Source organism: Skermania sp. ID1734 (assembly GCF_007489285.1).
Lineage (GTDB): Bacteria > Actinomycetota > Actinomycetes > Mycobacteriales > Mycobacteriaceae > ID1734.
The window spans coordinates 114,731-161,413 of sequence record NZ_VLIY01000013.1 but is presented as its reverse complement, the minus strand read 5'-3'; the positions used below and the strand labels follow the sequence as shown (position 1 = coordinate 161,413).

At 66.2% G+C, this 46,683-nt stretch carries 49 protein-coding genes and 1 pseudogene (1 of these 50 running past the window's edge); 37 read left to right on the top strand and 13 right to left on the bottom strand.

What is annotated here, in order from left to right; translation table 11 throughout:
* Both FOS14_RS17350 and yaaA read right to left on the bottom strand, forming a co-directional pair.
* Positions 1-216 (bottom strand): annotated as a pseudogene (locus FOS14_RS17350) (transposase); the annotation flags it as partial.
* Positions 217-337: 121 nt separating this feature from the next.
* Complete coding sequence (gene yaaA, locus FOS14_RS17345) at positions 338-1,078, bottom strand: peroxide stress protein YaaA (protein ID WP_143772055.1); 741 nt, start codon at positions 1,076-1,078, stop codon at positions 338-340.
* Between the two features lie 34 nt (positions 1,079-1,112).
* Here yaaA and FOS14_RS17340 point away from each other — a divergent pair, with 34 nt between their 5' ends.
* Together FOS14_RS17340 and FOS14_RS17335 are read left to right on the top strand one after the other, a co-directional pair.
* On the top strand, positions 1,113-2,855 hold the full coding sequence (locus FOS14_RS17340; protein WP_143772054.1) for a proline--tRNA ligase: 1,743 nt from the start codon (positions 1,113-1,115) through the stop codon (positions 2,853-2,855).
* Between the two features lie 265 nt (positions 2,856-3,120).
* The gene (locus tag FOS14_RS17335) at positions 3,121-4,317 is read left to right on the top strand and encodes an Ig-like domain-containing protein (RefSeq protein ID WP_143772076.1); all 1,197 of its coding nucleotides are present in this window, start codon (positions 3,121-3,123) and stop codon (positions 4,315-4,317) included.
* A 20-nt stretch (positions 4,318-4,337) separates the two neighbouring features.
* Here the strand turns inward: FOS14_RS17335 and FOS14_RS17330 are convergent, their stop codons facing one another.
* Together FOS14_RS17330 and FOS14_RS17325 are read right to left on the bottom strand one after the other, a co-directional pair.
* Positions 4,338-4,802 (bottom strand): hypothetical protein, encoded by a 465-nt coding sequence (locus FOS14_RS17330; RefSeq protein WP_143772053.1) that lies wholly within the window; start codon positions 4,800-4,802, stop codon positions 4,338-4,340.
* Between the two features lie 47 nt (positions 4,803-4,849).
* Positions 4,850-5,452, bottom strand: coding sequence for a TetR/AcrR family transcriptional regulator (locus FOS14_RS17325; protein WP_255450424.1), 603 nt, complete (start codon positions 5,450-5,452; stop codon positions 4,850-4,852).
* Positions 5,453-5,529: 77 nt separating this feature from the next.
* Here FOS14_RS17325 and FOS14_RS17320 point away from each other — a divergent pair, with 77 nt between their 5' ends.
* Positions 5,530-6,948 carry a DHA2 family efflux MFS transporter permease subunit gene (locus tag FOS14_RS17320; RefSeq protein ID WP_143772052.1) on the top strand — a complete coding sequence of 473 codons (1,419 nt, stop codon included), beginning with the start codon at positions 5,530-5,532 and terminating at the stop codon, positions 6,946-6,948.
* A 49-nt stretch (positions 6,949-6,997) separates the two neighbouring features.
* Here the strand turns inward: FOS14_RS17320 and FOS14_RS17315 are convergent, their stop codons facing one another.
* Positions 6,998-7,432 (bottom strand): ferritin-like domain-containing protein, encoded by a 435-nt coding sequence (locus FOS14_RS17315; protein ID WP_143772051.1) that lies wholly within the window; start codon positions 7,430-7,432, stop codon positions 6,998-7,000.
* Positions 7,429-7,920 (bottom strand): hypothetical protein, encoded by a 492-nt coding sequence (locus FOS14_RS17310; RefSeq protein WP_143772074.1) that lies wholly within the window; start codon positions 7,918-7,920, stop codon positions 7,429-7,431. The genes FOS14_RS17315 and FOS14_RS17310 overlap by 4 nt, the downstream gene beginning before the upstream one ends.
* A 188-nt stretch (positions 7,921-8,108) precedes the next feature.
* On the opposite strand from FOS14_RS17310, the gene rimP reads away from it, so the two are divergent.
* The 12 genes from rimP to FOS14_RS17250 all read left to right on the top strand — a co-directional run bounded on the left by rimP (position 8,109) and on the right by FOS14_RS17250 (position 20,586).
* Complete coding sequence (gene rimP / locus FOS14_RS17305; protein WP_143772050.1) at positions 8,109-8,681, top strand: ribosome maturation factor RimP; 573 nt, start codon at positions 8,109-8,111, stop codon at positions 8,679-8,681.
* Positions 8,678-9,703 carry a transcription termination factor NusA gene (gene nusA / locus FOS14_RS17300; RefSeq protein ID WP_143772049.1) on the top strand — a complete coding sequence of 342 codons (1,026 nt, stop codon included), beginning with the start codon at positions 8,678-8,680 and terminating at the stop codon, positions 9,701-9,703. The genes rimP and nusA overlap by 4 nt, the downstream gene beginning before the upstream one ends.
* 56 nt (positions 9,704-9,759) lie before the next feature.
* Positions 9,760-10,110 (top strand): YlxR family protein, encoded by a 351-nt coding sequence (locus tag FOS14_RS17295; RefSeq protein ID WP_143772048.1) that lies wholly within the window; start codon positions 9,760-9,762, stop codon positions 10,108-10,110.
* A 122-nt stretch (positions 10,111-10,232) separates the two neighbouring features.
* Positions 10,233-13,088 carry a translation initiation factor IF-2 gene (gene infB / locus FOS14_RS17290; RefSeq protein WP_143772047.1) on the top strand — a complete coding sequence of 952 codons (2,856 nt, stop codon included), beginning with the start codon at positions 10,233-10,235 and terminating at the stop codon, positions 13,086-13,088.
* A gap of 81 nt (positions 13,089-13,169) precedes the next feature.
* Positions 13,170-13,460, top strand: a complete 291-nt coding sequence (locus FOS14_RS17285; protein WP_143772046.1) for a DUF503 domain-containing protein — start codon at positions 13,170-13,172, stop codon at positions 13,458-13,460.
* 13 nt (positions 13,461-13,473) lie between these two features.
* On the top strand, positions 13,474-13,929 hold the full coding sequence (gene rbfA / locus FOS14_RS17280) for a 30S ribosome-binding factor RbfA (RefSeq protein WP_143772045.1): 456 nt from the start codon (positions 13,474-13,476) through the stop codon (positions 13,927-13,929).
* A 14-nt stretch (positions 13,930-13,943) separates the two neighbouring features.
* Complete coding sequence (locus tag FOS14_RS17275; RefSeq protein ID WP_255450423.1) at positions 13,944-14,954, top strand: bifunctional oligoribonuclease/PAP phosphatase NrnA; 1,011 nt, start codon at positions 13,944-13,946, stop codon at positions 14,952-14,954.
* On the top strand, positions 14,951-16,315 hold the full coding sequence (locus tag FOS14_RS17270; protein WP_255450422.1) for an MATE family efflux transporter: 1,365 nt from the start codon (positions 14,951-14,953) through the stop codon (positions 16,313-16,315). The genes FOS14_RS17275 and FOS14_RS17270 overlap by 4 nt, the downstream gene beginning before the upstream one ends.
* The gene (locus tag FOS14_RS17265) at positions 16,305-17,231 is read left to right on the top strand and encodes a metallophosphoesterase (RefSeq protein ID WP_255450421.1); all 927 of its coding nucleotides are present in this window, start codon (positions 16,305-16,307) and stop codon (positions 17,229-17,231) included. Before FOS14_RS17270 ends, FOS14_RS17265 begins: the two co-directional genes overlap by 11 nt.
* Positions 17,228-17,902: a 4'-phosphopantetheinyl transferase gene (locus FOS14_RS17260; protein ID WP_143772043.1), complete on the top strand. Its 675-nt coding sequence runs from the start codon at positions 17,228-17,230 to the stop codon at positions 17,900-17,902. The genes FOS14_RS17265 and FOS14_RS17260 overlap by 4 nt, the downstream gene beginning before the upstream one ends.
* Positions 17,903-18,784 carry a tRNA pseudouridine(55) synthase TruB gene (gene truB / locus FOS14_RS17255; RefSeq protein ID WP_143772042.1) on the top strand — a complete coding sequence of 294 codons (882 nt, stop codon included), beginning with the start codon at positions 17,903-17,905 and terminating at the stop codon, positions 18,782-18,784.
* 104 nt (positions 18,785-18,888) lie between these two features.
* A complete protein-coding gene (locus FOS14_RS17250; protein WP_370512251.1) occupies positions 18,889-20,586 on the top strand; it encodes a hypothetical protein in 1,698 nt (565 codons plus the stop codon).
* Here FOS14_RS17250 and mntR read toward each other — a convergent pair.
* The 3 genes from mntR to FOS14_RS17235 are packed head-to-tail and all read right to left on the bottom strand — an operon-like array spanning position 20,572 to position 21,956.
* A complete protein-coding gene (gene mntR, locus FOS14_RS17245) occupies positions 20,572-21,270 on the bottom strand; it encodes a manganese-binding transcriptional regulator MntR (RefSeq protein ID WP_143772041.1) in 699 nt (232 codons plus the stop codon). The genes FOS14_RS17250 and mntR overlap by 15 nt on opposite strands.
* 51 nt (positions 21,271-21,321) lie before the next feature.
* Positions 21,322-21,711, bottom strand: coding sequence for a type II toxin-antitoxin system VapC family toxin (locus FOS14_RS17240; protein ID WP_143772040.1), 390 nt, complete (start codon positions 21,709-21,711; stop codon positions 21,322-21,324).
* Positions 21,708-21,956 (bottom strand): type II toxin-antitoxin system Phd/YefM family antitoxin, encoded by a 249-nt coding sequence (locus tag FOS14_RS17235; protein WP_143772039.1) that lies wholly within the window; start codon positions 21,954-21,956, stop codon positions 21,708-21,710. Before FOS14_RS17235 ends, FOS14_RS17240 begins: the two co-directional genes overlap by 4 nt.
* A gap of 88 nt (positions 21,957-22,044) precedes the next feature.
* On the opposite strand from FOS14_RS17235, the gene FOS14_RS17230 reads away from it, so the two are divergent.
* The 9 genes from FOS14_RS17230 (at position 22,045) to FOS14_RS17190 (ending at position 32,136) form a co-directional block, all read left to right on the top strand.
* Positions 22,045-23,010, top strand: coding sequence for a bifunctional riboflavin kinase/FAD synthetase (locus tag FOS14_RS17230; protein ID WP_143772038.1), 966 nt, complete (start codon positions 22,045-22,047; stop codon positions 23,008-23,010).
* Positions 23,011-23,124: 114 nt separating this feature from the next.
* Positions 23,125-23,394 carry a 30S ribosomal protein S15 gene (gene rpsO, locus FOS14_RS17225; protein WP_143772037.1) on the top strand — a complete coding sequence of 90 codons (270 nt, stop codon included), beginning with the start codon at positions 23,125-23,127 and terminating at the stop codon, positions 23,392-23,394.
* Between the two features lie 340 nt (positions 23,395-23,734).
* A complete protein-coding gene (locus FOS14_RS17220; protein ID WP_255450419.1) occupies positions 23,735-26,122 on the top strand; it encodes a polyribonucleotide nucleotidyltransferase in 2,388 nt (795 codons plus the stop codon).
* 121 nt (positions 26,123-26,243) lie between these two features.
* Positions 26,244-27,524 (top strand): pitrilysin family protein, encoded by a 1,281-nt coding sequence (locus FOS14_RS17215; protein ID WP_255450418.1) that lies wholly within the window; start codon positions 26,244-26,246, stop codon positions 27,522-27,524.
* Between the two features lie 62 nt (positions 27,525-27,586).
* Positions 27,587-29,332 carry an acyl-CoA dehydrogenase family protein gene (locus FOS14_RS17210; RefSeq protein WP_143772035.1) on the top strand — a complete coding sequence of 582 codons (1,746 nt, stop codon included), beginning with the start codon at positions 27,587-27,589 and terminating at the stop codon, positions 29,330-29,332.
* Positions 29,333-29,337: 5 nt separating this feature from the next.
* Entirely contained in the window at positions 29,338-30,441 is a 1,104-nt protein-coding gene (locus FOS14_RS17205) for an alcohol dehydrogenase catalytic domain-containing protein (protein ID WP_143772034.1), read from the top strand.
* A gap of 20 nt (positions 30,442-30,461) precedes the next feature.
* Positions 30,462-31,223, top strand: a complete 762-nt coding sequence (gene dapB, locus FOS14_RS17200) for a 4-hydroxy-tetrahydrodipicolinate reductase (RefSeq protein ID WP_143772033.1) — start codon at positions 30,462-30,464, stop codon at positions 31,221-31,223.
* Positions 31,220-31,687, top strand: coding sequence for a hypothetical protein (locus FOS14_RS17195; protein ID WP_143772032.1), 468 nt, complete (start codon positions 31,220-31,222; stop codon positions 31,685-31,687). Before dapB ends, FOS14_RS17195 begins: the two co-directional genes overlap by 4 nt.
* Positions 31,684-32,136, top strand: a complete 453-nt coding sequence (locus FOS14_RS17190) for a flavodoxin family protein (RefSeq protein WP_143772031.1) — start codon at positions 31,684-31,686, stop codon at positions 32,134-32,136. Before FOS14_RS17195 ends, FOS14_RS17190 begins: the two co-directional genes overlap by 4 nt.
* 19 nt (positions 32,137-32,155) lie before the next feature.
* Here the strand turns inward: FOS14_RS17190 and FOS14_RS17185 are convergent, their stop codons facing one another.
* The 3 genes from FOS14_RS17185 to FOS14_RS17175 are packed head-to-tail and all read right to left on the bottom strand — an operon-like array spanning position 32,156 to position 33,433.
* The gene (locus FOS14_RS17185; RefSeq protein ID WP_143772030.1) at positions 32,156-32,599 is read right to left on the bottom strand and encodes an SRPBCC family protein; all 444 of its coding nucleotides are present in this window, start codon (positions 32,597-32,599) and stop codon (positions 32,156-32,158) included.
* Between the two features lie 36 nt (positions 32,600-32,635).
* On the bottom strand, positions 32,636-33,088 hold the full coding sequence (locus FOS14_RS17180) for a hypothetical protein (protein WP_143772029.1): 453 nt from the start codon (positions 33,086-33,088) through the stop codon (positions 32,636-32,638).
* A 45-nt stretch (positions 33,089-33,133) separates the two neighbouring features.
* On the bottom strand, positions 33,134-33,433 hold the full coding sequence (locus FOS14_RS17175) for a type II toxin-antitoxin system PemK/MazF family toxin (RefSeq protein WP_143772028.1): 300 nt from the start codon (positions 33,431-33,433) through the stop codon (positions 33,134-33,136).
* A gap of 84 nt (positions 33,434-33,517) precedes the next feature.
* Between FOS14_RS17175 and FOS14_RS17170 the strand changes: the two genes are divergently transcribed.
* The 6 genes from FOS14_RS17170 (at position 33,518) to FOS14_RS17145 (ending at position 41,287) form a co-directional block, all read left to right on the top strand.
* Complete coding sequence (locus FOS14_RS17170; protein ID WP_143772071.1) at positions 33,518-34,099, top strand: SDR family oxidoreductase; 582 nt, start codon at positions 33,518-33,520, stop codon at positions 34,097-34,099.
* Positions 34,100-34,179: 80 nt separating this feature from the next.
* On the top strand, positions 34,180-35,085 hold the full coding sequence (gene dapA, locus FOS14_RS17165; RefSeq protein ID WP_143772027.1) for a 4-hydroxy-tetrahydrodipicolinate synthase: 906 nt from the start codon (positions 34,180-34,182) through the stop codon (positions 35,083-35,085).
* The gene (locus FOS14_RS17160; protein WP_143772026.1) at positions 35,082-36,875 is read left to right on the top strand and encodes a ribonuclease J; all 1,794 of its coding nucleotides are present in this window, start codon (positions 35,082-35,084) and stop codon (positions 36,873-36,875) included. The genes dapA and FOS14_RS17160 overlap by 4 nt, the downstream gene beginning before the upstream one ends.
* Positions 36,875-37,498 carry a TIGR03085 family metal-binding protein gene (locus FOS14_RS17155; protein WP_143772025.1) on the top strand — a complete coding sequence of 208 codons (624 nt, stop codon included), beginning with the start codon at positions 36,875-36,877 and terminating at the stop codon, positions 37,496-37,498. Before FOS14_RS17160 ends, FOS14_RS17155 begins: the two co-directional genes overlap by 1 nt.
* Positions 37,499-37,584: 86 nt before the next feature.
* Positions 37,585-40,116: a DNA translocase FtsK gene (locus FOS14_RS17150; RefSeq protein ID WP_143772024.1), complete on the top strand. Its 2,532-nt coding sequence runs from the start codon at positions 37,585-37,587 to the stop codon at positions 40,114-40,116.
* Positions 40,117-40,300: 184 nt separating this feature from the next.
* On the top strand, positions 40,301-41,287 hold the full coding sequence (locus FOS14_RS17145) for a TerC family protein (RefSeq protein WP_143772023.1): 987 nt from the start codon (positions 40,301-40,303) through the stop codon (positions 41,285-41,287).
* Here the strand turns inward: FOS14_RS17145 and FOS14_RS17140 are convergent.
* A complete protein-coding gene (locus tag FOS14_RS17140; protein ID WP_370512246.1) occupies positions 41,274-41,810 on the bottom strand; it encodes an amino-acid N-acetyltransferase in 537 nt (178 codons plus the stop codon). The two genes, FOS14_RS17145 and FOS14_RS17140, sit on opposite strands and share 14 nt — an antisense overlap.
* A 151-nt stretch (positions 41,811-41,961) precedes the next feature.
* Here FOS14_RS17140 and pgsA point away from each other — a divergent pair, with 151 nt between their 5' ends.
* From pgsA to FOS14_RS17110, 7 genes are all read left to right on the top strand, one after another.
* Entirely contained in the window at positions 41,962-42,621 is a 660-nt protein-coding gene (gene pgsA, locus FOS14_RS17135) for a CDP-diacylglycerol--glycerol-3-phosphate 3-phosphatidyltransferase (RefSeq protein ID WP_143772021.1), read from the top strand.
* Positions 42,608-43,120, top strand: coding sequence for a CinA family protein (locus FOS14_RS17130; RefSeq protein ID WP_143772020.1), 513 nt, complete (start codon positions 42,608-42,610; stop codon positions 43,118-43,120). The genes pgsA and FOS14_RS17130 overlap by 14 nt, the downstream gene beginning before the upstream one ends.
* A gap of 114 nt (positions 43,121-43,234) precedes the next feature.
* The gene (locus FOS14_RS17125; RefSeq protein WP_143772019.1) at positions 43,235-43,606 is read left to right on the top strand and encodes a helix-turn-helix domain-containing protein; all 372 of its coding nucleotides are present in this window, start codon (positions 43,235-43,237) and stop codon (positions 43,604-43,606) included.
* A gap of 163 nt (positions 43,607-43,769) precedes the next feature.
* A complete protein-coding gene (locus FOS14_RS17120) occupies positions 43,770-44,576 on the top strand; it encodes a PspA/IM30 family protein (RefSeq protein ID WP_143772018.1) in 807 nt (268 codons plus the stop codon).
* 18 nt (positions 44,577-44,594) lie between these two features.
* On the top strand, positions 44,595-45,365 hold the full coding sequence (locus tag FOS14_RS17115) for a hypothetical protein (protein ID WP_143772017.1): 771 nt from the start codon (positions 44,595-44,597) through the stop codon (positions 45,363-45,365).
* A gap of 127 nt (positions 45,366-45,492) precedes the next feature.
* Positions 45,493-45,666, top strand: coding sequence for a hypothetical protein (locus FOS14_RS24795; protein ID WP_185981812.1), 174 nt, complete (start codon positions 45,493-45,495; stop codon positions 45,664-45,666).
* A gap of 48 nt (positions 45,667-45,714) precedes the next feature.
* A protein-coding gene (locus FOS14_RS17110; protein WP_143772016.1) for a glycosyltransferase crosses the window boundary here: on the top strand, positions 45,715-46,683 show its 5' portion. Its footprint extends 177 nt past the window's final position; 969 of the gene's 1,146 nt are visible here — the first part of the coding sequence; it begins with the start codon at positions 45,715-45,717; its stop codon lies off the right edge, out of view.

The following is a 46,683-nucleotide window of genomic DNA, read 5'->3' as shown; positions in this document are numbered from 1 at the left end:
CCACGCCCAGATCAGCAGTGTCAACATCATGTCCGGGTCATAGCCCGCCCGCCCGGCACCACCGGTACGGCGCTTGGCATGCAACCGTCTGGTGTCCAAGCCCTCGACCACCCCGATGACCAGCCACACCGGATCCGACACCGGCAACCAATCGCGCATGTCCTGCGGCAGCAGAAACTGCTGATCCCGATCAACCCGGCGATATCCCTTGGCCATCAACACATTCTCCAGGAAACCCCAGGTCAAACCCGCCCCGACAGGCCGCAAAGCAGAAGTTCGATTTTGCAACAGCCCGGATAAGGCCGTCAGTTGCCGAGAATGGACATTCAGTGCGCGCCTACCCGGTAACAACCACCAGCTCGGTCTCCGATTCCACTTCCACCCTGAGCCCGGCCTTCGACGCCACTCGCGCAACCCCGTGCACGTCGCGCGGTTCTGCGCGGCTGACCACCAGTGCCCGAGCCAGCAGGCCCTTGTGGTGCTTGTTGAAGTGGCTGACCACTGTGCGGGAGCCGTCGGCGTGCTCGGTGAGCACGGCGGCGCGCACGGCGCCAGGAACCTTGCCGAGCTGCTGATAGGTCCCCGAGCGCAGGTCGACCACCAGCTCACCGTCGGCCTCAGCCAGCAGCGCGCCGGTGAGATCTGGTTTCCACAACGCACTCAGTGTCGGCAGGCCCGGCAGCTTCGAGCCGCCCGAGAGCCGGTAGGCGGGAATGAAGTCCCCGGCTCGCACGGCGCCGAACAACGCGGATCCGATCATCAGGCGAGCGTCGGCCTTCGCGCGCTGGGCCCGGGTGAACGAACCTACATCGAGCGCGTCGTAAAGGACCCCGGTGTAGCGCTGCAGCGCCGGACACGTGGGCGCGCTCCACAATCGGGCGTTGCGCTCGATCTCGGCAACCTGGCTGACGCCCAGCGCGCGTCGCGACGCCTCGATGTCGGCGGCGAGGTCGACGAGCGAGCGAGCCAGCAGCTCGCGGGTGCCGTTCAGCTTGGGCATCGACAGCGCATCGAGGTCCAGCGGCGCCCCGCGACCGCCGTCGGATTTCGTCTCTGAGGGAGGGAGGAGCACCAGCACGACCAGCCAGGGTACTGCCGTAGGCTGGCGCTTTGTGATTACCCGCCTCTCCACGCTGTTTTTGCGAACCTTGCGCGACGATCCCGCCGACGCCGAGGTCCCGAGCCACAAGCTGCTCGTGCGGGCGGGATACGTGCGTCGCGTTGCGCCGGGGGTGTACTCGTGGTTGCCGCTGGGACTGCGGGTGTTGCGCCGGGTCGAGGACGTGGTTCGCGAGGAGATGAACGCTATCGGCGCGCAGGAAATCGCGCTGCCAGCTCTGCTGCCGCGGGATCCATACGAAAAAACCAACCGGTGGAGCGAATACGGCGACGCCCTATTCCGGCTGCAGGATCGTAAGGGTGGCGACTACCTGCTCGGCCCGACCCACGAGGAACTGTTCGCGCTGACGGTGAAGGGGGAGTACAGCTCCTACAAGGACCTGCCCGTCACGCTCTACCAGATCCAGACCAAGTACCGGGACGAGGAACGCCCGCGCGCGGGGATTCTCCGTGGCCGTGAGTTCATCATGAAGGACTCGTACTCGTTCGACCTCGACGAGGACGGACTGAAGAACAGCTACAGCGCGCACCGCGAGGCCTACCAGCGGATCTTCGACCGTCTCGGCATCAGCTACGTCATCGTGGCAGCCACTTCCGGCGCTATGGGCGGCAGCGCGTCCGAGGAGTTCCTGGCTGACAGCCCCGTCGGGGAAGACACCTACGTGCGCTGCCTTGCGTCCGGGTACGCGGCCAACGTCGAGGCGGTGGTCACGCCCGCACCCGAGCCGCTTCCGATCGAGGGGCAGCCCGAGGCGGTTGTTTATGACACTCCGGACACCCCGACCATCGCCACGCTGGTGGACTGGGCTAACGCGACCCTCGACCGGACGGTGACGGCGGCGGACACCCTGAAGAACGTCCTGGTCAAGTTGCGCCACCCCGACGGTGAGACCGAGTTGCTGGGCATCGGCGTGCCCGGTGACCGCGAGGTGGACACCAAGCGGCTGGGCGCGGCCGTTGAGCCGGCAGAGTTCGAGTTGCTCACCGACGCCGACTTCGCCGCCAACCCGTTCCTGGTCAAGGGCTACATCGGGCCGCGGGCGCTGCACGAGAACAAGGTCCGCTACCTCGTCGACCCGCGCGTAGTGCAGGGCACGTCCTGGATCACCGGCGCCGACCAGCACGGCAAACACGTCGTGGGCCTGGTGTGCGGTCGCGACTTCACCCCGGACGGCACCATCGAGGCCGCCGAAATCCGCGACGGGGATCCGTCGCCGGACGGCGCCGGGCCACTGGTGTCGGCGCGCGGCATCGAGATCGGGCACATCTTCCAGCTCGGTTACAAGTACACCGATGCGTTCGAGGTCGACGTGCTCGGCGAGAACGGCAAGCCGGTGCGGCTGATCCAGGGGTCGTACGGGATCGGCGTGTCGCGCCTTGTCGCCGTGATCGCCGAGCAGATGCACGACGACAAGGGTCTGCGCTGGCCGGCTGCCGTCGCGCCGGCCGATGTGCACGTGGTCATTGCCAACAAGGACGACGCGGCTCGAGAAGGCGCGGAGACCCTAGCCGCAGAACTCAACTCGGCCGGTTTGGAAGTGATCTTGGACGACCGCAAGGCGTCGCCGGGCGTGAAGTTCAAGGACGCCGAGTTGCTCGGGGTGCCGCTGCTGGTCGTCGTCGGGCGCGGCTGGGCCAACGGTACGGTGGAACTACGCGATCGATTCAGCGGCGAGTCGGAGGAGCTATCCGCGGACGGTGCCGCCGACGCGGTGGTGGCGCGGGTACGGGCATAACTGCCCGAAAGCGCGCCACTGTCGGCTCCCACACACAGAATCGCCGCACGAACTTTCGTCGGGCAATGCGGCACATTCGAATCGAATTCGTGACGATTCGTTCCGCGCCGATACGCGTCGCTGAGTGCACACTCGTTGGTGCGCGATGTAATGCGTCTCACGGAACGATCGCCGCCGCGGCGGCGATAAAGAAGTCGCAGCGCTCACTTCTGCGCATGTCGAGCATCGGGGCTCGGTCGTTGGTTATCCGATAGGGGCTTGTGTGATGTATCGATGGCGGCGGTGGCTGGGTGTGTTCTGGGCACTGTCGATGGTTGCCGTGCTCGTCGGTTGCTCGAGCGGAAACAAGACGGCTAGCCCGGCCGCTCAAGCCAGCCCGGCGGTGATCGCGGTGACACCGGATGGCAGCAAGCCCATCAACGTCACCGATCCGATCAACGTCACAGTCAAAGACGGCGTGCTCAAGACCGTCACCGTGACCAACTCGGCTGGCAAAGTCGTTCAGGGCGTCATGACCCCGGACAATCTGACGTGGAAGACCACCGAGCCGCTCGGCTACGACAAGACCTACAAGGTGCACGCTGAGGCCGCCAACGCCAAGGGAGACGTCGTCACCAAGGACGTCGACATCCAGACACTGGCACCGAGCGATCAGACCCAGGTCTATCTGCAGACCACCAACGGCGTGCCGCTCGCGGATGCGACCTACGGGGTCGGCATCGTCATCGTCGCCCATTTCGACGAGCCGATCACCAACAAGGACGCCGCGCAGCGCGCGATGACGGTGACGACAAACCCGCCGGTCGCCGGTGCCTGGCACTGGTTCGACAACCAGAACGCGCACTGGCGCCCCGAGCACTATTACGCGCCCGGGACGACCGTGAAGGTTTCGGCCAAGCTCTACGGCGTGCAGGTCGGCGACGGTCTGTTCGGCCAATCGGATGTCGATGCGTCCTTCCGGATCGGTGATGCGCATATCTCGACCGCAGACGACAACACCAAGATGGTCACCGTCACAGACAACGGCAAGGTCGTCCGGACCATGCCGACTTCGATGGGCCGCGGCGGCAGCGAGACTGTCGGGGGCCGCACCATCTCGTTCTGGACCCCGAGCGGCATCTACACGGTGTTGGGTAAGGCCAACCCGGTGGTGATGGACTCGGCCACCTACGGGCTACCCGTCAACTCGCGCCTGGGCTACAAGGAAAAGATTCCGTGGGCCACTCAGATCAGCCCGGACGGCATCTACCTGCACCAGTTGAACGCTACGGTCTGGGCGCAGGGCAACACCGACACCTCCCACGGTTGCCTGAACCTCAACAGCGACAACGCCGAGTGGTTCTACAACTTCTCCCAGATCGGCGACGTGGTGCAGATCGTCAACAGCGGCGGCCCGCCGCAGGATCCCACGAACAACGGCGACTGGACGATTCCGTGGTCGCAGTGGACCGCGAATAGCTGAGGAGTCAGTGGTCTGAGGAGTCAGTGCGCGGTGAGGATCTCGTAGTAGGAGAACCCGTGGCCCTTGGACTCGCAGTAGAAGGCGCCGTGGAACCCGACGTTGCAGGTGGCGCCCGCGTGTGAGACGGCCGGTCCGGCGGTGGCGCCGGTGCCGGTGACGGTTCCCACCTGGGAGATGGGTGGATTTCCGCCGGGCAGAGTGTGCGGTGTGCCTGCGTCGAATCCGGGGTGGGCCGGCAACGACGGCGAGTCGACGAGAACCTCCCGGACCCGGATGAGAATGGGGGAGTCGACCCCACCCGCGCTCAGTTGCATCAACACCGGTTGCGTGATGTCGCAGCCGATGTTGCCGCTGGCATCGATCGCGCAATTGAAATTGCCGTTGGAGAAGTACAGCGTGTCGGCGGGTGCGGCGTCGGCCGGGGCGGCGACCACCCCGGCAACCGCAGCCGCGAGGACCGTCGCGCAGCCGATTCGGCGTGTCATGTGTTCACTCCTGTTTCAACTGGTGGAGTGACCCCCTGATTGGAAGATTAACCGAGCACGTCAAAGTCTTCGCCGAATGCGCACGTAGACAACTCCGCCAATGCTGGGTCCTCGTCGGCATGCTCGGGTGCCCGCATCGCAAGCAGGGTGTTGAGCAGCATCCCGTCGGCGATGAACGACCGAGCCTGCTCGGGCGTGCAGCCGGTACGGCGTCTGATCAGCCCGTAGATCGAGGCCATGCATTCGCGCGCCTGTGCGCCGATCTCCTCGGTGTTGCCGGAGCAGAAACCGTGCATCATTACCAGCAGCAGGTCGCGGTCTTCGAGCAACCGGGAGTACGACGCGCCGAGCTGATGCCAGAACTGCTCGTCTTCGGGGTCGATCTCGAGCTTGTCCAGCTCGGTGTCGAAGGTCTGCAGGATCGCCGAACCGGCCCGTGCGAAGACTTCCCGGAAGAGTTCGACCTTGCTGCCGAACATCCGCACCACGTAGGGCTGTGAGATGCCTGCCTCCTTGGCCACCGCGTCGGTGCTGGTGCCGGCGTAGCCTCCGCGCGCAAACGCACGCGCCGCGGCGTCGAGGATGAGCTCGCGACGATCCGCGGCCGCCATGCGTGACTGCGTGGTTTCTGCGGTTTCCCGGGTTGGCATATTGACATGTTATCAGTCGATTACTAGCGTCTCCCACATAAGTAATCATTCGATGCTTACTAACTGAAGGAGTGGTGATGGCCGTCCTCACCGAACTGCCCGTCCGGCGCCTCGACCGGGTGGATCGCCGCCTGGTTCCCCTGTGGCTCGCGATGTTGGCCGCATCGCTGCCGATGTTCATGGCCACGCTCGACAACCTGGTCATGACCAGCGCGTTGCCGGTCATCAGCGTTGACCTACACGCCTCGATCGGGCAGTTGCAATGGTTCGTCAACGCCTACACGCTGTGCTTTGCCACGCTGATGTTGTCCGCGTCGACACTGGGCGACCGGTTCGGCCGCCGTCGGATGTTCCTCGCCGGTATCGCGCTGTTCACCGTCGCGTCGATCGGGTCGGCACTGTCGACCACGCCGGCGATGCTCATTGCCGCCCGGGCCTTTCAGGGAGTCGGCGCGGCCGCGGTGATGCCGCTGTCGTTGGCGCTGCTCGCGGGGGCGGTGCCCGAGGCGAAACGTGCCCTGGCGATCGGTGTCTGGGGCGGCGTCGCCGGGCTTGGTGTGGCGCTCGGGCCGGTGGTCGGCGGCGCTGTCGTGGACGGGGTTTCCTGGCAGGCGATCTTCTGGCTGAACGTCCCGGTCGCGGTCGTGGCGATTCCATTGGTGCTGTTCGCCTTGCGCGAGTCCTACGGGCGACCGGTGCCGCTGGACGTGGCGGGTGTGCTGCTGGCGGGCGGGGCGGTATTTGCCAGCGTGTGGGGGATCGTGCATGGCAACGACGATGGCTGGACGTCGACGAACGTGGGAGGGTCATTGATTGCCGCCGGGGTGTTGTTCGCCGCCTTCATCGTGCGTGAGCAGCGCACGAACCACCCGGTCCTGCCGTTGCGACTGTTCCGTTCCCGCAGTTTCAGCATCGCCAACGTCATTGGTCTGGCGTTCTCGCTCGGCATGTTCGGTGCGGTGTTCCTGCTGTCGCAGTACCTGCAGATTGCGATGGGCTACACGCCGCTACAGGCCGGTATCCGCACGCTGCCGTGGACGGCGGCCCCCATGGTGGTTGCGCCGATCGCCGGTGTGCTCGCGCCGCGGGTGGGGCTGCGCAGCCTGTTGGTGTCCGGGTTGACGTTGCAGGCGCTCGCGTTGGGATGGATGGCGCTGATCGTCGTGCCCGGCGTCAGTTACGCCGAGGTGGTGCCCGCGTTCATCATGGCGGGGGTGGGCATGGGCCTGACGTTCGCGCCGAGTGCCACCGCGGTGCTCGCCGACATGCCCGACGCCGACCATGCGACGGCCAGTTCGGCCAACTCGACGCTGCGCGAAATCGGGGTGAGCATGGGCGTGGCGACGCTGACGGCGGTGTTCCTCGGCTTCGGCGGCACACTCACCCCCGCCGGCTATGTCGACGGGCTGCGGCCCGCGCTGCTGGCCGGGGTGGCCGCGGTCGCAGTGGCGGCCATCGCGGCGCTGTTCATGCCCAGCATTCGGGAAAAGAGTTAGCTCAGCTAACGCATTTGGGAAAGCATGTGCTTCACAAGTGCGTTAGCTTCTATGGTTGTCCTGGGAACGGCGCCGTCGGGGGCGTCGTTCCTAAAATTGTCTGCCAGGTGGCCAGCCGGATGGCGCTGTCCGTCAGGGCGTCGATGCCGGTCCGCCGGCTGTGCTCGAATTGCGCTCGTTCGATGACGGACCGCCAGGCAACCGCGGTCTCGGATTCGACGAGGGCGCCGAGCTTCGCCGCAGAAATCGGGTCCACCACCGGAAAGGGAACCGTGTAACCGGCATCCGCGGACGGTGCGCTCACGCCCGCGGCTGTCAGCGCATCGATCGTGGAGTCTCGGCGGGCTCGGTGCGCGGCCGTGTATTCGGCGATCATGGCGTCGCGGTCGGGATTGGAATAGGCCGCGATCACGCCATAGCAAAACACCGCCGCATATTCCGCGCGCAGGGCATCCACCAGTGCCTGCTGTTCTGAACCGCTCATTTCAGCACCACCGTGGCGTACACGCCGCAGGCCGCGCTGATCGAGCCGAGCAAGCCCGCGCGATAGCCGGACAGCGAGGGCGCCAACCCGGCCGCGCTGCGCTGTGACTCGCTCAACGACGCGCGCATCGCATCGAGATTGGGCGGTGGTGCGGGTGCCACCGTCGACGTCGCTGCGGCGGGTCCCGGCGAGTGCGAGCCATTCGGGTAGGCGCCGGCAACCCTGGCGATCTCGGTGTCGAGGGCCTTGGCATGGGCGGTGCGCTGATCGGCGATCAACCGCAGGTCAGCGCTGCGGTCGGGCAGCACGGCAATCGCCGCTTGCGCGGCAGCCGCGTCGCGACGGGCAAGATCGGCCTGGGCGACCAATGGATCCACCGCTGGCGGTTCGGTGGTGTCGTTCGGGTCCGCGCAACTGACCAACGCCGCCGCACCGAAGCCGGCGACGGCAACATTGCGGGCCACGCGTAGGCTCGTCCGTCGCGACATCGGCTCGGAAACGGGCTGGAAGAGTCGCTGGAGTATCGCCGGATCACGCACGGCTACATGGTGCCAGCACCAACCGGGTTTCTGCCCACCAGGATCGACCACTGGAGTGCCGTCTCCGCGATAGGCTTGATAATTGCCTGAACTGAGGTGATTGCTGGCCGGTAACAACTGAACTCGGGAGTGTCGACATGCCGTCCCTGTCCGCGGAGAGGGTTAGCGACCTCGTCGCTCAGTTCGTCGCACGCAACGGCTACGACCTCGAGGATGTCGATGTCGTAGCCGCCGGGAAGACGGCCACGGTCCGGGTGGTGGTGGATCGCGATGCTGCCACCGGCCTCGATGATCTGGCGGAGCTCAGCCGGGATATTTCGGCCGGACTCGACGCCGAAGACCTCGGTGATGCCCCCTACAATCTCGAGGTAACCACCCGCGGAATCGACCGGCCGTTGACCACACAGCGGCATTGGCGGCGAGCCCAGGGGCGCCGGGTTCGCATCCGCACATCCGGCGGCAGCTTCGATGGGCGCGTGGGACCCGTGGGTGACGGCGTCGTCAGCATCGTTGTTCGCGACGGCAAGCGGCTCGCGGTTCGTGACATCGGATTCGACGACATCGTCTCCGCTGTCGTCCAGGTGGAGTTCGCCCCGCCGAATCCCGCCGAACTCGAACTCAGCGGCGGCATCGCCGCCGGCCGCGCGGTTCCGGGCACCGACGATGAGGCCGCGCCGCATCCACAGCATTCAGAGGAGAACCACAAATGAATATCGATATCTCCGCGCTGCGAGCGATCGAGGCCGACAAGGGCATCTCGATCGAGATGGTGATCCAGACGATCCAATCGGCGTTGCTGACCGCCTACCGGCACACCGACGGGCACCAGCCCAACGCCCGAATCGACATCGATCGCAAAACTGGCGTCGTGCGAGTGATGGCCCGCGAGGTCGACAGCGACGGCAACGTCATCTCCGAATGGGACGACACGCCGGAAGGGTTCGGCCGGATCGCGGCCACCACCGCTCGGCAGGTGATTCTGCAGCGCCTGCGCGACGCCGAGCACGAGCGCAGTTACGGCGAATTCGCGACGCATGAAGGCGAAATCGTCGGCGGGGTGATTCAGCGCGACGCGCGCGCCAATGCCCGCGGCACGGTGGTGGTGCGCATCGGCAGCGATGCCAACGGCGCCGACGGCATCATCCCGCCGGCCGAGCAGGTTCCGGGCGAGAACTACGACCACGGTGAGCGCCTCAAGTGCTACGTCGTCGGTGTGTCGCGCGGCCCGCGCGGGCCGCAGATCACGCTGTCGCGCACGCACCCGAATCTGGTGCGCAAGCTGTTCGCCTTGGAGGTTCCCGAAATCGCCGACGGTTCGGTGGAAATTGTGAGCGTCGCGCGGGAGTCGGGTCATCGGTCGAAGATCGCCGTGCGCTCAAAGATTGCCGGACTCAATGCCAAGGGCGCGTGCATCGGCCCGATGGGTCAGCGAGTCCGCAATGTGATGAGCGAGCTCGGCGGGGAGAAGATCGACATCATCGACTACGACGAGGATCCCGCGAAGTTCGTCGGGAATGCGCTGTCGCCGTCGAAGGTTGTCTCGGTCACGGTGGTGGACCCGGAAGCCAAGGCGGCGCGGGTGATCGTGCCCGACTTCCAGTTGTCGCTCGCGATCGGCAAGGAGGGCCAGAACGCCCGGCTCGCAGCCCGGTTGACCGGCTGGCGAATCGATATCCGCAGCGATGCAGAAGAGGCGCGGCCGCATGCGGCGGGAGCTGACGGGCATCGGTGAGCGCGGTTGGCGGTAGCAGATGCAGAGTTCACGCCCCGACAGCGGTAGAGTGGTCGATGGTTCAGCGCGAGTCCTCGAAATCACAGCTCGTTCGTTCCGGTTCGCCGGTGCGTACGTGCGTCGGATGCCGGGAGCGGGCGCTGGCTGTCGAGCTGCTGCGAGTTGTGGCGCGGGCAGCGGTTGATGGATATGCCGTTGTTCCCGATCCGCAGCGCAGGCTGGCTGGTCGGGGCGCGTGGTTGCATCCTGATCCGGGCTGCCTGAACCGAGCAATTCGACGTCGAGCATTCGGCGCAGCATTACGAGTGTCCGGACACCTGGACATCTCCGCGGTGGCGCAGATGCTGGAGGCTCCTAGAGACTCCGGGGTCAACACCGCGGGGGAGAGTTACACCTCGAAAAGATAGGCACGAGCACTCATGAGCACACCGTGAAGCACCAACGATGAACGTCCATCGGAGATAACCCGAGGTCGTGCGGGCCGCACCCATAAGGGACGCCGCGCTCGGCCTCATCAGTGAGGAGAGCAGTGGCAGGCAAGGCCCGCGTGCACGAGTTGGCGAAAGAACTCGGTGTCACCAGCAAGGAACTACTCGCGACGCTCAAGGAGCAAGGCGAGTTCGTCAAGTCGGCGTCTTCGACGGTAGAAGCTCCCGTCGCACGTCGGCTGCGTGAATCATTCGGCGCGAAGGCAGCCACGGCAAACGGTGCCGATGGCGGCGGTGCGGCCACCAAGCCGGCTCCGGCGAAGGCAGCGGCGGCAAAGCCCACTCCGGCCGGCCCGAAGTCGAGCGCAACCCCGGCAGCTGCTGCTGCGTCGGCACCGGCGGCGGCCGATTCGGCCGCGGCCGCGCCGGTAGCGGCGGCGGCTCCCAAGCCGGCGCCCGCTCGGCCGCGCCCAGCGCCAGCCGCGCCGGCGGCGCGAGCCACGCAGCCACCGGCTGCGGCTTCCGCCCCGTCGGCACCCCCGGCTCCGGCCGGACCGAAGCCCGGTCCGAAGGCCCCGCGCGTTGGCAACAACCCCTACTCATCTGCGCCGGTAGAACGGCCGGCCCCGCGCCCGGCGCCCGGCGCGCCGCGGCCAGGTGGCCCGCGTCCGGCGCCCGGTCAGGGCGGTCCGCGTCCGGCCCCGGGGCAAGGCGGTCCGCGTCCGGCGCCCGGCCAGGGCGGTCCACGCCCGGCTCCCGGTGCCCCGCGGCCCGGTGGGCCGCGCCCGAGCCCGGGTGCAATGCCACCGCGCCCGAACCCCGGTGCGATGCCGTCCCGCTCGGCCCGTCCCGGCCCCACGGCCGGTAGGCCCGGTCGTCCCGGCGGCGCGCCCGGCGGTCGGCCCGGTGGCGGTGGCGGCGGCTACCGCAGCGGCGGTGGCGGCACTGGTGCACCAGGCGCCGGAGCTCCCGCCGGTGGTGGTGGCTTCCGCGGCCGTCCCGGTGGCGGCGGTGGCGCCGGCCGTGGTGGTCGTGGCGCTGCTGCGGGTGCGTTCGGCCGTCCCGGCGGTGCTCCCAAGCGCGGTCGCAAGTCGAAGCGGCAGAAGCGGCAAGAGTACGACTCGATGCAGGCCCCAGCAGTCGGCGGCGTTCGGCTGCCCCGCGGCAATGGCGAGACCATTCGCCTGGCCCGCGGTGCCTCGCTGTCGGACTTCGCGGAAAAGATCGATGCGAACCCGGCGGCCCTCGTGCAGGCGTTGTTCAACCTCGGCGAGATGGTGACGGCAACCCAGTCGGTCAACGACGAGACGCTCGAGCTGCTCGGTAGCGAGATGAACTACAACGTCCAGGTGGTCAGCCCCGAGGACGAGGACCGCGAGCTGCTGGAAAGCTTCGACCTGTCCTACGGCGAGGACGAGGGCGGCGAGGAAGACCTCGAGCAGCGTCCGCCGGTGGTGACCGTCATGGGTCACGTCGACCACGGTAAGACTCGCCTGCTCGACACGATCCGGAAGGCGAACGTGCGCGAGGGCGAGGCCGGCGGCATCACCCAGCACATCGGTGCCTACCAGGTGCTCACCGACCTCGACGGCAACGAGCGGTTGATCACCTTCATCGACACCCCGGGTCACGAGGCGTTCACTGCCATGCGTGCCCGTGGTGCCAAGGCCACCGACATCGCAATCCTGGTGGTCGCCGCCGACGACGGCGTCATGCCGCAGACGGTGGAGGCCATCAACCACGCCCAGGCGGCCGACGTGCCGATCGTCGTCGCGGTGAACAAGATCGACAAGGAGGGCGCGGACCCGGCCAAGATCCGCGGTCAGCTCACCGAATACGGCCTGGTGGCCGAGGAATACGGCGGCGACACCATGTTCGTCGACATCTCCGCCAAGCAGGGCACCAACATCGAGGCACTGCTCGAAGCGGTGCTGCTCACCGCGGACGCGGCGCTGGACCTGCGGGCCAACCCGGACATGGACGCCCAGGGTGTCGCCATCGAGGCGCACCTCGACCGCGGCCGCGGCCCGGTGGCCACCGTGCTCATCCAGCGCGGCACGCTGCGCGTCGGCGACTCGATCGTGGCCGGCGACGCCTACGGTCGCGTGCGGCGCATGGTCGACGAGAACGGCGAGGACGTCGACGAGGCACTGCCGTCGCGGCCGGTGCAGGTCATCGGTTTCACCTCGGTTCCCGGTGCTGGTGACAACTTGCTCGTGGTCGAGGAAGACCGGATCGCGCGCCAGATCGCGGACCGTCGAAACGCGCGCAAGCGCAACGCGATGGCCGCACGCAGCCGCAAGCGGATCAGCCTGGAAGATCTGGATGCCGCGCTGAAGGAGACCAGCGAGCTCAACCTGATCCTCAAGGGCGACAACGCAGGTACCGTCGAAGCCCTCGAGGAGGCGCTGCTCGGCATCGAGATCGATGACGAGGTGCAGTTGCGGGTGATCGACCGCGGTGTCGGTGGCATCACCGAGACCAACGTCAACCTCGCGGCCGCCTCGAACGCGATCATCATCGGGTTCAACGTCCGCGCGGAGGGCAAGGCAACCGAGCTGGCCAACCGCGAGGGCATCGACATCCGCTACTACTCGGTGATCTACCAGGCGATCGACGACATCGAGAAGGCGCTCAAGGGCCTGCTCAAGCCGGTCTACGAGGAGGTCGAGCTGGGCCGGGCCGAGATTCGCGCGCTGTTCCGGTCCTCGAAGGTCGGACTCATCGCGGGTTGCATGGTCACCTCGGGCATCATCCGCCGCAACGCCAAGGCGCGGCTGCTGCGAGACAACAAGGTGGTCGCGGAAACGACGACCATCGCCTCGCTGCGGCGCGAAAAGGACGATGTCACCGAGGTGCGCGAGGGCTACGAGTGCGGTCTCACGCTGACGTACTCCGACCTCAAGGAAGGCGACATCATCGAGGCCTACGAGCTGCGCGAAAAGCCGCGCGACTAGTTCCGTGCGCAGGCGGGCACCCGGCTTGGTGTTGGGTGCCCGCCCAAGCTGGCGTCGGTCGAGTCGAATGGAGGGCTTGTTGTGTATCTCGGGGCACTCGAGTTCGACATTTTGCTCGGCGACGTGCACTCGCTGAAACAGAAGCGGTCGATCGTGAAGCCGGTCGTGGCGGAGTTGCAGCGCTTCGGCGTTTCAGCGGCCGAGACCGGCAATCAGGACACCTATCGGCGCAGCGTGCTCGGGGTGGCGATGGTCAGTTCCGGTGTGGACCACATCCACGAGGTGCTCGACAAGTGCGAGCGGACTGTCGCCGGCCGGCCGGAGCTGGAACTGCTGGCGGTGCGCCGACGAATTTTCGGACCTGAGGACTGAAAGGGAGCTTGCCATGGTTGACCAGGCACGAGCGCGGCGGCTCGCGAAACGAATTGCCACCATCGTGGCCACCGCGATCGAATTGGAAATCAAGGACCCGCGACTGCGCCACGTCACCATCACCGATGCGAAGGTGACGGGCGACCTGCGCGACGCCACCGTGTACTACACGGTGATGGGAAGCGATCTGAATACTGCGCCAGACGTGGCCGGCGCCGCGGCCGGGCTCGAGAAGGCCAAGGGCGTGCTGCGTTCGAAGGTGGGCGCCGGCACCGGCGTGCGCTTCACACCGACGCTGGCGTTCGTGCACGACACCGTGCCCGACACCGCCCGGCACATGGAGGAGTTGCTGGCCCGGGCCCGGGCCGCCGACGACGAGGTGGCGCGAGCGGCGGCCAATGCCAAACCCGCCGGTGAGACGGATCCCTACAAGCAAGCCGACGATTCGACCGAGGAAGGCCGCTGGTGACAGCGGAGTCGGCGGTGTCTGTCACCAGCGAGTCCGGCGGAGCAGGTCTTCCGTTCGGGGCCGCGTTGCAGGCGCTGCAGTCGGCGCGCAATGCCATCGTGCTGTGCCATGTCCATCCCGATGCCGACACCATCGGCAGCGGGCTGGCCCTGGCCATCGCCTTGCACCGGCACAACGTGGCCGTCACGGTTTCATTCGACACACCAGCCGAATTGCCGCTGTCTATGCGCAGCCTGCCCGGCGCTGAGTTCGTCGTTCCGGCGGAGAAGGTTCCGCCGACCGCAGACGTCGTGGTGACGGTGGACTGTGCCAGCGCGGGGCGGCTCGGACGCCTCGCGGACCGGGTGGAATCCGCATCCACGAGTCTGGTCATCGACCACCACGCGTCCAACACCCGATTCGGTGACATCAACCTGATCGATGCGACCGCGGAATCGACGACCGCCGTTCTGGTGCACCTCTTCGATGAGTGGGGCATCGAGATCGACCAGGACCTGGCACATTGCCTGTATGCGGGGCTGGTCACCGATACCGGCTCCTTCCGCTGGGTGCGCCCGGGCACCCACCTGCTTGCCGAACGATTGCTGGCTACCGGTATCGACGCGGCCGGCATCGCCCGCTCCCTCCTGGACAGTCACCCGTTCGGATGGTTGCCGATGCTGTCGCGGGTGCTTGGGACGGCTCGCCTGGTGCCTAGCGTGGCGGGCGGAGCCGGGCTGGTATACGCGGTCGTCCGGCGCGCGGACGTCGGTCTGCTCGGTTCCGAAGAGGTCGAAAGCGTCATCGATATTGTCCGCACCTGCACAGATGCATCCGTGGCGGCGGTATTCAAAGAGGTAGCCGACGGTGCGGGCGCCGAATGGTCGGTGTCGCTGCGCTCGCGGCAGGCAGCAGACGGCGCCAACGTGGATGTCTCGGCTGTGGCGGTTCGGCTCGGCGGCGGCGGCCACACCTTCGCGGCCGGGTATACCGCTCATGGCGACATCGACGTGGTAGCGGAAGAGCTACTGGCGGCACTGGGGTGACGGATCACCCGGAGCAGGCCGGCGCCGGGCGCGTGCTCGCCCTGGCCTTGCCGACGCTCGGGGTGCTGGTCGCCGAACCGCTGTATGTGCTGTTCGACATCGCCGTCGTCGGCCGCCTCGGCGCATTGGCGCTTGCCGGGCTGGCCGTGGGCGGCCTGGTATTGACCCAGGTGAGCACCCAGCTGACCTTTCTCTCCTATGGCACCACCGCGCGCAGCGCCCGTCGCTACGGCGCGGGCGATGAGACGGGCGCGATCGGCGAGGGAGTTCAGGCGACCTGGATCGCGCTGGTGGTGGGAGGCCTGCTGGCAGCGCTTGTCGAGATCTTCGCGGCGCCGATAGCCACCGTCATTGCCGGGGATTCCGCGATCGCCGATCAGGCCGAAACCTGGCTGCGCATCGCGGTGCTGGGCGCGCCGCTGATCCTGGTCACCATTGCCGGCAACGGCTGGCTACGCGGCGTGCAGGACACCGCCCGACCCTTCGCGTACGTTCTTGCCGGACTTGCGGTTTCGGCCTTCCTGTGCCCGTTCCTGGTGCACGGACTCGCGGTCGCGCCGCAGCTGGGGTTGGCGGGTTCGGCCGTGGCCAATCTTGCCGGGCAGATGGTGGCAGCGGCACTGTTCCTGACCGCCCTGGTTCGCACCGGCGTGTCGCTGCGCCCTCGCCGGAGTGTGATCTGGGCGCAGCTGCGTCTGGGGCGGGACTTGATTGCCCGCAGCCTCGCCTTCCAAGCCTGTTTCCTGTCGGCGGCCGCGGTGGCGTCGCGTTTCGGCGCGGCGAGCGTGGCAGCGCACCAGGTCGTGCTGCAGCTGTGGAACTTTGTTTCGTTGACCCTGGACTCGCTGGCGATCGCCGCCCAGACATTGGTGGGCGCGACACTCGGGGCGGGCCGGCCGACGGCGGCGCGCACCCTCGGTTGGCGCATCACCCGCTGGTCGGCGGCGTTTGCGGTCGGCTTGGCGGTGGTGTTCATCCTGGGCTCGGGGGTGCTGCCGCACCTGTTCACCTCCGACGGCGACGTCATCGACCGCATCTATGTCGTGTGGTGGTTCTTCGTCGCGCTGATGCCGATCGCCGGCGTGGTGTTCGGGCTTGACGGCGTGCTGCTCGGCGCGGGAGACGCCGCGTATCTGCGCACCAGCACGCTCGCGGCGGCGATTGCCGGGTTCCTCCCGATGATCTGGCTGTCGCTGGCGTTCGATTGGGGCCTCGCGGGAATCTGGACCGGATTGGCGTTGTTCATGATCATTCGGATGGTGGCGGTGCTGTGGCGCATGGCGTCCGGCCGCTGGGCCGTCGCCGGCGGCGAGGTGCCGGCGCGGCGATTGGCCGACGAAGGGATAGCTAGTGAGCGCTGACGAAACTCCAACGTTGTTCGCGGTCAGTGACATTCACGTCGGCCACCGCGGCAACCGGCCCATCGCCGAACAGATCCGGCCGTCCTCGCCACACGACTGGCTGATCGTCGCCGGTGACGTCTCGGAGAAGACCGACGACATCCGGTGGGCTCTAGAGATGCTGCGCAGCCGCTTCGAGAAGGTCATCTGGGTGCCGGGCAACCACGAGTTGTGGACCACGGCAAAGGATCCCGTGCAGATGCACGGCGCCGCACGCTACGAGTACCTGGTCAACATGTGCCGCGCCATCGACGTCATCACGCCCGAGGACCCGTATCCGGTGTGGGACGGCGTGACACTGGTGCCGATGTTCCTGCTCTATGACTACACATTCCTGCCCGCCGGCGCGAGCACCAAGTCAGAGGGACTGGCCATCGCCCGCGAGCGCAACGTCGTTGCCACGGATGAATACCTGCTGTCTTCCGAGCCGTATCTGACCCGCGACGCCTGGTGCCAGGTGCGGGTGGAGCAGACCCGTAAGCGCCTCGATGCGCTGCCGCCGGATACACCATTGGTGCTGATCAACCACTTTCCGCTGGTACCGCAACCCACGGAAGTGCTGATGTACCCGGAGTTCTCGCTGTGGTGCGGCACCGTATTGACCGCCGACTGGCACACCCGGTACAACGTCGTGTGTTCGGTGTACGGGCACCTGCACATTCCGCGCACCACCTACTACGACGGTGTGCGGTTCGAGGAGGTCTCGCTCGGCTACCCGCGCGAGTGGCAACGCCGCGGTCTGCCGGAAAAGCTGCTGCGCCAGATCCTTCCGGTGCCCGAGTATCCGCCGGGCACGCTGAACAAATGGGGTGGACACTTCAAAGTGACTCCGGAAATGGAAGCTGCCGTGGAAAAGATGAGGGCGCGCGGACGTTGATCGAGAACATCCTTCCGACGGGTATCGAGTCTGCTGAGCTGTTTTCCGATCCGCCGAACCTGCAACCCCATCCGCTCGAGGCCGAGTTGATTGCGCGCGCGGTGGACAAGCGCCGGCGAGAGTTCATGGGCGCCCGGCACTGTGCGCGAGAGGCCATGCGGCAGCTGGGCGTCGAGCCTGGTCCGGTGTTGCGGGGGGACAGCGGCATGCCGGTGTTCCCGCGCGGGGTTGTCGGCAGCCTCACACACTGCGCCGGCTATCGCGGTGCGGCGCTCGGGCATTCGATGCAGTTTCGCTCGGTCGGTATCGATGCCGAACCACACGGGCCGCTACCGGACGGCGTACTCGAGGCGGTGAGCCTTGCGGCCGAACGGGATTGGCTGGGCACGATGCCCGACCGGGACATCCATTCCGACCGGTTGCTGTTTTGTGCCAAGGAAGCGACCTATAAGGCATGGTTTCCCCTGACCAAACGCTGGCTGGGATTCGAGGACGCGCACATTACGTTCACCACCGACACCGAGACAGTGCCAGACGCGCTGCGCAGCGGCAGGTTTCGTAGTGAGATCCTCATCGACCCGCTCGCGCTGGACGGGTCGCGACTGGTGGCGTTCGATGGGCGGTGGCAGGTGCGTGACGGCTTGGTCCTCACCGCAATCGTGGTGAGCTAGATGGACGTCTCCGGCGCGGGTCTGCTGATCATCGACAAGGATCCGGGTATGACCAGCCACGACGTGGTGGGGCGGTGCCGGAAGATCCTGCGCACCCGCAAGATCGGACACGCCGGCACGTTGGATCCGATGGCCACGGGGGTGCTGGTGCTCGGGGTGGAACGCGCGACCAAGATGCTCGGCTTGCTGGCACTGACCACCAAGTCCTACACGGCCACCATCAGGCTCGGTCAGGCCACCACCACCGACGACGCGGAAGGCGAGGTCCTCAGCGAGGCGTCGGCCACTCACCTCACCGATGACGCGATCGCTGCCGAAGTGATGGCGTTGACCGGTGACATCCAGCAGATTCCGGCGACCGTGAGCGCCATCAAGATCGACGGCCAACGTGCCTATGCTCTGCACCGGGCGGGCCAGGACGTGCAACTGCCGGCGCGGCCGGTCACCGTTTCGCGCTTCGACGTGCTCGCTCGCCGCGCGGCGGGAGACTGGGTGGATCTCGATGTGTCCGTGGACTGTTCCTCCGGCACCTACATCCGCGCGCTCGCGCGCGACCTCGGCGCAGCGCTGGGCGTGGGCGGACACCTGACGGCGTTGCGAAGGACCGCGGTCGGCCCGTTCACGCTGAAGCACGCGTGCACGCTGGACCAACTCGCCGACGAACCGCGACTCAGCATGGATATCGACACGGCCGCACTGACGTGCTTCCCCGCGCGGCACATCACGCCCGCGGAAGCCGACTCGCTGCGTCACGGCCGATGGCTCGAACCCCTCGGGCACCACGGCGTTCATGCAGCAGTCGATCCGGACCGCAAGGTGATCGCTCTGCTGGAAGAGCGCGGCAAGCGCGCGGCACCGGTGTTCGTGGTGCGGCCGGCCTAGGACGGGCGGACGTGGCACTGGCGTTAGCGAACCCGCCGCTGGCCACTGCGGCCGCCGAGCGGCGCGCCCGGTGGCCGAGGTGGTCGGTCGTCGCGTCAGTGCTCATGACACTGCAACTGATCGTGCGGGCTCTCGTGCTTTCCCGCGGCAATTTTTACTGGGACGACCTGATTCTCATCGGCCGTGCCGGTCGGCTATCGCTGTTCTCGGCGCAGTTTCTGCTGGACAACCACGATGGCCACTTGATGCCCGGTGCGTTCCTCATCGCCGGCGTGGTGACCCGGTTGGCGCCGTATGAATGGGTCTGGGCCGCGGCGACACTGCTGGTCCTGCAGGCGTGCGCGTCGGTTGCGGTGTTGCGTCTGCTCCGGCTGCTGCTGCGGGATCGCCCGATCACTCTCGTCCCGCTGGTGATCTACCTGTTCGGTCCGCTGACGCTGCCGTCGTTCGTGTGGTGGGCGGCCGGATTGAACGCGCTGCCGCTGCAGATCGGGCTGGCCTGGGTCACCGGCGACGCAATCCTGCTGATGCGCACGGGACGCCTGCGGTACGCGTACACGGGCACGGCGGCGTTCGCGTTCGCGCTGCTGTGCTTCGAAAAGTCGATTCTGGTGCCGCTGGTCGCGTTCGTCGTCGTGGCACTGCGAAACCGGATCGACGGCCGCAAGGCGGTTCGTGGCGCTGCGGCGTTGTGGGTCGGTTGCGGGATTGTCGCGGTCACATGGGTGGCGGTGTATGTGAGCGTGATCGGGCTTCCGCTCGGCCGGGACTCCGCGGCGCAGACCGTCGGACTCATCGAGCACGGCACCTTTCTGGGCCTGCTGCCGGCCCTGATCGGCGGCCCGTTGAGCTGGCAGCGGTGGTTGCCGAGCCCGCCGTGGGCGGATCCAGCCCCGGCGCTGGTGGTGCTGGCGTGGCTGCTGGTGCTGGGCGCCGTCGTCATCGGTTGTTACGCAAAGCGCGACGCCTGGCGGGTGGGTCTGGCCGTGGGCGCGTATGTAGTGCTGTGCGAGGCGGCGATGGTGCTGGCCCGGTCAGGGCCGAACACCGCCTACGAACTGGCCCAGACGTTGCGCTACTTCACCGACAGTTCCGTGGTGATCGCTGCCGGTATGGCCCTGGTCATCGCGGCTCCGTGGCGCCGCCGCATCCGGGTGCCGCGCCAAGCCGTGGTGGGCGCGACCGCACTGTTTCTCGTCGCGAGTCTGTGGTCGACGGCGACGTTCACCCGCTCCTGGCAGCTCGACGACACCGCGAATTACCTTGCTACTGCTCGGTCTTCGCTCGCCGACAACACCGGCACCCCAATGCTCGACCAGCCGGTTCCGCCGCGGGTGCTGCTGCCGATCGCGTATCCCGACAACCTGATAAGTCACGTCTTCTCGGCACTGCCGGTCCGGTCCGCATTCGCCGATTCCACACCCGTCTTGCGCATGCTCGACGATTCGGGACACGTCATCCCCGCCGGCGTCGGTCCGGCACGTGACATCCGGCAAGGTCCGGTGCCGCGCTGCGGCTACCGCATCGACGGCCTGACCACGGTCGCGCTCACCGGCGCCCTGCCGGAGTGGAACTGGACGGCCGAACTCAACTATCTGGCGAGCCGCGACGGGTCGATAATCGTGTGGTTTCCGCATGGGCGGGCGGTCACCGTACCGGTGCGACAAGGCTTGCACCAGGTGTATGTCCGGCTACGTGGCAGCGGCGATGCGCTGAATATCCAGGCCGCTACGTCCGGGCTGTCGTTGTGTCTCGGTGCCGGGCCGATCGGCGGGGTGTTACCAAAATCAGCAGGACACTAACCAAATCGACTGCGCCGCTGGGTTTCCCAGGTCGATGGGTGCGCCGCCGGCGGAACCGATCTGGACCGACATGGTGCCCGCGAAGTCGCGCCGCTCCACCACACGGACCACGGTGTCGAGCGCGATGCCCACGGAATCGAAGTAACGCAGCATGGCCGGGTCGGCGTCGGAGATGCGGGCGATCCGGCCACTTTCGCCGTCGCGAAAATCGCTGAGTTGGCGGGCCGGGGGAGTGGGCACCGCTCCGTCGATGGATGGAATCGGGTCGCCGTGCGGGTCCCGTTCGGGGAAGCCGAGTTTGGCGTCGATGCGCGACATCAACAGGTCGGAGACCGCGTGTTCGAGCACCTCCGCCTCGTCGTGCACCTCGTCCCAGCCGTAGCCGAGTTCGTTGACCAGAAAAGTCTCGAGCAACCGGTGCCGGCGAACCATGGCGACCGCGGCGCGGCGGCCTTCCTCGGTCAACGTGATGGACCCGTAGCGGGCGTGATCGACGAGGCCTTGATCGGCGAGTTTGCGGATAGCTTCGGAGACAGTGGAAGCCGAAACCCCGATCCGCTCGGCGACAAGCTTTGTCGAGACGCGTTCCGGCGACCATTCCTGCGCCGTCCAGATCACCTTCAGGTAATCCTGCGCGACCGGAGTGAGGCTCGATCCATCCGCGGCATCTCGTTTGTCGGGCACACCATGAGCTTAAAGGAGCACTACGGGCGCGAAACTGCGCTTATATCGCCGCTAGGCGGGTGCGGTGAGCTTCAGTCCCAACGCGCGGGCCGACTGCGCCATCCGCACGTCATAAGTGATGATCTGCTCGGCGCCGATCCGCACCGCCGCCGCGAGATGCAGAGCGTCGAGCGAGCGCAGGTGCTCTCCGGGCAGCAGACCAGCCGCCGTGAACAGCGAACCAGGTAGCTCATACAGGTCGACACCCTCGAGAAAGTCCGACACGGCGCTCTGGGTCAACGGTTCGATCCGATTCGCGGCGCGGCGCAGTTCGGTCTCGAGCAGCAGGCAGGCAACCAAATCTGGCTGCTCTGCATCGATCGCCTCGGCGAGTGCATCCGATTCGGCTTCAGCGAGCAGCAGTTTCAGTGCTGCGGAGGTGTCTAGGTACCAGCGGCTCACCGTTGCCCGCGCAGGTCGTCCAGAAGCGCCGGACTGTCGCCGGCCCACCTAACCCGATCCGCACGCGTGTAGGCACGACGCTTCGTGGCCGGTCGAATGCAGTGCAGGTCGGTTTCCGATGAGACCGGAGAAAGCAGCGCAACCGGGACACCCCGTCGCGTCACCACGTACGTCTCGCCGCGCTCGACACCGCGGATTACCTCGGCATTGTCGTTTCGAAGCTCACGCTGACTGATCGTCTTCACTCACCCAACGTAGCACCACGTAGCACCGTCGTGTGTCCGGTGAGACCAGTCGTGCACGCGTGATCACTACTTCCGTAGGCTCCACCTCGTGCACAGATGGCGAGGTCTCGACGAAATCCCAGCCGATTGGGGACGTTGCGTGCTTACCATCGGAGTCTTCGACGGCATTCACCGCGGTCACGCCGAACTGATTTCGCGCGCGGTGCGGGCCGCCGCCGAACGGCATGTACCGAGCGTGCTGATGACTTTCGACCCGCACCCGATGGAGGTCGTGCGTCCGGGCAGCCATCCGGCGCAGTTGACCACGCTGACCCGTCGCGCCGAACTTGCCGAGCAACTCGGCATCGACGTCTTCTGCGTCATGCCCTTCACCCACGAGTTCATGAAGCTGACCCCGGCCAGTTACGTGCACGACCTCCTGGTCGAACGACTGCATGTCGTCGAGGTGGTCGTCGGCGACAACTTCACCTTCGGCCGCAAGGCGTCGGGCACCGTCGAAACGATGCGGGAGATGGGTCAGCGATTCGGGTTCGAGGTCGACGCGGTGGAACTGCTGGCCGAACACGCGGTCACGTTCTCCTCCACCTACATTCGCGCTTGCGTCGACGCGGGCGATGTCCGGGCCGCGGCCGAGGCGCTGGGCCGGCCGCACCGGATCGAGGGCGTCGTGGTGCACGGCGACGGCCGGGGCCGCGCACTGGGCTATCCGACCGCAAATATTTCTCCGCCGATGTATGCGGCAATCCCCGCCGACGGCGTGTACGCGGGGTGGTTCACCGTGCTCGGCCCGGGCCCGGAGATCGGCGGGGTTCCGGTCGGCAAGCCGGCGCGCGCGGCCATCTCGGTCGGCACCAACCCGACCTTCTCCGGCCGGACCCGGACCGTAGAGGCGTTCGTGCTCGACGGCGAGGCCGATTTGTACGGCCAGCACGTCGCCGTGGACTTCGTCGAGCATCTGCGCGGCATGGAGGCGTTCGATTCGATCGAGGACCTCAAGGCTGAGATGGCCAATGACGTCGCACGTGCTCGCGAGGTGCTGGATCAGCAGCCCTGAGCGGCGATGGTAAAGTGTTCGGCCGTGTGTGCTGCGGTCCGCGGCGGCCACACTGCGGCGACGAAGTTCGCCAACTCAACTCAGTGCGCGGACTGAAACAACGGGAGCAGATCAGTGGCATTGACCACCGAGCAGAAGAAGCAGATTCTCAGCGAGTACGGCTTGCACGAGACCGACACCGGTTCGCCGGAGGCGCAGGTCGCGTTGCTGACCAAGCGCATCGTCGACCTCACCGAACACCTCAAGCAGCACAAGCACGACCACCACTCCCGCCGCGGCCTGCTGCTGCTGGTCGGACGCCGGCGTCGGTTGCTCAAGTACGTTCAGAAGGTCGACATCGCGCGCTACCGTTCGCTCATCGAGCGGCTGGGTCTGCGACGCTGAGTCGCAATCACGCGCGCAATCGCGAGGAAGCCAACGAGGCAACGCTTAGACTAAGCCTCGTTGGCTTTCGTGCATGTGGCGGAGCGCCACAGCAATGGAACTGACACACAAACCTGGTGGATGAGCCCATCCACCTGCCACTAGAGCCGTACCCACCTGCCAGTCGTGGCGTCGGTCTTCGGTAGTGGCTACTCGGGACGCCGCGAGCTGTCACCGGGGAGCTTCGATCGATGACCGCCACCGCGCAGCCGAGTCCAAGGGGACACGTGCCGGGTGAGCCGCGCCAGCGGGCGCTGAAGTTTTGCGCGTACGGCGCAGACGAGAGGTCACGTAGACAGAGATGACAACAACAGAAAACACAGGGGCAATCGAGGTCGAGGAAGGCGTTTTCGAATCCACCGCCGTCATCGACAACGGTAAGTTCGGTACCCGCACGATCCGCTTCGAAACCGGTCGCCTCGCCCGCCAAGCCGCCGGGTCGGTCGTCGCCTACCTCGACGACGACACCATGCTGCTCTCGGCCACCACGGCCAGCAAGCAGCCCAAGGAGCACTTCGATTTCTTCCCGCTCACCGTCGACGTCGAAGAGCGGATGTACGCCGCGGGTCGCATCCCCGGCTCCTTCTTCCGTCGCGAGGGCCGCCCGTCCACCGACGCGATCCTGACCTGCCGGTTGATCGACCGGCCGTTGCGCCCGTCGTTCGTCGACGGCCTGCGCAACGAGATCCAGGTCGTGGTCACCGTGATGAGCCTGGACCCGAACGACCTGTACGACGTGGTCGCCATCAACGCGGCGTCGGCGTCCACCCAGATCGCCGGGCTGCCGTTCTCCGGCCCGGTCGGTGGCGTGCGGGTGGCCCTGATCAGTGACTCCGATGGTCGCTCCACAGGCTCCGCTCCTGCCGGCCAGTGGGTGGCTTTCCCGACCGTCGAGCAGCTCGAGAACGCGGTGTTCGACATGGTCGTCGCCGGTCGGGTCACCGATTCCGGCGATGTGGCCATCATGATGGTCGAGGCCGAGGCCACCGAGAACGTCATCGAACTCATCGACGGCGGCGCGACCGCGCCCACCGAGTCGGTCGTCGCGGAGGGTCTCGAGGCCGCCAAGCCGTTCATCGCACGCCTGTGCAAGGCGCAGCAGGACCTCGCCGCCAAGGCCGCCAAGCCGACCGGCGAATACCCGCTGTATCCGGCCTACGCCGAAGATGCCTACGCCGCAGTCGAAGCCGCCGCCAAGGACAAGCTCGCGCAGGCGTTGACCATCGCCGGCAAGCAGGAGCGCGACGAGAAGACCGACGAGATTAAGCTCGAGATCCTCGGTCAGCTCGGCGAGCAGTTCGAGGGCCGGGAGAAGGAACTCGGTGCCGCCTTCCGGTCGCTGACCAAGAAGCTGGTGCGCCAGCGCATCCTGCGCGACAAGTTCCGCATCGACGGCCGCGGCATCACCGACATCCGGTCGCTGTCGGCCGAGGTCGCAGTGGTCCCGCGGGCACACGGCTCGGCGCTGTTCGAGCGCGGCGAGACTCAGATTCTGGGCATCACCACCCTCGACATGGTCAAGATGGCCCAGCAGATCGACTCGCTCGGCCCCGAAACCAGCAAGCGCTACATGCACCACTACAACTTCCCGCCGTATTCGACCGGTGAGACCGGCCGCGTCGGTTCGCCGAAGCGCCGCGAGATCGGCCACGGCGCACTGGCCGAACGGGCACTGATCCCGGTGCTGCCCAGCCAGGAGGAGTTCCCGTACGCCATCCGGCAGGTCTCCGAGGCGCTCGGTTCCAACGGCTCGACGTCCATGGGTTCGGTGTGCGCGTCGACGCTGTCGCTGCTCAATGCCGGTGTGCCGCTGAAGGCGCCGGTCGCGGGCATCGCGATGGGCCTCGTCTCCGACACGGTCGACAACGAGACCCGCTACGTGGCGCTGACCGACATTCTCGGCGCCGAGGACGCCTTCGGCGACATGGACTTCAAGGTCGCCGGCACCAAGGACTTCGTCACCGCGCTGCAGCTCGACACCAAGCTCGACGGCATTCCGTCCAAGGTGCTCGCCGGTGCTCTCGCGCAGGCGCACGACGCCCGCACTACGATCCTCGAGGTCATGGCCGAGGCGATCGACACGCCTGACGACATGAGCCCGCATGCCCCGCGGGTCACCGCGATCAAGGTGCCGGTTGACAAGATCGGCGAGGTGATCGGGCCCAAGGGCAAGGTGATCAACCAGATCACCGAGGAGACCGGCGCGAACATTTCCATCGAGGACGACGGCACTGTCTACGTCGGCGCGGCCGACGGACCCTCGGCGCAGGCCGCGATCGACAAGATCAACGCCATTGCCAATCCGCAGATGCCCAAGGTCGGCGAGCGTTTCCTCGGCACCGTTGTCAAGACGACGGCGTTCGGCGCGTTCGTCTCGTTGCTGCCGGGTCGTGACGGGCTGGTGCACATCAGCAAGCTCGGCAACGGCAAGCGGATCGCCAAGGTCGAGGACGTCGTCAACGTCGGCACCAAGCTGCGCGTGGAGATCGCCGATATCGACAACCGCGGCAAGATCTCGCTGATCCCGGTGCCCGAAGAGGACACAGCAGACGCTGCAGACGCTGCAGAGACGGCTGTCACTGCAGACACCGCAGCCGCTGCGTCCGACGCACCGGAGACCGGCGCCTCGCCGGAGGCCGCTGGTGATGAGTCGGCGGCCGCGCCCACCGCGGAGACGTCGGCTGAGTAAGCACCCCACCACACTGCTGATCACGAGCATTTGGTCGCCTTTCGAGCGTTTTTCGGCGCCATTTGCTCGTGATCAGCGGCGTAGTCGCACCAATCGCTACGCCGGGGCGGTCTCGGACGGCGTGGTGCAGCGCACGGTCCTGCCCGGCGGCGTACGCGTCGTCACCGAGCACGTGCCCGGCGTGCGCTCGGCCTCGGTTGGCATCTGGGTAGGCGTCGGCGCGCGCGACGAGGGCCGCACCGTGGCCGGCGCCGCGCATTTTCTCGAGCACCTGCTGTTCAAGGCGACACCGACGCGCAGTGCCCTCGACATCGCGCAGACCATGGATTCGGTGGGCGGCGAGCTCAACGCGTTCACCGCCAAGGAGCACACCTGCTTCTACGCGCACGTGCTCGACGACGATCTGCCGCTGGCGGTGGATCTGGTCAGCGACGTGGTGCTGCGCGGGCTGTGCCGCAGCGCCGACGTCGATGTGGAGCGCCAAGTGGTGCTTGAAGAGATTTCGATGCGCGACGACGACCCGGAGGATCTGGTCGGCGACGCGTTTCTGGGCGCGGTATTCGGTGATCATCCGATCGGGCGTCCGGTGATCGGCACAGTCGAGTCGATCGAATCGATGACCCGGCAGCAGCTGCATTCGTTCCACGTGCGCCGCTACACGCCGGAGCGCATGGTGGTTGCGGTGGCAGGAAACGTCGAGCATGAGCACACGGTGGAGTTGGTGCGGCGGGCCTTCGGTGACCGGCTGCGCCACGACGTGACTCCCGCTCCGCGTCGGGAAGGCAAGCTCCGATTGGCGCAGCAGCCGGCGCTGAGCCTGACGACGCGTGACAGCGAGCAGGCGCACATCTGCCTCGGCGTGCGGGCGTTCGGTCGGCACGAGGGCGATCACCGGTGGCCGCTGTCAGTGCTCAACACCGCGGTCGGCGGCGGGCTGAGTTCCAGGCTGTTCCAGCGGATCCGCGAGGAGCGTGGGCTGGCGTACTCGGTGTATTCCAGCGTCGACACCTTCGCCGATACCGGCGCATTCTCGGTGTATGCGGGCTGTCAGCCGGAAAACCTCGGCGCGGTAACGGAACTCGCGCGTGAGGTGCTGATCGACATCGCGGCCAACGGCATCAGCGACGCGGAGTGTGCGCGCGCGAAGGGCTCGCTGCGTGGCGGGCTGGTGCTCGGCTTGGAGGATTCCGGGTCACGGATGAACCGGATCGGTCGTAGCGAACTCAGCTACGGCAACCATCGCAGCATCTCGGAAACGCTGTCGCGGATCGACGCCGTCACCACAGAGCAGGTGGGCAATGTTGCTGCCGAGTTGTTGGCGGGCCCGCTCGGTGTCGCCGTAGTGGGACCGTACAAGCGAAAAAAGGACCTGCCCAAAGCGGTTCGCGCGCTCGTCGGCTGACGTGTGGCGGTGTCGGGCGGCGCTGGTAGGTTTCAGTTCGTCGCCGAAGGAAAGGCCAGCGAATGGCAGACAACGGCTCGTTGCTGTTCAACCCGAATACTTACCAGCCCCGGCACTTCGATGGCCAGACCCGTCGACTGCTGCGCGCGACCATCGACTGGTTCGAGGAGCGCGGTAAGCAGCAACTGCTGCGTGACGATCTCGACGCTGTCTGGGTCTCGGACTTTCTCGATTTCGTCAAACGTGAGCGATTGTTTGCGACGTTCCTTACCCCGTCCGAATATGCAGACGGGGACCCGAACAAGCGCTGGGACACGGCACGCAATGCGGCGCTGAGTGAGATCTTCGGCTTCTACGGCCTCGCCTACTGGTACACCGAGCAGGTCACCATCCTCGGTCTCGGCCCGATCTGGCAGAGCGAGAACAAAGACGCCAAGCTGCGGGCGGCTGAGCACCTCGACGCGGGCGGCGTCATGGCCTTCGGCTTGTCCGAGCGCGACCACGGCGCTGATATCTACAACACCGATCTTGTGCTCACTCCAGCGAGCGACGAAGACGCAAAGGACGGGATCGCGTTTCGCGCTTCGGGCGAGAAGTACTACATCGGCAACGGCAACGTCGCGTCCATGGTGTCGGTCTTCGGCCGGCGCGACGACGTCGCCGGGGCCGAGGGGTACATCTGGTTCGCGGCGGACAGCCAGCACCCCAACTATGAACTGATCGACAGCGTGGTGCACGGACAGATGTACGTCAGCCAGTTCCGGCTGCACGACTATCCGGTTCGCGAGGAAGACATTCTGCACGCCGGTCCGGAGGCGTTCTCGGCGGCGCTGAACACCGTCAACGTCGGCAAGTTCAACCTGTGCAGCGGCTCGATCGGGATGTGCGAGCACTCGTTTTACGAGGCCATCACGCACGCCAACAACCGCATCCTGTACGGCAATCCCGTCACCGACTTCCCGCATGTGCGTGCGGGTTTCGTCGACGCTTATGCCCGGCTGGTCGCGATGAAGCTGTTCAGTGACCGGGCTATCGACTACTTCCGCAGCGCCAGCCTCGACGACCGGCGTTATCTGCTGTTCAATCCGGTCACCAAGTCCAAGGTCACCTCCGAGGGGGAGACCGTGATGACACTGCTGAAAGACGTGATCGCGGCCAAGGCGTTCGAGAAGAACACCTATTTTTGCGAGGCGTCCCAGCTGATCGGCACGTTGCCGCGCCTCGAGGGCACGGTGCACGTCAACGTGGCGCAGATCCTCAAGTTCATGCCCAACTACCTGTTCAACCCCACCGAATATCCCGAAATCGGCACGCGCAACGATCCGGCGGACGACGTGTTCTTCTGGGCGCAGGGCCCGGCTCGGGGCGCGTCCAAGGTGCAATTCGCCGATTGGACCCGGGTGTACGAAAAGCATTCGAGCACAACGAATGTCGCGCGATTTTATGAACAAGCACAGGCCCTGAAGCAGTTGATGCTCACCGCGGCGCCGAGCGCCGAACAACAGCAGGATCTCGATTTCCTGCTGGTCGGCGGACACTTGTTCTCGCTGGTTGTCTACGGCCAGTTGATTCTCGAGCAGGCTGACATCATGGGCCTCGACGCGGACGTCCTCGATCAGATCTTCGATTTCCAGATCCGCGACTTCTCCGCACATGCCGTGACGCTGCTGGGCCGACCGAGTTCGACTACTGCGCAGCAGGAGTGGGCTCTTGGCGCCATTCGCAAGCCGGTCGTTGACACGGGCCGTTTCGACCGGGTGTGGGAACAGGTGGCCAGCTACGACGGCGCTTACGAGATGCGAGCCTGAGACTCATGAAGATTCGCGGCGCGGTTCTCGAGGAGATCGGTCGGCCACGGCCCTATGCCGAGAGCGGCCCGATCGTCGTCACCGAACTCGACTTGGACGAGCCGGGTCCCGGTGAGCTGCTCGTCCGTATCGAGGCCGCCGGCCTGTGCCACTCGGACCTGTCCGTAGTGGACGGCAGCCGGGTGCGTCCGGTACCCATGCTGCTCGGTCACGAGGCCGCGGGCCGGGTCGAAAAGCTCGGCGCCGGGGTCGATCCCGAGTTGCTCGGACGACGCGTGGTGATGACGTTCCTGCCCAGATGCGGTAACTGCGCGGGCTGCGCGTCGGACGGCCGGACGCCCTGTGTGCCGGGCAGCGCCGCCAACAATGCCGGAACCATGCTCGGTGGTGGGCGGCGGTTGTATCGCAACGGCACTGAGGTGCATCACCACCTCGGCGTATCGGGTTTCGCGACGCATGCGGTGGTGGATCGGCGCTCGGTGGTCGCGGTCGACGACGACATTCCGGCCGAGGTAGCGGCGGTGCTGGGCTGCGCGGTGTTGACCGGCGGCGGTGCCGTTCTCAACGCGGGCAAGCCCGTGCACGGCCAGAGCATCATGGTGGTCGGGCTCGGCGGGGTGGGGATGGCCGCTGTCTTGACAGCGGTGTCCCTCGGCATCGGTGACGTCATCGGCGTCGACGCGGTCGCCGCCAAGTTGGAGGACGCAACGGCGTTGGGCGCCAACGCGGTTTACACCCCGGCGCAGTTGAGCGAACAGGGTGTGACCGCCGATCTGGTCATCGAGGCCGTCGGCAACGCACGGGCCTTCGAGATGGCAGTGTCGGCGACGGCTGTCGGGGGCACCACGGTGACCGTCGGCCTCCCCGCGCCCGATGCGCTGGCGACCATCTCGCCATTGGGGTTAGTTGCGCAGGCGCGCACCATCATTGGCAGCTACCTGGGGTCGGCGCTGCCTGAGCGCGACATCCCGATCTACGCGCAGTTGTGGCGCAACGGGAAGTTGCCGGTTGACCGGTTGGTGTCGGCGCGGATCAGTTTGGACGAGATCAATGCCGGCATGGATGCGTTGGCAGCGGGAACGGCGCTGCGTCAGGTAATCGTGTTCTGACGCAAGGATTATCACGGAGGATGACTGTGGCGGGTGAGCCGATTCGGGTAGGTGTCTTCGGCGCCAAGGGCAAAGTGGGCCAGGCGATCTGTGCGGCTGTGGCGGCGGCCGACGACATGCAGTTGTCGGCGGCCGTAGACAAGGACGACCCGCGCGAGGCGTTCGTCGACACCAAGACGGAGGTGGTCGTCGACTTCACCCGCCCGGACGTGGTGATGGACAACCTGCAGTTCCTGATCGCCAACGGGATTCACGCGGTGGTAGGCACCACCGGATTCGACGAGGCCCGGCTCGACCAGGTGCGGCAGTGGTTGGCAGACAGCCCGGGGACCGGCGTGCTCATCGCGCCGAACTTCGCCATTGGTGCGGTGCTGTGCATGCGGTTCGCGCAGCAGGCGGCACGGTTCTTCGACTCCGTAGAGGTCATCGAATTGCATCACCCGAACAAGGTCGACGCGCCGTCGGGCACCGCCTACCGGACCGCCTCGCTCATCGCGGAGGCGCGCGCGGCCGCGGGTGTGGGCCCGAGTCCGGACGCCACCACCACCGCGCTGGAGGGTTCGCGCGGCGCCGAGGTGGACGGTGTGCATGTGCACTCGATTCGGCTGGCCGGCCTCGTGGCGCATCAAGAGGTGCTGCTCGGGACTGCGGGGGAGACGCTGACCATCCGGCACGACTCGATCGACCGGACGTCATTCGCGCCAGGTGTGTTGCTCGCTGTGCGCCAGATCGGGCAACGGCCCGGCCTGACCTTCGGCATCGAACCGTTGCTGGACCTATGAGCAGGCAAGTCATCCAGGTAGTCGCTTTCGTCGCATTTCTGGTCGCGGCGCTGGCTTTCTATTTCGTCCTGCTGGGGGAGCGCAGCGTCGCGCTGATCCGCGACGGCCGGCCGATCGCGATCGGTCTTGGCGTCGGGGTGCTGATCTTGCCGCTGCTCGGAGTCTGGGTGGTGGCCACGACCTTGCGAGCCGGGTTGCGGCATCAGCATCTGGCACGGCGGATCCACGACGAGGGGCTCGAACTCGACGTCAGCGATCTGCCGCGCAGGCCTTCCGGGCGGATCGAGCGCGACGCCGCTGACGCGCTGTTCGCCCGGGTAAAGACCGAATGGGAGGCCGACCCGGACAGTTGGCGAAACTCCTACCGGTTGGCCCGGGCCTATGACTATGCGGGCGACCGGAGTCGGGCGCGTGAAGCAATGCGGCGGGCAGTGGCGCTGGAGCGGCTCGAGACGGCCAAATGAGTACTCTCCTGCTCATCCATCACACGCCGTCTCCGTTCATGCAGGAGATGTTCGAGGCGGTCGTGAAGGGCGCGACCGATCCCGAGATCGAGGGCGTGGATGTCGTTCGGCGGCCGGCGTTGACCGTCTCCGCGACCGACGTCCTGGAAGCCGACGGCTACCTTCTCGGCACCCCGGCGAACCTCGGTTACATGAGCGGTGCGCTGAAACACGCCTTCGACTGCATTTACTATCCGTGCCTGGATTCGACGGGCGGGCGCCCGTTCGGGCTATACATGCATGGCAATCAGGGCACCGAAGGTGCAGAGCGTGGTGTCACGTCGATCACCACCGGACTGGGCTGGGTGAAAGCCGCTGAGTACGTAGTGGTCTCGGGTAAGCCGACGAAACAGGACTTGGAAGCCTGCTGGGAGTTGGGCGCGACGGTCGCTGCGTCGATGATGGCCTGAGGATGTGCTGACCGGCGACCTATGACTTCGGCCGATTCTCCACGTACTTCGCAAAGTCCTTGCTCCCCGACGTGAGCGCCCCGCCGAGCACCTTCTTCAACAGAAAGCCCGGCATTGGCACCTTCACGTCGATTTCCAACTCGAACAGCACGTGGGTGCCGTTGTCGGTCGGTGTTAGCGTGTAGGACCCGACTTGCTTGGATTGCACACCGCTCGACACCAACGTCCAGGTCACCTTGTGGTCGTCGTCCCAGGTGTAGTCGGTGACCTCTTCGTCGCTGAACCCCGCGGTGCTGACCTTCGCGCGCACGCGTTTCGGCCGGCCGTCGTCGTAACGAGTCTCGGCTTCGGCCGAGCGGTGCGCCTTAGATCGATTGGGAAGTTCTTCGACAGCCGCGACCACCGCCATCACCTCGGCAGGGGTGGCCTTGACATCGAATTCTTTGCTTCCGGAAACCGCCATGCCCAACTCCCGCCCGCGCTGCGACTAGAACAAGTTCTAATAGTAGCGGTTGTTGCCGCCGCGCCACATCTGATCGCGCAAGGCGCCCTGCACTACGTTGGAGAGCCAGGCGTTCAGCGACTGCCCGCTCTGCGCGGCGGCCTCCTCGGCACGGGCCTTGATCTGCTCGACCAGACGCAGCGTCACCCGACTGATGTCGCCGGTCATCTCCTCGAAGGAGGGGTGCCCAGGCGATTCGGTGTATTCGTCCTTCGCTCGAACATCGGCGCGCACGTGCGTGCCATCGCTTTCCACGTGCACGGACACATGCTCGAGCGATTCATTGACCGACGCGGCGAAGTCGGACAAAGCATTGAGCAGCATTAATCGTGCGGACGTGGCTGCCGCAGTGGACAGCGCGTCCGCAATCTGTTGGGTTCGCTCGTCGCCGAGCGCGGCCGCGGCGCGCAAATCGTCGCGTAATCGGGCGGTGTAGGTATCGAGATCCATGACGCCATGGTGACGCCATATCTGACGCCAGTCAATGACCGAAAATTACAGGTCAAGCGCCACGCGTAACGCCATATCGACCTGCTCCATCACGTCGTCCGAAACTTGGGCGAGAAGCGCCTCAAAGCGGGACGGTTCAGCCCTGAACAGCCCCATGCAACGCGCATAACCGATGCCGTCGCCAAGGCTGACCGTTAGCAGGCCGAGCGTGGTGAAGGAGGATTCGATTTCGGTGACGTCGACAACGATTGGCAGGCGCGCGTAGTTGAGCATGTCGCTCGATACCACCAGCACTCGCGGCGTTCGAGTGGTCGATGTGTACGACCACACCTCGCCACGCCTCATATCGCCGTAGTTTACGGATATGCCTTCTTATCCCAACGTTGCGATCATCGGCGGCCAGGCAAAGTGGCGCTGCTCGCCGCGCCGATGCTTGTCGACGCCGGCTATCGGGTGACGTCGATCATCCGCAACCCAGACCACGCGGGCGACGTCGCACAAACGGGTGCCACGCCGCGGGTTGCGGACGTGGAGAACCTCGATGACGCCGGCACCGACGAGTTACTATGCGGATTCGACGCGGTGGTGTGGTCGGCTGGCGCGGGTGGCGGAAATCCCGCGCGAACCTACGCCGTCGACCGCGACGCCGCAATCCGCAGCATGGATTCGGCGGCGCGATCCGGCGTCACTCGCTACGTGATGGTCTCCTACTTCGGTGCCGGCACTGACGACGGCGTTGACCCGTCGAACTCGTTCTTCCACTACGCCGAAGCCAAGGCTGCGGCCGACGCTCACCTGACGGCCAGCAACCTCGACTGGACCATCCTCAAACCCAGCCGCCTCACCCTCGACGAGCCGACCGGACGGATCTCGGTGGGCGGTTCCGCGCAAAGCGTCAGCCGCGGCGACGTGGCGGCAACGATCGTCGCCGCGCTGGACCACGACACGACAATCGGTCGGCAGTACGCCTACAACAATGGCGATGAACTGATCACCGACGCGATCCGTTAGTGGCGACACGCCGATCGGCGACACGATCGGAGTAGCTGTCGCGTGGTGGGGTCCGAATGTCACCGGGTAGCCTTCTGACCATGACCAACGGTGAATCCGCCACGACTTCTGGGCGGCCTTTCGGCACAGTTTCCGTCGCGATGGTGACTCCTTTTACTGCCGAGGGAAAGCTGGATGTCGATGGGGGTGTCCGGCTCGCGGCCCACTTGGTCGACAAGGGTTGCGACGGTCTGGTCCTCGCCGGTACCACCGGTGAATCGCCGACCACCACGGAGCAGGAAAAGCTGGAGTTGCTGAGCGCCGTCGTGCAGGCGGTGGGCGATCGCGCCAAGATCATCGCCGGAGCCGGCAGCAACGACACGGCACACAGCGTCGAGCTCGCGCGCGACGCCGCCCGCGCGGGAGCGGACGGACTGCTCGTGGTCACCCCGTACTACTCGCGGCCCACTCAAGATGGTCTGTACGCGCATTTCACGGCTGTTGCCGACGCCACCGACCTGCCGGTGTGTCTTTACGACATCCCGCCACGGTCCGTGGTGCCCATCGAGTTCGGCACTATTCAGCGCCTCGCCGAGCATCCGCGCATCGTCGCAATGAAGGACGCCAAGGGCGACCTCAACGCCGGTGCCGAGCTCATCGGCACCACCGGACTGGACTTTTACTCCGGTGACGACGCATTGAACCTGCCGTGGCTGTCGGTCGGCGCGGTGGGGTTCGTCAGCGTGATCGGACACCTGGTGCCCGGACATCTGCGTGAACTGCACGAGGCCTTCAACCGCGGCGACGTCGTCCGGGCACGCGAAATAAACTTGTCGCTCACCCGATTGACCCGCACGGTCTCCTGGATCGGTGGAGCTCCCGCGTCAAAGGCGGGGTTGCGCGTGCTGGGCATAGACGTCGGCGAGCCACGGCTGCCGATTGTTGCCGCCACGAAGGAGCAATCCGACGAGCTTGCCGCCGCTCTGGCGGAACTGGGAGTCGCGTGAGTAGGCCGCAGCGGTCACGGGGACGTGCCACGCGCAGCGCCGGTCCGCCGCAAACGTCCGCGGCGCAGCAGCGTCCCGACCGGCGACCACCGGTCGTCGATGCGGCCGATCCCGCGGCCAAGCTCGGTACCCCGCCGAAGCCGCCGAAGGGTTCGCTGCGGGTAGTCGCGCTCGGCGGCATCGGCGAAATCGGCCGCAACATGACGGTTTTCGAGCACGACGGCCGACTGCTCATCGTCGACTGCGGCGTGCTGTTTCCGGAGGACCAGCAGCCCGGCGTCGACCTGATCCTGCCCGACTTCCGGCACATCGAGGACCGGATGTCCGATGTCGAGGCGCTCGTGCTCACGCACGGTCACGAGGACCACATCGGTGCGGTGCCGTTCCTGCTGCGGCTGCGCCCGGACATCCCGGTGGTCGGGTCGAAGTTCACGCTCGCTCTCGTTGCGGCGAAGTGTCGCGAGCATCACCAGCAGCCCAGGCTCATCGAAGTCACCGAGGGCCAGCGCACCACGCACGGGCCGTTCGAGTGCGAATACTTTGCGGTGAACCACTCGATTCCCGATGCGATCGCCGTCGCGATCCGTACCTCCGCCGGCGTCGCGCTGCATACCGGCGACATCAAGCTCGACCAGCTGCCGCTCGATGGACGCCTCACCGATTTGGCCGGATTCTCTCGCCTCGGCGACGAAGGCGTCGACCTGTTGCTGATCGATTCGACGAATGCGGAGGTCCCGGGCTTCGTCACCCCCGAGCGCGAGATCGGCGGCGTGCTCGACAACGTCATCGGCAAGGCGAAGCAACGAGTGATCGTCGCATCGTTCGCCAGCCACGTGCACCGCATCCAGCAAGTCGTCGACGTCGCGCACCGATACGGCCGTCGGGTGTGCTTCATCGGTCGGTCGATGGTGCGCAACATGGGCATCGCGCAGGAACTGGGCTACCTCTACGTCCCGGACGGCGTCGAGGTTGATATAGACACGGCCGCAACACTTCCCGACCACAAGCTGGTACTCATCTCCACTGGTTCACAGGGGGAGCCGCTGTCGGCCTTGGCTCGGATGGCCCGTGGCGAGCATTCGCAGATCAACATTCGTAGCGATGACCTCGTCGTGTTGGCGTCCTCGCTCATTCCCGGCAACGAGAACTCGGTCTTTGCCGTGGTCAATGGCCTGGCTCGGCGCGGCGCCACCGTGATCACCCAGCAGAACGCGAAGGTGCACGTGTCGGGCCACGCGTCGGCGGGGGAGTTGCTCTACCTGTACAACGCGGTGCGGCCGAGCAACGCCATGCCGGTGCACGGGGAGTGGCGGCACCTGCGCGCGAACGCCGCGCTGGCCGAGGCCACCGGTGTGCCGAAGGAGCGCATCGTTCTCGCTGAGGACGGCGTGGTGGTCGACGTTGTGGACGGAATCGCGCAAATTGTGGGCCGGGTGCCTGTGGGGCATGTGTATGTCGACGGCCTGTCCGTGGGCGATGTCGGCGACTCGACCCTGTCGGATCGGCTGATCTTGGGGGAGGGCGGCTTCATCTCGATCACGCTGGCTATCGATTCGACCACCGGGAAGGCCGTGAGCACACCGGAAGTCAGCGGGCGCGGATTTTCCGACGACCCCGCGGCCTTGAAGGAGGCCGCGCAACTCGTGGAGGCTGAGCTGGTCCGGCTAGCAGCCGAGGGCGTCACCGACACCCATCGGGTCGCCCAGGGCGTGCGCCGCATTGTCGGGCGCTGGGTGTCGGAGAAGTACCGACGGCGACCGATGATCGTGCCGACGGTGATTGGGGTCTGATGACTCTCGCGCAACGGGAACGGCAGGCACTCGCCGCGACGATGGCTGAGACCGGTCCGGACGCCCCCACGCTCTGCGGTGATTGGACAGTTCGGGACCTGGCCGCACACCTGGTTATTCGCGAACGCCGTCCAGATACGGGTCCGGGCATCCTGATCAAGCAACTGGCCGGCTACACCGAACGGGTGCGCCGCAAAGTCGCGCGGGAAGAGTTCGCGCATCTACTCGACCAGATTCGCAGCGGACCGCCCGTGTGGTCGCCGCTGCGACCGGTGGACACTTTCGCGAATACCACCGAAATGTTCGTCCACCACGAGGACGTTCGTCGCGGCAGACCTGGCTGGGAACCGCGCCGACTCGACGATCGGGACGAGGCCACGCTGTGGTCGGCCGTGCGCAGAATGGGCCGAATGGCCTACCGCTCGGCTCCGGTGACCGTGGTTCTCGCGACACCGGACGGGCGTCGGGAGGTCGTGCACAAGGGCGGTGACTCGACGGTCACGATCACCGCCAAACCGTCGGAGTTGCTGTTGCACGCGTTCGGTCGTGACGAGGTGCGCATCGAGGCGACTGGCGAGCCCCACGCCGTGCAAGCGGTACTGGGATTGGACCGCAGCATCTGATGCGCCACTGATATCACAACCTCTTCCTTACTGAGACAGGTGTTGCGGATGGTGTGGCTGTTGCGTTTGCGACTAATCTGAGTGCCATGGCAGGTAAGTCGGGCGGTACCACGGCGTCTCGGTCACGGGCGCAGTCGAGCACGTCGGGGCGATCGCCGGCAGCAAAGTCGCGGCCGAAGTCCACCCGTGGCACGCGCACGGTGTCCACCCCGCGGAACCGGCCGGCACCGCGTACCGCCAACCGCCGCTCGGGCGGCGCGCTGGCATCGGTCGGTCGGGGCATCAGCGCAAGTTGGTCGATGATGGCCAAGGGCCTCGGCGCAACCACCCGGACGGTGAGCATGGCCAAGGACATCGAACACGGACACCGCCGCGATGGCATCGCGCTGGGCCTGATCGCGGTGAGCGCGATCGTCCTCGCGAGCACGTGGTTCTCGGCCGCGGGTCCGGTCGGTAGATGGATCGAGACCGCGGTGCGTGCTGTGGTCGGCTCGGCATCGATGGTGATCCCGGTGATCGCCAGCGCGATCGCCATCATCTTGATGCGGACGGAGCCGAAGCCGGAAGTTCGGCCGCGGCTCGTCCTGGGATCCTTGCTGGCAGGTCTACCAGTCTTGGGTCTGTGGCACCTCGCCGCGGGGGCACCCGCAGACGCGGCGGGTCGCGCGCGGGCCGCCGGATTTGTGGGTTACGTCGCGGGCGGACCGCTGACGCAAGGGCTCACCGCGTGGCTGTCGGTGCCGTTGCTGCTGCTGGCAATAGTTTTCGGTGTACTGCTGCTGACCGGGACGACCATCCGCGAAATTCCCGAACGGGTGCGGGAATTGTTCGATCTTCTCAGCGGTACCGGCGACTACGACGCTGAGCTTGACGCGGACTTCTTCGACGCGGACGGCTACCCGGTCGACGAGGCGCCGACTGAACCGCAACGCGGCCGCCGCAGCACGCCGGAAGAGAACTACCCGGCCGACGAGTTCGCGCTGCCCGAGGCCGTGACTGAGGTCATCTCCACCCCGCCTGCACCACCGGCCGCTGAACCGGAGCGCAAGCGTCCCGCGCGCAAACCGAAGCCAGCCGCACCGAAGGCGGAAACCGCCGAATTCGTCACCGACCGGGTGCCCGACGGCGATTACGCGCTGCCGCCCATGTCTCTGCTGATCGAGGGCGACCCGCCAAAGAAGCACAGCCGCGCCAACGACGCCATGATCGAGGCGATCACAGAGGTCTTGGAGCAGTTCAAGATCGACGCGGCGGTCACCGGCTTCACTCGCGGCCCGACAGTCACCCGTTACGAGGTGGAACTCGGCCCGGGCGTCAAGGTCGAAAAGATCACCGCGCTCGCGCGCAACATCGCCTATGCGGTGGCCACCGACAACGTCCGGTTGCTCGCCCCGATCCCCGGCAAGTCCGCCGTCGGTATCGAGGTGCCCAACTCCGACCGGGAAATGGTGCGCCTGTCCGACGTGCTGTCCGCGCCGTCGACGCGCAAGGATCACCATCCTCTGGTCATCGGCCTGGGTAAGGACATCGAGGGCGACTTCGTGTCCGCAAACCTGGCGAAGATGCCACACCTGCTGGTGGCCGGTTCGACCGGTTCCGGTAAGTCCAGCTTCGTCAACTCGATGCTCGTGTCGCTGTTGCAGCGCGCGACGCCCGACGAGGTGCGGATGATCCTCATCGACCCGAAGATGGTGGAACTGACGCCGTACGAGGGCATTCCGCACCTGATCACGCCGATCATCACCCAGCCCAAGAAGGCCGCCGCCGCGCTCGCCTGGCTGGTGGAGGAGATGGAACAGCGCTACCAGGACATGCAGGCCAACCGGGTGCGCCACATCGACGACTTCAACGCGCAGGTCCGCTCGGGCAAGATCACCGCGCCGCTGGGTAGCGAGCGGGTCTACAAGCCTTACCCGTACATCCTCGCCATCGTCGACGAGCTCGCCGACCTGATGATGACGGCGCCGCGTGACGTCGAAGACGCCATCGTGCGCATTACCCAGAAGGCCCGCGCCGCCGGTATCCACCTGGTGCTGGCAACCCAGCGACCGTCTGTCGATGTGGTCACCGGTCTGATCAAGACCAACGTGCCGTCCCGGCTCGCGTTCGCGACCTCGTCGCTGACGGACTCACGCGTCATCCTGGACCAGCCCGGCGCCGAGAAGCTCATCGGTATGGGCGACGGATTGTTCCTGCCCATGGGTGCGAGCAAGCCGGTCCGCATGCAGGGCGCTTACATCACCGACGAGGAAATTCAGGCCGTCGTCGACTTCACCAAGAACCAGGCGGAGCCGGAATACACCGAAGGCGTCACCACGCAAAAGGCGGGGGAACGCAAGGACGTCGACCCGGATATCGGGGATGACCTTGATGTCTTCCTGCAGGCCGTGGAGTTGGTGGTCAGCTCGCAGTTCGGCTCGACCTCGATGCTGCAGCGCAAGTTGCGGGTCGGTTTTGCCAAGGCCGGGCGCCTGATGGATCTGATGGAAACCCGTGGCGTGGTGGGCCCGAGTGAGGGCTCGAAAGCGCGGGAGGTGCTGGTCAAACCGGATGAGCTCGACGGGCTGCTGTGGTCGATCCGTGGCGGTGACCCAGGTGGTGACGAAGCCGACGAGTAGCGGTTTGCCCGGTTTGGGTGTGGTTGAATGAGTTAGCAATGGAGGGGAGTATCCCCGAACTCGCGGTTGCCTCGTCAACACGATCGACACAGTCGTCGATCCGGGGCCGCTGGCTGCTCGACGTGAATCGACGTAGCGGGAGAGACCTCCGGTGTCCAGACAGGTCTACCGGAGGTCCGTTTCGATGCATGTTGGTGTGCTCGGTTGGGTATTGACGCTCGCCGGGATTCTCGCTTTATTCGTTTTCGATTTCTACATGCACGTGCGGCGACCGCACGAGCCGACACTTCGCGAATCCGGCATGTGGTACGCGATTTTCGTGGGCCTGGCAGTGCTGTTCGGCGTTATTGTCATGTGGCAGTGGGGCACCGACCACGGCGGCGAATATTTCGCCGGATATATCACCGAACTGGCACTGTCGATGGACAACTTGTTCGTCTTCATCATCATCATGTCGACATTCGCCGTGCCGCGGATATATCAGCAGAAGGTGTTGCTGATCGGCATAGTCATGGCGCTGGTGATGCGCGGCATTTTCATCGCCGTCGGCGCGGCCGCCATCAATGCCTACAGTTGGGTGTTCTACCTCTTCGGCATCTTCCTCATCTACACCGCCGTGAAACTGACGAAAGAACATGGTCACGAGGAAGAAATAGAAACCGAACGCGAAACCAAAATCATCGGCGCGGTCAAACGACTCCTGCCGACGACCGAGGAATACGACGGCGATAGACTGGTCACCAAGATCGACGGTAAACGGGTGGTCACGCCGCTACTGCTGACACTGGTAGCGATCGGGTTCACGGATTTGCTATTCGCGTTGGATTCCATTCCGGCCATTTACGGGCTCACCAAAGAGCCGTACATCGTTTTCACTGCGAATGCATTTGCCTTGATGGGCCTGCGGCAGTTGTACTTTCTCATCGGCGGACTATTGGAGCGCTTGGTCTACCTGTCCTACGGCCTGTCGCTGATCCTGGCCTTCATCGGCGTCAAACTGATCCTGCATGCGCTGCATGAGAATTCGCTGCCGTTCATCAACGGCGGCGAGGGTATCGCGGTTCCGGAAATCCCCACGGTGGTATCGCTGGGCGTCATCGTCGTGGTGCTCGTCGTCACGGCCGCCGCGAGCCTGTGGCGGACCCGAACATCCTCGTCTACGACAGCGTGAGCAACATGCGGGTGTTGCCGAGCGTGTTCGGCTTGACGTAGCTGAGGTCGAGGAACTCCGCGACACCGGTGTCGTAGGACCGGCACATCTCGGCGTAGACCTCCGCGGTGACGGGGGTGCCCTCGATCTCGGTGAAGCCGTGGCGTTCGAAGAAGCTCACTTCGAACGTCAGGACAAACAGCCGCTGCAGGTCGAGCTCGCGGGCGACCTCGAGCAACCGCAGCACGATGACGTGACCGACGCCGAGGCCCTTGACGCTGGGATCGACGGCCACCGTGCGAATTTCCCCGAGATCTGCCCACAGCACGTGGAGCGCCCCACAGCCGACGATGCCGCCCGCGCGTTCGGCGACCCAGAACTCCTGGACCGCCTCGTAGAGGGTGACCAGGTTCTTTTCGAGCAGAATACGGCCGGCATAGATGTCGACAAGGCGTTTGATCTCGGGCACATCCGACGTCCGCGCGCGTCGCACCGTGACCGCCAGAGCGTCGGCGGTGGGCGGGCCGTCGGGTTGCGCAGTCATGCCTGGAGAGTAATCGGTGGTCATCGGCCGGCCGGTCGTGCCAGTGGTCGCACGTGGCGCGGCGTTCGTACCGATAGTCTTGGTTGGTGCTCGCCGTAACCGTCGTCCCTGCCGTCGACGACGCCTGTTTCCGGTCGGTTGGTGAGCGCCGGTGAGCGCCCAGCGCGAGGACGTGGTGAGCAACGAACCGAGTGATCCGATCCCGGCCCCGCATCCGGCGACTGAGCTGGACCATCCGCCGGCCAGCCCGGCTGTGCCGGTGCTCAATATCGCCAACGTCCTCACGGTCGTGCGCATCGGCTTGGTCCCGATTTTCGTGTGGGCGCTGTTTCTGGGCGACGGCCACAGCACGAGCGGCCGGATAACCGCGTTCGCCATCTTCGCAGTCGCCGCCATCACGGATCGGGTCGACGGGCAACTGGCACGCAAATACGGACTGGTGACGGATTTCGGCAAGCTCGCCGATCCGATTGCCGACAAAGCCCTGATCGGTGCGGCGCTGGTTGGCCTCTCGGTTCTCGGCGACCTCAGCTGGTGGGTCACCGCGATCATCGGCGCCCGCGAGTTGGCAATTACGGCCCTGCGCTTCGTGGTGGTGCAACACCGGGTGATCCCGGCCAGCCGTGGCGGCAAACTCAAGACCTTGGTGCAGTCGCTGGCGATTGGTCTCTACATCCTTCCCCTACCCGCCGTCGCACAGCCGGTGTGCGCCGGATTCATGGCGGTGGCCGTGTTCCTCACCATCGTGACGGGGATCGATTACGTGGTGCAGGCGTTGCGGTTGGGCAGCCATCGCCATGCCCACCACTGAATCCGATCCACTGGTCGCCGGCGTTGCCGCGGCCGAGTTGGTAGCCGAGTTGACTGCCGATCACGCGACGGTGGCAACCGCCGAGTCGCTGACCGCAGGTTTGCTCGCCGCAACGATTGCGGGTGTCCCGGGCGCGAGTTCGGTGCTGCGCGGCGGGTTGATCGTCTATGCCACCGATCTGAAGCACCGGCTGGCGGGGGTCAGCGCGCAGGTGCTGGAGGCCGAAGGACCGGTCGCCGCGAGCACCGCAGAACAGTTGGCGGTCGGCGCGACCGTACGCTGTGCGGCGGACTGGGGTGTCGGCTTGACCGGTGTCGCCGGGCCCGATAGCCAGGACGGGTGGCCGGTGGGTACGGTTTTTCTGGCGGTTGCCGGGCCGGACGGCACGCAGGTCCAGCGGTTGGCGTTGGCTGGTGATCGCTGGCAGGTGCGGCGTAGCGCGGTGCGCACCGCCGTGGACGAGGTGTTGTTGCGCGTTCGCGCACTGCGGGGACAGTGATGACGCGGGAACCAATCCGGCGGTGCACTGCGTTGACTCTTAAAGGTTGACTCTTTAAGGCGGGTGTGCGACGTCTTTTCAGAGCGCGGGTACGAGGACTTCAGGAGGAGCGAAATGGCGCTGTTACTGCGGGAGGCGATCGGCGACAGTCTGCGGCGTACCCGGGTGTCGCAAAGCCGGACGCTGCGGGAGGTCTCCGACTCGGCCCGGGTGAGCCTCGGTTACCTGTCGGAGGTTGAGCGCGGACGGAAAGAGGCGTCGAGCGAGTTGTTAGCTGCCATCTGTGCTGCGCTCGAAGTGCCGTTGTCCGACGTCCTCGTCGACGTGAGTGCTGCCTTGGCCGACGAGTCGGGTGCTGCGCACGAGGCGAGTCCGCCGGCATCGAAATCGGCGCCAGCGTCCGGTGGCGCTACGGCTTCGGCCATCGCGCCGGACACGAAGATTGTCATTCCAGGCCCCACCGCCCACGCTCTCGCCGCGGCGTGAGTCAAGCGGGGTTGGTTCTCGTTGCTGTGCGTCTGCGCAGAAACCGATAGATTCTTGGTAAGTACCGACAAGGTCGTAATGCTCAGCCCAATTCCGGTACGCGAGGGCCGCGGTACCGGGTCGTGCACAGGCACGGCGCAGCACATGGAGGCAGGAAAGGTCGATGGCTAATCCGTTTGTGAAGGCCTGGAAATACTTGATGGCCCTGTTCAACTCGAAGATCGAGGAGCACGCAGACCCGAAGGTCCAGATTCAGCAGGCCATCGAGGACGCGCAGCGCCAGCACCAGTTGCTTTCGCAGCAAGCGGCGTCGGTCATCGGTAATCAGCGCCAGCTGGAGATGAAGTTGAATCGCCAGCTCGATGAGGTGGAGAAGCTCAACGCCAACGCCCGCCAAGCCGTGACGCTGGCCGATCAGGCCGCCGCCAGCGGGGACTCGGACAAGGCGCTGCAGTACACCAACGCGGCCGAGGCGTTCGCGGCCCAGCTCGTCACCGCCGAGCAGGCCGTCGAGGACCTGAAGGTGCTGCATGACCAGGCTATTCAGGCGGCCGCGCAAGCCAAGAAGGCCGTCGAACAGAACGCGATGACGCTGCAGCAGAAGGTTGCCGAGCGCACGAAGCTGCTCAGCCAACTCGAGCAGGCGAAGATGCAGGAGCGCGTCAGCGAATCGCTGCGGTCGATGGACGGCACTCTGGCCGCGCCCGGCAACACGCCGAGTCTCGACGCCATCCGCGACAAGATCGAGCGCCGCTACGCCGATGCGCTCGGTGCGGCGGAACTTGCCCAGAACTCGGTGCAGGGCCGGATGATGGAGGTTCAGCAGGCCAGCATCCAGATGGCCGGTCACAGCCGCCTCGAGCAGATTCGCGCGTCGATGAAGGGCGAGGCGCTTCCGACGGGTGGTTCGTCGAGTGCACCGGCGGCGGCGCCGCGGCCGCAAGCCGGTCAAGGCGAAACCACCTCGTAGGCCGATAGCGGTGTAGCGATGACGGCGTGGCGCGGGCTGGGCGACTGGACACTCGCGGCGGTGCGGCAATGGGCAGATCCGCGGGAGCGGCAGTTGCGCAAGCGACGTCGCGCGAGGCGCAAGTCGATCCGCTACGGGGCGGCAACGGGCGTGACAGCGGCTGGTGCCGTCAGCCTGCTTGCCGTGTCGGCGCCCGTCTGGGCGGTGGTTGTGGTCGGCAGCGGCGCGGTCGTCCTGGTGATTCCGGCGGTTCGATCCGTCCGGCGATATCAGCGGCTGCGTAATGCGCCGTTACCGCCGGCGATGCGTCAGAGGGTCGCGTTGCCACCGGCATCCTCGGCTGCCCGAGTCCCGATGATGCAGTTGAGCAGCGCTCAGCGCAGCCTCGACGAGCTGTTTCGGGTCATTGCGAGAGCCGCTCGGGTGCCCGCCGAAGACCTCGACGAAACGATGGAGACCGCCGAGTCGGCCGCTGCCGCACTGCGGGCGCTCGCGGCTGATCTGGTCGGGTTGGAACGCGCGCGACGCGACACGGCTGCGGTGCATCCGGCCGCTGCCGCTGCGCTCGATGCGTCGATCGCGACGGTCACCGAGCAGTTGGTCGCCGGCGTGGGCGAGTTCGAAGACTTCCTCGGTGCCGCGGCGCGAATGGCGGCGCCCGCGGCCTCGGATCGATTCGGCGCCGCGATGCCACCCATGGCGGAATTGCGCAGCGCGGCCGATCGGCTCGATGGGTGGGCCGAAGCCTTGATCGAACTCGCTGATCGCGGTCACGCGCAGGCTGGGTGATCGCACTCCGGGTAAACCCTGATCTTTCCCTGATCTTGGCTTTGACCTGCAGATTTGCCACATTTCCGATGTCAGGATGGACAGCGGGCCGGCAAGCGGCTCCCGCTAGAGATCCGGAGGTTGCGAAGTGTTCTGGAAAATCATTGCCATCGTCGCGCTGGCCTGGGTGGCGCTCGCGCTCATCGGCGCGCTCATCAAGGGCCTGTTTCCCATCCTCGTCATCAGCGCGATCGCTTTCGGTGGATACCTGCTCTACAAGGCCGTTTCCGGCTCGAAGCAGCACGACCTGACCCGGTTGTGACGGCGGGCGGGGGTTCGGGCGCTCGGGTTGCTATGCAACGCTGGCCCTATGCGAGTTGCCGTCGTGGCAGGACCGGATCCCGGGCATGTGATTCCCGCGATCGCGCTCTGCTTGAAGTTCATCGCGGCGGGCGATGAACCGGTGCTGTTCACCGGGCAACAGTGGCTGGAGCGGGCGACGACCGCCGGGATAACCGCCCGCCGGTTGCCAGGGCTGGCCGCGCGTCCGGGCGAGGATGATGCCGACGCCGGTCGCCGCATTCATGAGCGCGCCGCCTACATCGCTACGGAACTCCTCGACGATTTGGCCGCCGCCGAACCGGACATGGTCGTCTCGGATGTCATCACTGCCGGTGGCGGGCTCGCGGCTGAGAAGCTCGGGCTGCCGTGGGCGGAGTTGTCCCCCCACCCGTTGTATGCGCCGTCGAAGGGCCTGCCGCCGATCGGTAGCGGGCTGGCGCCGGGCACCGGCGTCCGTGGACATCTCCGCGACACGGTCATGCGGACGCTCACCGCCCGATCGGTGCGGCAAGGCGAGCGTCAACGCCGTGCCGCTCGAGAAGGGATCGGGTTGCCGGGCACCGGCCCGGGACCAGACGTGCAACTGATCGCCACACTCCCTGCGCTGGAGGTGCCGCGACCGGATTGGCCCACTCGGGCGCACGTGGTGGGCCCACTGTTGTGGGAACCCACGGACGCGGTACTCGATCTTCCCGACGGCGACGAGCCGCTGGTGATGGTGGCGCCGTCGACCGCGCAGACCGGTGCCGACGGCATGCTGGAGGTCGCGGTTGACGCACTTGCCGATATGGGTGTGCGAGTGGCGATCTCGATGATCGCGGAACCGCCCGCGGAGTTGCCGAACCGGGTCGTCGCCGGATTGGGCCGCCAAGATGTGCTGCTTCGCGATGCGTCGGCCGTGGTGTGCGGGGGCGGCCACGGGATGCTGGCGAAGGCGCTGTTGGCCGGTGTTCCGATGGTCGTCGTACCTGGCGGAGGAGATCAGTGGGAGCTCGCC

What these genes read in the sequence shown, in the direction of transcription:
- FOS14_RS17125 (WP_143772019.1), top strand. Translation starts at nt 43,235, where the DNA reads ATGGCGCTGTTACTGCGGGAGGCGATCGGCGACAGTCTGCGGCGTACC.
- FOS14_RS17185 (WP_143772030.1), bottom strand. Translation starts at nt 32,599, where the DNA reads ATGGCGGTTTCCGGAAGCAAAGAATTCGATGTCAAGGCCACCCCTGCC.
- FOS14_RS17115 (WP_143772017.1), top strand. Translation starts at nt 44,595, where the DNA reads ATGACGGCGTGGCGCGGGCTGGGCGACTGGACACTCGCGGCGGTGCGG.
- FOS14_RS17320 (WP_143772052.1), top strand. Translation starts at nt 5,530, where the DNA reads ATGGCCGTCCTCACCGAACTGCCCGTCCGGCGCCTCGACCGGGTGGAT.
- FOS14_RS17325 (WP_255450424.1), bottom strand. Translation starts at nt 5,452, where the DNA reads ATGCCAACCCGGGAAACCGCAGAAACCACGCAGTCACGCATGGCGGCC.
- FOS14_RS17145 (WP_143772023.1), top strand. Translation starts at nt 40,301, where the DNA reads ATGCATGTTGGTGTGCTCGGTTGGGTATTGACGCTCGCCGGGATTCTC.
- FOS14_RS17205 (WP_143772034.1), top strand. Translation starts at nt 29,338, where the DNA reads ATGAAGATTCGCGGCGCGGTTCTCGAGGAGATCGGTCGGCCACGGCCC.
- FOS14_RS17170 (WP_143772071.1), top strand. Translation starts at nt 33,518, where the DNA reads ATGCTTGTCGACGCCGGCTATCGGGTGACGTCGATCATCCGCAACCCA.
- FOS14_RS17120 (WP_143772018.1), top strand. Translation starts at nt 43,770, where the DNA reads ATGGCTAATCCGTTTGTGAAGGCCTGGAAATACTTGATGGCCCTGTTC.
- nusA (WP_143772049.1), top strand. Translation starts at nt 8,678, where the DNA reads ATGAATATCGATATCTCCGCGCTGCGAGCGATCGAGGCCGACAAGGGC.
- dapB (WP_143772033.1), top strand. Translation starts at nt 30,462, where the DNA reads ATGACTGTGGCGGGTGAGCCGATTCGGGTAGGTGTCTTCGGCGCCAAG.
- FOS14_RS17155 (WP_143772025.1), top strand. Translation starts at nt 36,875, where the DNA reads ATGACTCTCGCGCAACGGGAACGGCAGGCACTCGCCGCGACGATGGCT.
- FOS14_RS17295 (WP_143772048.1), top strand. Translation starts at nt 9,760, where the DNA reads ATGGTTCAGCGCGAGTCCTCGAAATCACAGCTCGTTCGTTCCGGTTCG.
- FOS14_RS17250 (WP_370512251.1), top strand. Translation starts at nt 18,889, where the DNA reads ATGACACTGCAACTGATCGTGCGGGCTCTCGTGCTTTCCCGCGGCAAT.
- FOS14_RS17190 (WP_143772031.1), top strand. Translation starts at nt 31,684, where the DNA reads ATGAGTACTCTCCTGCTCATCCATCACACGCCGTCTCCGTTCATGCAG.
- rbfA (WP_143772045.1), top strand. Translation starts at nt 13,474, where the DNA reads ATGGTTGACCAGGCACGAGCGCGGCGGCTCGCGAAACGAATTGCCACC.
- FOS14_RS17310 (WP_143772074.1), bottom strand. Translation starts at nt 7,920, where the DNA reads ATGTCGCGACGGACGAGCCTACGCGTGGCCCGCAATGTTGCCGTCGCC.
- FOS14_RS17150 (WP_143772024.1), top strand. Translation starts at nt 37,585, where the DNA reads ATGGCAGGTAAGTCGGGCGGTACCACGGCGTCTCGGTCACGGGCGCAG.
- truB (WP_143772042.1), top strand. Translation starts at nt 17,903, where the DNA reads ATGGACGTCTCCGGCGCGGGTCTGCTGATCATCGACAAGGATCCGGGT.
- FOS14_RS17195 (WP_143772032.1), top strand. Translation starts at nt 31,220, where the DNA reads ATGAGCAGGCAAGTCATCCAGGTAGTCGCTTTCGTCGCATTTCTGGTC.
- rimP (WP_143772050.1), top strand. Translation starts at nt 8,109, where the DNA reads ATGCCGTCCCTGTCCGCGGAGAGGGTTAGCGACCTCGTCGCTCAGTTC.
- FOS14_RS17175 (WP_143772028.1), bottom strand. Translation starts at nt 33,433, where the DNA reads ATGAGGCGTGGCGAGGTGTGGTCGTACACATCGACCACTCGAACGCCG.
- FOS14_RS17210 (WP_143772035.1), top strand. Translation starts at nt 27,587, where the DNA reads ATGGCAGACAACGGCTCGTTGCTGTTCAACCCGAATACTTACCAGCCC.
- dapA (WP_143772027.1), top strand. Translation starts at nt 34,180, where the DNA reads ATGACCAACGGTGAATCCGCCACGACTTCTGGGCGGCCTTTCGGCACA.
- FOS14_RS17140 (WP_370512246.1), bottom strand. Translation starts at nt 41,810, where the DNA reads ATGACTGCGCAACCCGACGGCCCGCCCACCGCCGACGCTCTGGCGGTC.
- FOS14_RS17180 (WP_143772029.1), bottom strand. Translation starts at nt 33,088, where the DNA reads ATGGATCTCGATACCTACACCGCCCGATTACGCGACGATTTGCGCGCC.
- FOS14_RS17130 (WP_143772020.1), top strand. Translation starts at nt 42,608, where the DNA reads ATGCCCACCACTGAATCCGATCCACTGGTCGCCGGCGTTGCCGCGGCC.
- FOS14_RS17335 (WP_143772076.1), top strand. Translation starts at nt 3,121, where the DNA reads ATGTATCGATGGCGGCGGTGGCTGGGTGTGTTCTGGGCACTGTCGATG.
- FOS14_RS17315 (WP_143772051.1), bottom strand. Translation starts at nt 7,432, where the DNA reads ATGAGCGGTTCAGAACAGCAGGCACTGGTGGATGCCCTGCGCGCGGAA.
- FOS14_RS17220 (WP_255450419.1), top strand. Translation starts at nt 23,735, where the DNA reads ATGACAACAACAGAAAACACAGGGGCAATCGAGGTCGAGGAAGGCGTT.
- FOS14_RS17330 (WP_143772053.1), bottom strand. Translation starts at nt 4,802, where the DNA reads ATGACACGCCGAATCGGCTGCGCGACGGTCCTCGCGGCTGCGGTTGCC.